Raw genomic sequence first — 56,639 nt, 5'->3', positions numbered from 1 at the left:
GCTGACCTCGATCGTGACGCTCGACCCGATCTACGTCTATTTCGACATGGACGAGGCGACCTTCATCAAATACAGCAAGCTCTGGTTCGAAGGTCGGCGTCCCAGCTCGCGCGATACGGCAAACCCGGTGCAGATCTCGCTCGCCGGCGAGACCAAGCCGTCGCATGACGGCTCCATCAACTTCCTCGACAACCGCTTGGACGTTTCGACCGGCACGCTGCGCAGCCGTGCGGTGGTCAAGAACACCGATCTGTCGATCCTGCCCGGCCAGTTCGGCCGCGTCCGCCTGATCGGCAGTGCGCCTTATGAGGCGCTGCTGATCCCGGACGTTGCTGTCGCGACTGACCAGTCCCGCAAGATCGTGTTCGTGGTGAAGCCTGATGACACCGTCGAGGCACGTCCCGTCGTGCTCGGGCCGCTCGACGACGGCCTGCGCGTGATCCGCGAGGGGCTGAAGGCGGACGATCGCGTCATCGTCAACGGCATCCAGCGCGCCCGCGTCGGCGCCAAGGTCGCCCCGCAGACCGCGCAAGCCCCGGCCGGTGGCAAGTCATGAATCTCGGTCGTCTCTCCATCAACCAGCCCATCCTGGCGATGGTGCTGTCGATCGTGCTGCTGATCGTCGGCGCACTGGCCTATACCACGCTGCCGGTGTCCGAATATCCTCAAGTGGTGCCGCCGACCGTCGTCGTCACCACGCAATATCCCGGTGCCTCCGCGCAGACCGTGTCCGACACGGTCGCAGCTCCCATCGAGCAGGAGATCAACGGCGTCGAGGACATGCTGTATCTCTACAGCCAGGCGACCTCGAACGGCCAGCTCACCATCACCGTCACCTTCAAGCTCGGCACCGATCTCGACAAGGCCCAGGTGCTGGTGCAGAACCGCGTCGCCATCGCGCAGCCGCGGCTGCCCGAGGAGGTCCAGCGCAACGGTGTCACCACGCGCAAGAACTCGCCCGACATCCTGATGGTCGTGTTCATGCTGTCGCCGGACGACACCTTCGACCAGCTCTATATCTCCAACTATGCGCTGCTCCAGGTCCGCGATCAGCTGCTGCGCCTCGACGGCGTCGGCGACATCCAGATTTTTGGTGCGCGCGACTATTCGATGCGGCTGTGGCTCGATCCTGACCGGATCGCCAATCTCGGCCTGACCTCGACCGAAGTGTTGGCGGCGATCCGCGCGCAGAACGTGCAGATCGCGGGCGGCCAGATCGCCGAGCCGCCGATCGCGGACCGTGCCTTCCAGCCGAACCTCACTTTTACGGGCCGCCTGAAGGACCAGAAGCAGTTCGAGGACATCCTGATCAAGGCCGGCTCCGACGGCCGGATCGTGCGGCTGCGCGACGTTGCCCGCATCGAGCTCGGCGCGCTGGCCTACAGCACCAACAGCTTCCTGCTGCGAAAATCCGCGGTCGCCATGCTGGTGACGCAGCGGCCGGGATCGAACGCGCTCGCGACGGCAAAGAACATCTCCGACACCATGACGAAGCTCAAGGAGAGCTTTCCGAGGGGGCTCGACTACAATATCGGCTACAACCCGACCGAGTTCATCGCGCAGTCCGTCCACGAGCTGATCAAGACCATCTACGAGGCCATGCTGCTCGTGGTCGTCGTGGTGCTGGTATTCCTTCAGGGCTGGCGACCCGCGATCATTCCGATCATTGCGATACCGGTTTCGCTTGTCGGCACCTTCGCAGTGATGGCGGCGCTGGGTTTCTCGATCAATAATCTCACGCTGTTCGGTCTGGTGCTCGCCGTCGGCATCGTGGTCGACGACGCCATCGTGGTGGTCGAAAATGTCGAGCGGCACCTCGAGCATGGCATGAGCCGGCGCGATGCCGCGCTCAAGACGATGGAGGAGGTCGGCGGCGCGCTGGTCTCGATCGCGCTGGTGCTGTGTGCGGTGTTCGTCCCGACTGCGTTCCTGGGCGGCATTTCCGGGCAATTCTTCCAGCAATTCGCCGTCACCATTGCGGTCGCGACCGCAATCTCCTGCTTCTGCTCGCTGACGCTGTCACCGGCGCTCGCGTCGCAGATACTGGTCCCGCATGAAGAGAAGAAGCCGCCGGCCGCCTGGAATGTCATCGCGCGCGGCTGGAACGCCTTTACCGGCGTCTTCAATCGCGTGTTCGACCGTCTCGCGCATGGCTATGCCGGCCTCGCCAATTTCGTGATCCGCCACTCGGTCATGATGCTTCTGATCTATGTCGTGCTGATCGGCAGCGCGGGCTGGCTGATCGTGACGACCCCTCAGGGCTTCATTCCCGCGCAGGATCGCGGCTATGTCATCATATCCGTGCAATTGCCGGGCGCGGCCTCGCTGGCGCGCACCACCGAAATCGTGCGCGAGATCGAGCGGATCTCGTTGGATACGCCGGGCATCGTCCGCGTCGCGGCCTTTGCCGGCTTCTCCGGTGCCACGCGCACCCAGGCCGGCAATGCGGCCGCGCTCTTTCCGGTGTTCGACGAGCCCGAGGCGAGAATGAAGAAGGGATTGTCTGCGAACGCCATCACGGTCGAGCTGCGCAAGCGCCTGTCCGCGATCCAGGGTGCCTTCATCATCGTGATTCCGCCGCCGGCCGTGCCTGGCATCGGCACCGGCGGCGGCTTCACCATCCGCATCCAGGACCGTCAGGGCCGCGGGCCCGAGCTGCTCGCCGCGGCCACCGACGAGCTTGTCGCCGCAGCGCGCAAATCGCCCTTGCTGCTCGGCCCCACGGTGTTCTCGCCGTTCTCGGCCAACACGCCGCAGCTCTTCGTCGACATCGACCGCACCAAGGCGCAGAAGCTCGGCGTGCCCATCGCCAGCATCAACGACACGATCCAGACCTATTTCGGGTCGACCTATGTCAACGACTTCAACCTGTTCGGCCGCACCTACCACGTCACCGCGCAGGCCGATTTCCCCTACCGCAAGGAGCCCAGCGATCTCTCGCGCCTGCGCACGCGCAATGCCTCTGGCGACATGGTGATGCTCGGTAGCGTGGTCGAATTCAAGGACGTCTCGGGTCCCGACCGCGTCGCGCGCTACAACCTCTATGCGGCGTCCGAGCTTCAGGGTGAGCCGGCGCCGGGCACCAGCTCGACCACCGCGCTCAACACCATCAAGAAGCTTGCGGACGACACGCTGCCGAGCGGCTTCACCTTCGAATGGACCGACCTGTCCTATCAGCAGGTCACCGGCGGCAATGCCGGCCTCTACGTGTTCCCGATCTGCGTGCTGTTCGTCTACCTCGTGCTCGCCGCGCAATATGGCAGCTGGACCCTGCCGTTCGCCGTGATCCTGATTGTGCCGATGTGCCTGCTCGCGGCCACCATCGGCGTGCGCATCATGGGCCAGGACGTCAACATCCTCACCCAGATCGGCTTTGTCGTGCTTGTAGGACTAGCGGCAAAGAACGCGATTCTGATCGTCGAGTTCGCACGCGACATCGAGAACGAAGGCAAGCCGCGGTTGGAGGCCGTAATCGAGGCCTGCCGCTTGCGCCTGCGACCGATTCTAATGACGTCCTTCGCCTTCATCCTCGGCGTGCTGCCGCTGGTGATATCGAGCGGCTCCGGTTCGGAGATGCGGCAGGCCGTGGGCGTTGCCGTGTTCTTCGGCATGATCGGCGTCACCCTGTTCGGGCTCCTGTTCACGCCGATCTTCTATGTGGTGGTGCGCAACCTGGCGGAAGGGCGGCGCGATAAGAAGCCGGAGGTCGCGGCGTAATCCCTCCCCAACGTCGTCCTGGCGAAAGCCAGGACCCATTACCCCAGGGAGAAGTTGTGGGCGAACTGGTTGTGACCCCGGTCTTCGCCAAACTTCTCCCTGGGGTAATGGGTCCTGGATCTGCGCTGCGCTTGTCCAGGACGACACCATTTTTTGTGGCACGCCCTCCATACTAACGGCCTACGCCGAAATTGATGGGCACGCGCGGGGTTCTTCACTACTATCCGCGCGATTTCACAACAGAAGACTGCTGGGAGTTAGGCATATGAAATCAGCACTTTTGGCCGCCGCGGCCTCGGCCGTATTGATTGCGGCGCCGGCCGCCGCGCAGGGCGTCAAGATCGGCATCCTCAACGACCAGTCCGGCGTCTATGCCGATTACGGCGGCAAATGGTCGGTCGAGGCGGCCAGGATGGCGATCGAGGATTTCGGCGGCGAGGTGCTCGGCCATAAGATCGAGCTCGTTACCGCCGACCACCAGAACAAGCCTGATCTCGCCTCTTCGATCGCGCGGCGCTGGTACGATGTCGAGAACGTCGACATGATCACGGAGCTGACCACCTCCTCGGTCGCGCTCGCGATCCATGAGCTCTCCAAGGAAAAGAAGAAGATCGACATCGTCGTGGGTGCTGCGACCTCGCGCCTCACCGGCGACGCCTGCCAGCCCTATGGATTCCACTGGGCCTACGACACCCGCGCGCTCGGCGTCGGCACCGGCGGTGCGCTGACCAAGGCCGGCGGCGACACCTGGTTCTTCCTCACCGCCGACTACGCCTTCGGCTACGCGCTGGAAAAGGACACCAGCGAGATCGTCACCGCCACTGGCGGCAAGGTGGTCGGCTCGGTGCGCGTGCCGCTCAATTCCTCGGACTTCTCCTCCTTCCTGCTCCAGGCGCAGAGCTCGAAGGCGAAGATCGTCGGCCTCGCCAATGCCGGCCTCGACACCACCAATTCGATCAAGCAGGCGTCCGAGTTCGGCATCGTTTCGGGCGGCCAGAAGCTCGCCGGCCTGCTGATGACGCTCGCCGAAGTCAACGGCCTCGGGCTCCAGGCCGCGCAAGGCCTGGTGCTGACCGAGGGCTATTACTGGGATCGCAACGACAGGTCGCGCAATCTCGGCGAACGCTTTCTCAAACGCACCGGGCGGATGCCGAGCATGATCCACGCCGGCACCTATTCGGCGACGCTGAGCTATCTCAAGGCGGTCAAGGCTGCCGGCACCAAGGATACGGAGGCCGTCGCCAAGAAGCTGAAGGAGCTGCCGGTCGACGACGATTTCGCACAGGGCGGCAAGGTGCTCGAGAACGGCCGCATGGTCCACGACATGTATCTGTTCGAGGTCAAGAAGCCCTCGGAATCGAAGAAGCCCTGGGACTATTACAAGCTGCTCGCCACCGTCCCGGGCGACAAGGCGTTCTTCACCGCCAAGGAAAGCGGCTGCCCGCTGACGAAGTGAGGCGGAAGGGACACAGCGAGCGCCACACTCTCGCTGTCGTCTCGGACAAGCGCAGCCCTTGGCAACGCGTAGCGTTGTCGAGGGCGGAGCGCCGATCCGGGATCCATAGCCACAGGCAGGTGTGGTTACGGGGACTCGGAGTTATCAGCTCGCGCCACTACTTCTCCCTGTGGTTATGGTTCCCGGATCGGCGCGCGCCTGAGGGCGCGCTTGTCCGGGACGACGGCTCGGATTGAGGCGGGACCTTCCCTCACACCATCCGCAACACCACCGCGCCCAGCGCCCCCGCCCACAGCGCGGTCGCGGCGAGCGCCTGGATTGCGAAGCCCGGGCTGCGCTTTGCCGCCGCCTTGGAATAGCCGATGAAATAGACGATGCGGCCGATGATCCAGACCGCGCCGATGCCGGCTGCGATGGCGTCACTGATGTAGATCGCGAACAGCCACAGCGCCGGCAGGAAGATCGGCATCCACTCCAGCGTATTCATCTGGATGCGGAAGGCGCGGTCGAAATCCGGATGGCCCGACATCGCCGGCACCTTGACGCCGGACTTGTCGCGTGACCGCGCGACGTTGATGCAGGTGGAGAAATAAAATGCGATCGCCAGCAGCGTGACGAGGGCGGTGAGATGATACATCGCTCGCTTCCTTGAAGAGACCGCGCTTCAATAGCCGGTCAGCTCGAGATAGCCAACGCCGTCATGCGTGCCGGCAAAGCTGATCGGCCCTTCCCAATAGGCGAAGCCGGTCCCCATCCAGGCCCTGGGATTGAGCGGCTTGCAAGCAATCGAGAACGACCGCGACGGAATTGCGATCTGCCATTCCACAGGCAGCTTGCGCCCCGCAACTTCGGCGGTCGCCCTCGGAATCATCTGGATATCGCTGCCCGCAATCATCTGCGTGTCGCCGGCGGCGCTGATCCAGTTGCCGAACGGATAATCCCTGCCGTCCTTCTGCCGCAGCCGGTACAGCATCAGCTTGTCGCCGGACGCAAGATGCAGCGACAGCCAGTCCCAGCCAGTCTGGTCGGCATCGAGCGGCTGGCTGCTCCATTCGCGGTCCATCCAGGCCTGGCCCAAGACATCGACACGCTCGTTGTCGATGGTGAGCGTGCCGCGCGCGCGGTAGAACGGCTGGCTGTAGTAGTAGGACGCCTGCCCGCGCTCAGACTTGCGGCTGTAGCCGCGATCTCCCTGCAACACCACCGGACGATCGGCTTCCAGCGTCAACGCATAGCTGAAGCCGATGCCGGAGGCCTTCAGCGTCAGCGGCGCCAGCGTGCGATCGTCGGTGCGCTCGAGACCTTTCATCTCCCAATCGTCGATCCAGGCCTCGAACGGCTTGGCCGTCACGCCGGCCTGGCCGACGCCGCCGCGTGAAAACGTTTCGTTGAAACTGTGAGTGTCAGCGCGCGTCACCGCCGCATGTCCCATCCACACCTGCTGATTGGCCCAGCCTTCGCCTTGGGGGCCCGGCTGCGTCGCCTGGCGGAACAGCGTCCATTGCAGGCCGCACGCCGCGCCGCTGTCGTCGACGAGATTTGCCGTGAGATACCACCACTCGATACGAAATTCCGGATGCGGCCCGTGATCGTTAGGAAAGGTGAAGACCTTTCCCGGCGTCACCTTGGCAAAGCCGTCGGCGGTCTCGCCGAGCCCGGCATAGCCCTGCGCGCTTGCGCGGCGCGCAAGGGCGAGCGCGGCGATGGAGGCGGCGACGGCGCGCCGCGAGATCCTGTCAGCGCTCATTGGCAAACACCTTGACGAGGCTCGCCGGCTGCATCCGCGCCAGCCGGATCATCGGCAGCAATGCGGCAATCAGCGAGGCGAGCAGCGCGACCGCAACCAGCTCGACCAGCTGCAGCGGAAACATATGGAACGGCAGCCGCCAGCCGAACGCCTTCACGTTGACGATTGCAATCAGGCACCACGCCACCAGCAGGCCGAGCGGCACGGCCAGCAGCGCCGTGAACAGCGCGACCGACAGCGTCTTGGTCAATTCGATCGCAGCAAGGCGCGGTCGGGTGAGCCCGACCGCCCACAGCGGTGCGAGTTGCGGCAGGCGAGAGTTCGCCAGCGTCAGCAGGCTTGTGAGCAGCGCGATGCCGGCGACGCCTAGCGTAAACGTATTCAGTGCGGATGTGACCGCAAAGGTGCGGTTGAAGATGCGGATCGATTCCGCCTTCACCGTCGCCTGGTCGGCGACACTGCGGTCGTCGAGCGAGAATTGCTTCTGCAAGGACGCGATCAGGCGGGGGATGTTGTCCTTTGCGACGATCAGGCCGATCCGCGTCTGCGGCGTCTGCGGAAACTGCCGGATCAGCGCCGCGACATTGACCGCAAGCTGCCCCTTGGGATTGCCGTAGTCGGCATAGATGCCGACGATGTCGAGCTCCCAGGTTCCGCCCGGTGCGGGCACCTCCACGACGTCGCCGACGCGGACGTTGAGCCGGCGGCTCAGCTGCTCGCTGATGAAGGCGGCATTGCCCGGCACGAGCTGCGTCCAGGCGCGCGGCGCGGCTTCCAGCAGAGGCCAGCGCTCGCGATAGAGTGCGTGATCGGGCAGGCCGAGCAATTCCACCGGCTGGCCCTGAATCTGCGCCTCCGCACGTCCGCCCGAAAGGATGGCCTGAACATCGCCGCGCTCCTTCAGCCAATTCCGGATCGCAACGGCTTGCGCGTTGTCGGACGCGCTGACGTAGACGTCGGCGGCCAGCCGCCCGTTGAGCCAGCCGACGAAGGTCCGACTGAATGTCTCCACCATGGTGGACACTCCGACATTGACGGCAAGTGCGAGCAGCAGCGCCATCAGCGCCAGTGACAGTCCGGAAAGTTGTTGCCGGCTGTCGGCCCAGAACCACAGCGCCAGTGGGCCTCGCGCGAAGCGCTGGCCTGCGAGCAGGATGATTTCGAGCAATGCCGGCAGGATCAGCGCCGCGCCGAGCATCAGCGCCGCGAGCACGCCAAAACCTGCGATCAGCGATTGCCCGTAGTGAAGCAGCAGCAGCGCGGCCGCGAACACCACGCACGCGGCAGCACTTTGCAGGATCAGCCAGCGGCGCTGCCGCTGCTGCCAGGCGCGCGGCTGCGCGGTCGCCAGCACCGGCATCCTGATTGCCTTGATCAGGCTGGTTGCCGCCGCGACCAGCGCGCCGGCAACGCTGATGCCGATCCCGGCCAGCCACCATTCAGGTCGCAGCGCAAGTTGCCCCGGGATCTGCGCACCATAGAGCCCGCGGAGCGACGCCGCGACGTCGGGCAATAGCGCAGCGGCGATGAAATAGCCGCAGACGAGCCCGATCAGGCCGGCGACCAGCGCCAGTGCCACGAGCTCGATCACCAGCACCGTGTTGACGAGGCGCGCCGAGGCGCCGCAGGCCCGCAACGTTCGCAGCATCGGCAGCCGCTGCTCGAAGGCGAGGCCGACGGCCGAGTTGACGATGAAGAGACCGACGAAGAACGACAGCAGGCCGAAGGCGGTGAGGTTGAGATGGAAACTGTCGGTGAGACGCTCCAGCTCTGTCTCTGCATTCGGTTCGACCCGCTGCAGCCGGTCGCCGACGACACTTTGAAGCGGCACGGGCTTGCCCTTGGGATTGCCAATCAGGAGTCGCGACACCTGATCCGGCTTGTTGAGGAGCTTCTGTGCCACGCCGATGTCGACCACGAGCACGTCGGGCACGAGCTGCGGCTGCACGCGCAGCGGCGGCAGTTTTGCGCCATTGCTGATCGCCGGCGCCGCGCCTTCCGGCTCCTGCAAGTCGGCCAGCGTCTCCCGCGCCACCAGCGTCTGGCCCGGCGGCGCGACGAAGCTGCCGAGATCCGCAGCACCAAGGCGCGGCGCGTTGCCGACATCGGCCGGCAGGGTCACCGGCTCGATGCCGAGCAGCCGCACCGAGCGTCCATTGATCTGGACCCGGCCTTCCAGCACCGGCGAGACCGGCCAGCCGGCACGCCTCAGCTTGACGAACAGCTCTTGGGAAAAGGTCGCCGCATCAGGCGCCACCAGCATCGCGGTGCGCACGCCGCCAAAGGTCGCCGCGGCGCGGTCATAGGCGCTGCGGGCCTGCTGGTTGATCGCCTGCACGCCGCTCCACAGCGCGGTCGCTGCGATCAGCCCGATCAGCAGCGTTGCGAACTGCATCTTGTGGCGCCGCCAATGGCTGAGCAGTACGGCGAGGATCCAGAGCGCGCGCCTCATGCGATGCGCCCCGCATGCAAGGTGAGATGGCGGTCGAGCGTGCCGGCGAGATGCAGGCTGTGCGTCACCATCAGGAAGCCGCAGCCCGTGCGCGCGACGAGATCGCGCGTCAGTGCCAGCACGTCCTCGGCGGTAACCTCGTCCAGATTGCCGGTCGGCTCGTCCGCCAGCAGCAGCGAGGGCTTTGTCGCCAGCGCCCGGCCGATCGCGACGCGCTGCTGCTGCCCGCCTGATAGCTGCTCGGGATAGCGCTTGAGCAGGCTGCCAAGTCCGAGCCGTTCGATCAGCTCCTTCGACCAGGCCGCATCGTGCCGGCCCGCGATCCGCGCCTGGAAGGCGAGATTGTCTGCGACCGACAGGCTCGGGATCAGGTTGTATTGCTGAAAAACCAGACCGATCCGATCGCGCCGCAGGCTGGCGCGTCCCGCGTCCGACAATTTGGTGACCTCGATGTCCGCCAGCCGGATCGTGCCGCCATCGGCGGCATCGAGCCCGGCGATCAGGTGCAGCAGCGTGCTCTTGCCGCTGCCGGACTCGCCGGTCAGCGCGACCCGCTCGCCGTCCCTAAGGTCGAGATCGACGCCGCGCAACACGTGGACCGGCTCGCCGGCAGAGACGAAGGTCTTGGAGAGATTTTTGATGCTCAGCACGATGATTGGCGCCGGACGGAATTAACGGAATTGCTGCGTAGCACACTTGCTGCGGAAATGCCGGGTTGCGTTGGTCTCGAACCCGTTGTTAGCTCCCAAGACGGCCAAATCAAAAAAGTGCCGAAAAGACATACGGGGAGAAGCATGAGCGCTGAGGGAACGCCAGAGATGGCGGGCAAGACGACCGGGACGCCAAAGGGCGCATGGACCATCACTTTTCTCCTCTTTCTCTTCATGGTCGTGAACTTCGCCGACAAGATCGTCGTCGGTCTCGCCGGCGTGCCGATCATGACCGACATGAAGCTCAGCGCCGAGCAATTCGGCCTGCTCGGCTCCTCGTTCTTCTTCCTGTTCTCGATCTCGGCCATCGTGGTCGGCTTCATCGTCAACAAGGTGCCGACGCGCTGGGTGCTGCTGACGCTGGCGGTGATCTGGGCACTCGCGCAGTTTCCCATGGTCGGCACCGTTTCTTTCACCACGCTGTTGATCTGCCGCATCGTGCTTGGCGCCGGCGAAGGCCCGGCCTTCTCGGTCGCCGCGCACGCGATCTACAAATGGTTTCCCGATGAGAAGCGCACGCTGCCGACCGCGATCCTGTCGCAGGGCTCAGCCTTCGGCGTCATCCTCGCCGTGCCCGCGCTGAACTGGGTCATCGTGAATCATTCCTGGCACTATGCTTTCGGCGCGCTCGGCGTCGTCGGCCTGATCTGGGTCTGTGCCTGGCTCGCGCTCGGCAAGGAAGGGCCGCTGGAGGACACGCAGGTCCTGGCCGCGACCGAGCCGAAGATCCCCTATCTGCAGCTTCTCACCTCGCGGACCTTCATCGGCTGCGTCGCCGCGACCTTCGGCGCCTATTGGGCGCTGTCGCTCGGGCTGACCTGGTTCACGCCGTTCATCGTCAAGGGGCTCGGCTTCTCGCAGAGCCAGGCCGGCTTCATCTCGATCCTGCCCTGGGTGTTCGGCGCCACCATCGTCATTCTCACCGGCTGGATCTCGCAGGTGATGATGGCACGCGGCTACAACACCCGCGTGGCTCGCGGCGTGCTGGGCTCGGTGCCGCTGGTGATCGGCGGGCTGATCCTGGCGATGATGCCGCATGTTCAGGGCGCGGGCCTTCAGATCGCGCTGCTTGTGGTCGGTTCGGGCCTGTGCGGCGCGATCTATGTCGTGTGCCCGCCCATGCTCGGCGAGTTCACGCCGAGCTCGCAGCGCGGCGCGATCCTCGCGATCTATGGCGCGCTCTACACGCTCTCGGGCATCATCGCACCCGCCGTGATGGGCACCGTGATCCAGCGCGCCGGCAGCACGCTCGACGGCTACATGACCGGCTTCACCATCAACGCGGCGGTGATGGTCGGCTCCGGCCTGCTCGGCCTGCTTCTGCTCTGGCCAAACACCGAGCGCGCCAGGCTGACCGGCGGTGCCGCCCCGCAGGCGGCGCCGCTGAAGAGCGCGGTGTCGTCGACGTAAGGGGCGGCGCTGGCCGCTCCAACCACAACTGTCGTCCCGGCCTAGTGCGCAATTGCGCACGAAGGCCGGGACCCATAACCACAGGGAGTGGTTTGGGGCGAAGCTGGTAACTCCGAGTCTTCGTAAAACGATTGCTGCGGCGTATGGGTCCCGGCTTTCGCCGGGACGACACTGAAAGTGAGGCGCGGACTATGCCGCCTCACATGCATCCCACAGCGCTAGACTAGTTCGCCAATCCCTGCGCACCGCGAATCAACTTCCCTGGCCGCTTTCCCGTCGCCTCGCCCTGCCGCCGCGTCACCACGCCGGACACGATCGTGGCCTCATAGCCGTCGACGTCCTGCAACAGCCGCCGTCCGCCCACGGGCAGATCGTAATGCACCTTCGGCGGATGCAGGTGCAGCCGGTCATAATCGATCACGTTGACGTCGGCCTTGTAGCCGGGCGCAATGAGCCCGCGATCGGTGAGGCCGACCGAGAGCGCGGTCTTGCGCGACTGCGCCGCGACCACGAACGGGATCGTGAGCTTCTCGCCGCGCCTGCGGTCCCGCGTCCAGTGCGTCAGCAGATAGGTCGGGAAGCTGGCATCGCAGATGATGCCGCAATGCGCGCCGCCATCGGAAAGGCCGGGCACCGATTGCGGATCGATCAGCATCTCGCGCGTCGCATCGAGATTGCCGTCGGAATAGTTGAGGAAGGGCACGTAGAGCATGCCGCGGCCCTCATCCGACAGCATGGCATCGTAGGCGAGCTCTTCCGGTTGGCGGCCCTGCCTGCGCGCCTGCGGTCCCAGCGCATTCTCCGGCGGCTGCTCGTAATCCGGGGGATCGCCGAGCAAAAACATCTTGTCGTAGTTCGGACGGAAGAACAGCGGGTCGTCGGTCGCGGTCGCCGTCTCGCTCAGGATCGCCTTGCGCACCTCGTTCTGATGCAGCCGCGCGAGGCGCTCCTGCAGCGGCAGATGCGCGATCGCCTTGTAGCTCGGATGGGTCTGGAACGGATTGCGCGACAGCTCGAGCCCGAGCAGCAGGCCGACCGGGCGCGCAGCGATCTGCGCGGTGATGGAGAGGCCGCGCCGTGCGGCCGCATTGATCTCATCGAGCGTCTGGCGCCAGCGCTGCGGCGACTTGTCGTTCTGGGTGATCGAGAACGAGATCGGGCACTTCGTCGCGTCCGCCACCCGCAGCATCATCGGCAGATCCTCGTGGATGGTCGACAGATCCAGCACGAATTGCAGCACGCTGCGGCCCTCGCGATGCATCGCGCCGGCAATCGCGGTGAGCTCGTCCTCGCCGGCCTTCAGTGTCGGCGTGAAATCGCCGGTCGAGGTGCGATGATTGAGCGTGCGCGAGGTCGAGAAGCCGAGCGCGCCGGAGCGCACCGCCTCGCCTGCGAGCTTCGCCATCGCCGCGTTGTCCTCAGCGGTCGAGGGATCGCGGCGGGCGCCGCGCTCGCCCATGACATAGACGCGCAGCGCGGCATGTGGCAGTTGCGCGCCGACATCGATGTCGAAATCGCGCTTCGACAGCCAATCCATGTAATCCGGAAAGCTCTCCCAGGCCCAGGGAATGCCGGCGCTCAGGACCGGCTCGGGAATGTCCTCGACGCCTTCCATCAGCTGGATCAGACGGGTGTGATCGGCCGGCTTGCATGGCGCAAAGCCGACGCCGCAATTGCCCATGATAGCCGTGGTGACGCCGTTCTGCGAGGACGGCGTCATGTCCTGGCTCCAGGTGACCTGCCCGTCATAATGGGTGTGAACGTCGACGAAGCCCGGCGTGACCAACTTTCCGCGCGCGTCGATCTCTTCGCGGCCTGTGCCTGCAACCTTCCCGACCTCGCTGATCCCACCGCCGGTGATGGCGACGTCGGCCTCGAACAATTCGCCGCCGCGCCCGTCCGCAACGGTGCCGCCACGGATGACGAGATCAGGGGTGCTCATGGTGTTTCTTCCATCTTGTTGTTGTTCGTTGTTTGCGCAGTTCTCTCTCCTTGTCGTCCCGGACAAGCGCGCTCTCAGGCGCGCGCAGATCCGGGACCCATACCCACCGAATTGGATTTGGCGAAGACTCGCAGTGAACAGTCTCGCGCCACAACTCCTCCCTGGGGTAATGGGTCCTGGCTTTCGCCAGGACGACAGTTGAACCTGTAGCTACGCCTTGGCCGGCTTCCGCTCCGTGAACGGCGACAGCATCACCGTCGCCACCATGAAGATCACGGACGCGCCGAACACCCAGTGCGGCGCGCTTTGATCCATGATCCAGCCAAACAGCAGCGGTGAGACGATGCCGCCGAGATTGAAACCGGTGGAGACGATGCCGAAGGCGCGCCCCGCAGCGCCGGGCGGCGCCGCGTTGCGGACCAGCATGTCGCGTGAGGGTGCGATCACGCCTGAGAGGAAGCCTGCGGCCGACATCGCGGCGGTCAGAGCCCAGCCGGGCAGCGTGACCAGTGCAATCAGCAGCACGATCGCAGCATTCGCGGCGAAGCAGGCCGCGGCGACCTGGCCGTGACGCTCGGTCCGGTCGGCGAGGAAGCCGCCTGCGAGCACGCCGATGGCGCTGGCGCCAAGGAACGCCGTCAGCGCGACATTGGCGGCGGAGTAAGAGGCGCCGTAGCCGCTCATCAGCGCCACCACGCCGAAATTATTGATGCCGGCGACCGACAGGCTCAGCAGCATGAACAGCGCAGTCAGCAGGATCAGCGCCGGCGTGATGACGGCCTGCTTTGGCGCGTTCTCGCTGCCGGGTTTCTTTTTATGCGCTCCGGCGTCGGGAATATTCATGGCGATCAGCAGCAGCGCCACCGCGACACCGATGGCGCCCGAAGCGATCAGCGCGCCGGTGCCGCCGGACAATGTGACGAGCGCAGCCACGACCGCCGGTGCGACGGCGCCGCCGAGAAAGCCGGCAAAGGTATGGATCGAGAAGGCGCGGCCCATCCGCGCCTCGTCCATGTGCTCGGCCAGGATCGCGTAATCGGCGGGATGATAGACGCTGTTGGCGAGGCCGAGCAGGACGGCGCAGGCGATCAGCGAGGCGTAGCTGAGATGCAGGCCGAGCAGGATCAGCGCGAAGCCGCCGAGCGCAAGCCCTGCCAATAGAATGCGCCGCGCGCCAAAATGGTCGACGAGATAGCCGGTCGGCGCCTGGGTCAATCCGGACACCACCGCAAACACGGTGAGCGCGAAGCCGAGCTCGATATAGCCGACGCCGAGCTGGCTCTTGAGGAACGGGAACAGCATCGGCAGCACCAGCAGATGGAAATGGCTGACCCAATGCGCGATCGAGATTCCCGTCAGCGTGCGCAGCGCACTGTCCGCCTTGCCTTGCTGCGGTGCGGCGAGAACGTCGACCATTGCAGTTCCGTTGTGCCTCCCAAGAGAGGCGCAAACTATCGGGCAGAGCGGTTATTTGTCCATGAACGCAGGCGCATGGCAGGTAGCGCGGGCGGGGGCGCGGGGGGCTGTGAGGGGGCACCATGCCTCCGCATCGTCGTCCCGAGAGAGCGAGCGCGGTGCATCCTCATCGTCGTCCTGGCCTAGTGCGCAATTGCGCACGGGAGCCAGGACCCATTACCCCAGGGAGGAGTTTGGCAGAGGATCGTCGTCCGGTACTGCGACCGCACACAATCGAGAAATCACGCGGTGGTCCTAGCTTTCGCCAGGACGATGGCGGAGGATGGGGCGCTAGTGCATCGTCAAACTCAATCCGCTCCCCCTCACAACGGCTCGTCATCCGGACCGTAGCGGTCGCGCTTCGGCGTCGCGATGTCGCCGTCTTCGTAATCGTCGTCACTGTCGAGCGGAGGCGGGGGCTTTTTCGCCTTGTCGCCCGCCGATTTGTTGTCCGCAACCTTGTGCGGTTCATTCGGCTTGCAAGTCTTGGCCATCGCTGTTCTCGGATGCTGATGCTGCATCCGTCCTACCCGAAATATATGGGTGGCTCCTGATCTATCTCAAGAATGGCGACGAGGCCGTTCAGTGCAGCACCGGCCCGCCCGCCTTCTTCCAGGCGTCGATGCCGCCGGCGATATGGGCGGTGTTGGAGAGGCCGGCCGCCTTGGCGGCGGCAACTGCCATCGCTGAGCGTTCGCCGAAGGCGCAGAAGAACACGACGCGGCGGCCGGTGGCGGCCGCGACCTCTCGCAGCATGCCGCCGGGCTTGAGGCTTTCCTCCACGGATTGATAGGGCGTGTGCAGCGCGCCTTCGAGCATGCCGTGCTTGAGGCGCTCGTTGCTCTCGCGCAGATCGACCAGCAGGATGTCGGGCCGGCCGAGGATGCGGATCGCTTCGATCGCGCTGAGCGCGCGGCCCTCTTTCTCGAGCTCCTCCTGATGTAGGCCGACATGCATGTTGGCGGGGACCGCCACATCCATCATCTTGGGATTGGGCAGCTTCAGGTTGGCCATCAGCTCGATATATTCGTCGACCGAGCGCACCTGGAGCCGCGGATTGTAGCGCTTCTCCTCGCCGATGGTGGAGACGGTGTCGCCCTTGTAGTCATGCGCCGGGAATACCATCGTCTCGTCCGGCAGCTTGAGCAGGCGGTTGAAAATCGATTCGTACTGCGCGCGCGATGAACCGTTCTGGAAATCGGTGCGGCCGGTGCCGCGGATCAGCAGCGTATCACCGGTGAAGACGCGGTCGCCCATGAGATAGGAATAGGAATCGTCGGTATGGCCGGGCGTGTACATCACGTCGAGCGACAGGCCCTCGATCGTCACCTTGTCGCCGTCCGCCACCCGCATGGCGACGACGTCGGCCTTGGTCTGGTCGCCCATCACGGTCATGCAATGGGTGCGGTCGCGCAGCTCGCCGAGACCGGTGACGTGATCGGCATGCAGATGGGTGTCGACAGCCTTGACCAGCTTGAGGTCGAGCTCGCGCAGTAATTGGCAGTAGCGCTCGACCTTTTCCAGGACGGGATCGAGAATCAGCGCCTCGCCGCCGGGGCGGCTCGCAAGCAGATAGCTGTAAGTGCCCGAAACGCTGTCGAAGAGCTGACGGAAGATCATGGCGGGAACCCGGTGTGAACTGGTTCCCAAGATTCTACTACGCCGATGGTCAAAAGGAGAAGTAATTCACTGCTCGGATGATCAAATTTAGAAGATTTTTATTGCGCGTGATGGAGCTGGGGGCAGTTGTGGGGGCTACCATAACCCCAGGGAGGACTTTCGCGCGGTATGGGTCCCTTGCGTTCGCAGGGACGACAGGGGAGTGTGCGGCGGCAGCGCCCCTACGGCCGCACCACCGTGTAGCCGTTCTCCGCCAGGAACAGGATCTGCCCCACCCCGACCTGCACCGGCGTTGCTCCGGGAATGAAGTCCGGCCGCTTGCCGGTCTCGCGCTCGATCGTGTCGACGGTGTTGAGGCAGATGTCGAAGCGCACGCCCTGTGCGATCAGGCTCTCGACCTGCTTGCGGCGCTCGCTGCTGGACAGCAAGAGGTCGATGCCGGGACCGAACGCCACCACCTCGATCGCGATCTTGTCGGGGTCGTAAGCCTTCAGCAGGTTGTTGGCGACGCTGAGCACCAGCGCCTGCTTCTTCGCATCGCCGTCGGAGAGCTGGAGCACGACCTTGTGCTCCGCGAACGGCTTGTCCTGGAGCGGCACCTGCTGCGCAATAGCTGGCGGGATCGCCATCCAGGCGAGCAGGGCCAGCAGCATCGCGGATAAGATGTGCGAGCGCATCATCCCTGTCCTGCAATGCCTGGATTGCCATCGACGCCTTTCAGCGTGACGCCGGCGCCGAGCCGCTCCTGAAACATGCGGCCCGAGCGCAGATATTTGCCGACCACGTCCCACACCGGCGCGCCCCGCTGGCTGTTGACCGACGCCCAGCCCGCGACCTTGTAGCGGTGGCTGGCGCCGAGCGCCTTGCCGCTATTGAGCTTCAGCTCGGAAATGCGATGGCCGATCGCGGCGTCCGGCGTGCAGGTGTAGCTGAGGCCGCCGGCGCGCACCATGTCGCCACCCTGCTGATAATAGGGATCGGCGTTGAAGAGGTTGTCGCAGATGTCTTCCAGCACGTCCTTGATCTCTGCGCCGGTCATCTCCTGCACGTAGGTCTCGGGATAGGTGATCGCCGTCTCCGCGAGCACATCCTCCATGGTCAGCGCCTGGCCTGACAGCGTGGTGACCCCCCAGCGGAAGCCCGGCGACAGCGCGATCTCGGCATCGAGCTCGGTGCGCAGCGCCGTGCAGATCAGCTCGTCGACGGGACCGGAAAAATTGCCGCGGCGATAGAGCAGGCGATCGGGTGTTGCGATCTTCTCCGACCAGTCGGTGACGTGCGGCGCACGCAGCCGGCCGATCAGCTCGGCCATTGCAGGGTCGGGCTTCAGCAGCTCGGAAAAGACCGGCAGCAGATGATATCTGACGTCGTTGACCTTGCCCTTGCCGATGGCGAGATCGAGCACGGCCAGAAATTTTCCGTTGGAGCCGGCATTGGTGACGAGCGTGGTACCACCGGCGTTCTTCACGGCAATCGGCTGCGGCACGGCGTCATGGGTGTGGCCGCCGAGGATGACGTCGATGCCGGTGACGCGGCTTGCGAGCTTGAGATCGACATCCATGCCGTTGTGCGAGAGCAGGATGACGGCGTCGACCTTGTCGGCGCTCCGCAGGACATCGACATGTTTCTGCAGCTCGTCCTCGCGAATGCCAAAAGTCCAGTCCGGCGTGAACCGCTTGGGATGCGCGATCGGCACGTAGGGGAAAGCCTGGCCGACGATCGCGATGCGGTGCCCGCCGAGTTCCTTGATGACGGACGGTTTGAACACGCGCCCGCTGGCCTTGTCGAAGGCGGGCGCGTCGTTGAACGCGGCTTCCTCGGTCAGGAAGACGTTCTGCGCCAGAAACTCGCCCTTGAAGCGCTCGAGATTGTCGCGCAGCGGCTGTTCGCCATAGGTGAATTCCCAATGGCCGGTCATCGCCTCGATGCCGAGCAGATTGGCGACCTCGACCATGTCGCGGCCCTGCATGACGTTGGCAAGCCCCGTGCCCTGCCAGAGATCGCCGCCGTCGACGAGCAGCGAATGCTTCTCGCCGACGTCGCTGCGCAAGCGGTCGACCAGCGTCTTCAGGTGGGCGAAGCCACCGAGCTTGCCGAAGCGGCCCGCGGATTTCTCGAACTCGACGCAGGTGAAGGCATAGGCATCCGCGCTGTCGGACCGGATGCCGAAGTGCTCCAGGAAGGCCCGCCCGACCAGATGCGGCGGCCGTCCCGCCATCTCACCGATGCCGATATTGACGCTGGGCTCGCGGAAATAAACCGGATTGAGCTGCGCATGCGTGTCGGTGATGTGCAGGATGCGCGCATTGCCGAAGCGCTCGATGTCATAGATGCTCGCGGTGTCGGCACCGCGCGCGAGCCGCGGCAGACCGAGAGACGCCGCGGCAAGGCCTGCGTTCTTCAGGAAATCGCGGCGGCGGATGGCCATCTCAAATTCTCCGCGCGCTCAACGCTATCGACCGTTCCACGAGCATGATCCGGACCCGAAGGGCCGCGTTAGCGCAAAGTGTGGTGCGGCTTTCCGACAAGATCGTGCTCAAAGAATGGTCTGGAACGCGATGTTCCGCGCGTCAGCCCATTCTAGCGGATTTCCATCGCCTTCCAGGCCTCTTTTTCAGAATTTGCCTGGAAGATCGACGCCTTCGCCAAGGCCTCGGCCTCCTTCGCCGCGGCAAATGCGCGGTCGAAATCGCCGCCATCGGCCGCTTTCTTCGCCGCGGCCAGCGTCGAGACGGTCGTGGTCCATTGGTGGCGCAGGCTGGCCGCCTCCTTGGAGGCGGCTTCCGCGGCGGCATAGGCCGCCTTGTAGTCTGCTTCGGTCGCCGCGCGCGCCGTTGGCACGAGGCTGAGAGCGAGCAGCATGGCGAGAGGGAGTGTCCGCTTCATGGCCTTGCTCCCGGACCCGAGATCGGCAGGCCGTTGGCGACATAGGACAGGAAATACTCGACGTCGCGATATTCGTCCGACTGCGGCTCCAGCGGAACCGCGCGGGTCTGGCTGTTGCAGGTGACGAAGCGGCGGCTGGTCGTGCCCATGCCGCTCCATTCGGACCGGTAGATCGGCATCGCATTGACGATGCCGAGCGCCGGCGCCAGGATCTCGGCGCGGATGCGCTCGCCCGGGCTTTGCACATGGCAGCTCGCGCAGGAGAAATTCATCTGGCCGCGGCGGGTGTAGAAATAGCGCTTGCCGTTCTCGAACGCCGCGAGCGCGCGGGGATCGTCGGGGATCTTGATGTCCATCGGCTTGCCGCGCGAGGTGAAGGCCATGTAGGCCATCAGCGAAGCCATCTCGTCCTTCACATAGGAGTAGGGCGCCTCGCCATTGGCCTCTCGGCAGCGGTTGAGCGCGAGCTCCAGCGTGACGACCTTGCCTTCCTTCTCGTCGAAGTACGGATAGTTCTGGCGGACGCCGATGCCGCCGTTCGGAAAGCAGTCGGCATAGGTCTTGCCGTTCTTGAACGGCGTCGAAAACATCTCCTTGCCGGCGTCGAGCGCAAACTCGTAAGGCGGGAATTCCTCCTTTTCCTGCCACTGCCGCTTCATGTCCTCGTTCATGGAATAAGGACCGTTGACGAAATCCTCGTGCTTCACGTTCGGAAACTTCTGGAAGAAGAAGTTCTGGAACGCCTTGGCGTCAGTGACGGGATCGACCTTGTCGGCCGCAATGACATGCGGCGAGGTGAGGGCGAATGCGACGAGCGCCGCGCTCACCGAGCCGAGCAGGAGGGAGAGGCGAGTCTTCATCACGCGATCTTCGCGGTGGTCGTGTCCGACGCACCCTTGTTGTCGATCCAGGAGATCTTGAGATCGTCGCCCTTCTTGGCGCCCTTGAAGCTGAATTTGACATAGGGGTCCTTGGAGACCGCCGTGCCCCAATCGGCGACGAAGACGTCCTTGCCGTTACACTCGAACTTCAGCTCCTGGATGAAGTGCGCAGGGATCAGCTCGCCCTTGGAATCCTTCATCAGGCCGGTATCCATGGGGTGCTGGATCAGCGCCTGCACCTCGGTGATGTCGCCATTGGATGTTGCGCGCACGCGAATGCTTGATGCCATCGGACCGATCCTCCTAGCCGCCGCAGCCGCCGACGGTGACTTTCACTTCCTTGGTCGCGCTGTAGAGCTTGCCGTCGGCCTCGACGATGGCGACCAATTTGGTGGTCTTGGCCATCTTCAGCCGGTTGGCGACGCCCGGAATCGTGCCCTCGGCGATCTTGTAGGACGCTGCGAGCGCGAACGGGTTCTCGGCCACGAAGAACGAGATCGAGGTCACCTTGTCGAGCGTCGTCGTCACCGAGACCGGCACCACGCCGCCGTTCTCGGCGATCTCCGGCGCATCGAGCTTGACCTTGTCGGAGGGCTCGGCGGTTTTGCCATAGAGCGCCTTGATCGCGTCGACCTCACTCTTCTGCTTGAACGCCTCTTCCGGATATTTGTCGTTCGCCGCCGCGCGCGCCGGGCCGGCCGCGAACGGCAGGTTGCCAAGGCCGATCAGCGCGACGGAGGCCGCGCCCTGAAGGATCAGGCGCCGCGTCGGGTGAGGGCCGGTGGTCGTAGTCATCGGAAATCTCCTGGCGTGCCGGCCGTTACAGCGTTTGCAGGAAATCAACGATCGCGCTGATCTCCTGTTCGGTCAAAATCCGGTTCCGGCCGAACGGCGGCATCATGGTCTGCGGATTGCGCTTGGTCTCGTCGAAGATGATCGCGGCCAGCTCGTTGCGGTCGGGATATCTGGCCTTGATGTCCTTCAGTTCCGGCCCGATCGTTCCCGGCAGGTCGCCGCCCGCAATGACGTGGCAGGTCAGGCAATTGCCCTTGCCGCGGTCGAAAGCGAGCTTCCGGCCGTCGGTCACGGCGGACTGTGCCCGCGCCGGGCTGGCGAGGCCGGCGGCGATGGCCAGCAGGAGGAACAGGACGGGCGTCCGGGACAAGGCGTTCAAGGCGTCATTCCGAGGCGTTATGGCGATGGTCACGATCGCGAAATTGAGGCGTTCCAAAGCATAAAGGGCATCGCCTGACAATCGAGACTATGCACGGGGCAAAATGGAGTTAATATCTTCCGCATTGCAACTCATGAGCTTATTTGTTCGGGTGATTTGGCCCCAAGAAGAAAGGCAATGGGCGCGGGCCGGCTGTTTCCAGGGCGTTTGAGCGCCCATTCTGTTTTCAACGCGTTCTCGTTTTTTCAAGGGGACCTCACTTGGCTGAATATGTCGTCGAATTTGGCAGGGACGGCGGACGGGTCGAGCCCGATGGGCGGCTCGATGCGCCGGCATTCCATCGCAACTACGAGCCGATCTGGGAGGCGCTGGAAAAACATCTTGTTGGCGCGACCGGGGATGTGGTCGAGCTCGGCAGTGGAACCGGGCAGCATGTGGTTCATTTTGCCCGTCACACGCCCGGCCTGATTTGGTGGCCGAGCGACCTCAACCAGCGCCATCTGAGGAGCATCGAGGCCTGGCGCCTCCATGCGGGCTTGCCCAATGTTCGCAGCCCCCTCCGGATCGATCTGACCGATCCCGACTGGTGTCCGGAGATGCGAAGCGGGCAGGGGCCTACGAGCCTCGCCGCCGTGTTCTGTGCCAACGTCATTCACATCGCGCCATGGAACGTGGCCGAAGGCCTGTTCGCAGGCGCCGGCCGCTATTTGCGTGCTGACGGCAAGCTGTTCCTCTACGGCCCGTTCAAGCGCGGCGGCAAGCACACTGCGCTCAGCAACGCCGTGTTCGACACGTCATTGCGCGAAGGCAATCCGGACTGGGGCGTGCGTGACATCGGCGACGTCGAGGCGCTGGCGCAAGGCGCAGACCTTCGGTTGGTCGATATGATCGACATGCCCGCGAACAATCTGACGCTGGTGTTTTCGCGCTAAGCCGCGATGGCGGTGCGCTCCCTCCCCCGCCTGCGGGGGCGGGCTGGGGAGAGGGTGTATCCGCACTCGAGAACCCCCAAGAGGAGAAAGCCCTCACCCGCCGCGCTCTTCGAGCGCGTCGGCCTCTCCCGCAAGCGGGAGAGGCAAGAACCGCTGGTGGCCAGCACCTTGTCAAGACACCTCACGCTTCGCCATCCCTCCACCCGATCCTGTCCTTCAGGAACCGGAAGCCCAGCACCTCGAAGCCGGCGCGCTCCTTGTTGTCCTTGCCGTAGCCGTGGCCGCCAGCCGCCGGCTCGTAGAACCAGGCCTCATAGCCCATCGCCTGGAGCTTTGCGGCCATCTTGCGCGCGTGGCCGGGATGAACGCGGTCGTCGCGCCGCGTGGTGGCGATCAGGATCGGCGGATAGGACTGGCCATCCCTGACATTGTGGTAGGCCGAGTAGGTCTTCAGCCATTCCCATTCCTCGGGCTTGTCGGGGTCGCCATATTCCGCCATCCAGCTCGCGCCCGCGAGCAGTTTTGTGTAGCGGCGCATGTCGATCAGCGGGATGGTGCAGAACAGCGCGCCGAACCGCTCGGGATATCGCACCAGCATATTGGTGATCAGGATGCCGCCGTTCGATCCACCCTGTGCGGCAATGCGTTTTGCGCTCGTCACGCCGCGGCGGACGAGATCGGCCGCGACCGCGGCGAAATCGTCGTGCGACAGCTTCTTGCCGGCGAGCCGGCCGGCATCGTGCCAGCGCGTGCCGAACTCGCCGCCGCCGCGCAAATTGGCCTGCACCGTCGTGCCGCCGCGCTCCAGCCACAGCTTGCCGAGCGAGGAATTGTAATACGGCTTCACCGAATGGGCGAAGCCGCCATAGGCGCTCATGTAGACCGGCGCGTCGCCGGTCTCGCCGGCAGGGCCGGTCTGGACATAGGGAATGCGCTCGCCGTCAACAGAGACCGCCTCATGCTGCGTCACCACGAGGCCGTCAGCGGTGAATGTCTTTGGCGCCTGCTTCAGCACGGTCGGGCTTGCGACGCCTCGTTCGATCAACAGGAGCGACGGCGGTGTGAGCGGATCCTGTACATTGGCAAGCAGATCGCCGTTGCTTCCGGACTCGTGGTGATCGAGGCGCCAGACGTCGACCACGCCGATATCGGGGAGCCCCCGCAACGTCTCGCGCGTCCAGCCGGCCTGCGACGGCGTGCAGATTTCATGGATCGGCCGGAGCTCGTCGAGGATCGGAAGCACCAGCTTGCCAGCCGTCCAGAACAGGCCTTGCAGCGCGCGCCGCGGGCCCGGCTCGAACAACACGGTGAAATCGCGCGCGCCTGCGAGGAACGCCGAGAGCGAGATGCCGAGCACGCTGTCCGCCTCGAAACTTCGTCCCGCAACGGTCCATGGCTGTCTCAGCTTCATCGCGAACCAGTCGCCGTGCGCCTGCATCCAGACGTCGGTCGGCAGATCGAGTTTCGTGAGCGCGCCGGCCGCGTCGCGAAGCCAGATCGCGAAATTGAAGAAGTCGAGCTGATCGACGATCCAGGCGCGCGGTGCCGCGCCGGTGTCATCGACGCCGCAATAGACCCGCATCCGGTCGGGTGTAGTCTCGAAGATCACCTGCGCCTGCTCGACCGGCTCGCCCCGTCGCCACAGGCGGATCGTTCTTGCATAACCGGATGTTGTCGCCATGTCCGCGCCATAGGCGCTGGAGAGCATCAGCGTATCCGCATCCAGCCAGTCGACGCTGCCCTTGGCTTCCGGCAGGACAAAGCCATCTGCGATAAAGCTCTTCGTGCCGATGTCGAACTCGCGCATGGTCGCGGCATCGCTGCCGCCGCGCGACAGACTCAAGATGACGCGCTGATGGGCCGGGCTCGAGCCGATCCAGCTCAGGAGCCAGTCCTCGCCCTCGTCGGCCGCGAGTTGGTCGATGTCGAGTACGGTCTCCCAGGTCGGCGCGGGCTTGCGAAACTCCTCCAGCGTGGTTCGCCGCCACAGTCCGCGCGGATTGTTGGCGTCCTTCCAGAGATTGTAGAGATGCTCGTCGCGCCGGCCGACATAGGGAATGTTGTCGGGACGGTCGTAGATCGCCGCGAGGATGTCGCGGTCGTGCTCGAAGGCTTTCCCGCCGAACGCCGTGAGTGTCAGTTGATTCTGCCGCTCGACGAAATCGAGTGCCTGCGTGCCTTCGATCTCTTCCAGCCAGAGCCAGGGATCGTCGTCGGGAGCGCTGAGCGTAGGCCTGTCGTCGACGGTCATGAGCGAAACTCCGGGAAGATCGCGGCGGATAGGATTTGATCGAGCGCAAGCCGTCAAGCGTGCGGCCCGCTATCATCCGCCCGATTGCGTCAGAGACATGGCCCGCGTCCGTTTGCGCCGGTTGTCCGCCCTCCAGCGCCCCTCCATAGTGCCGGGAATCAACAGAGCTCCTTGAGCCCCCTGGGGCGGAAATATCAATGCTGGACGTGACTTCCACCGCCGAAATCGCCGACGACGCGCGCGTGCGTGCCAATGTGGTGCGCCTTGCCGCCGCGCAGGCGCTGACCGGCGCCAATTCGGCGGTGATCTTCGCCACCGGCTCGATCGTCGGCGCGACGCTCGCACCGGATATGTCGCTCGCAACCGTGCCGCTGTCGATGTATGTGCTGGGGCTCGCCGCCGGCACCTTGCCGACCGGCGCGATCTCGCGCCGCTTCGGTCGCCGTGCCGGCTTCGTCATCGGCACGGGCCTCGGCGCGCTCACCGGTCTGCTGGGCTCGTTCGCGATCCTGCACGCCTCGTTCGCGCTGTTCTGCATCGCGACCTTCCTCGGCGGTCTCTACGGCGCGGTGGCGCAATCCTATCGCTTCGCCGCCGCCGACGGCGCCAGCGCGGCCTACCGGCCCAAGGCGGTGTCCTGGGTGATGGCGGGCGGCGTGTTCGCCGGCGTGCTCGGTCCGCAGCTCGTGCAATGGACCATGGACGTCTGGCAGCCCCATCTGTTCGCCTTCAGCTTCCTGGTGCAGGCTGCCGTGGCGCTGGTCGCGATGGGCATCGTCGCCGGCGTCGACATGCCTAAGCCCGCACCGGCCGATCTGCATGGCGGACGGCCGCTGCTCGACATCGTGACCCAGCCGCGCTTCATCGCGGCCGCCTTGTGCGGCGTCATCTCCTATCCCATGATGAATTTGGTGATGACCTCGGCGCCGCTCGCCATGAAGATGTGCGGGCTCAGTGTGTCCGATTCCAATTTCGGCATTCAATGGCACATCGTCGCCATGTACGGACCGAGCTTCTTCACGGGTGCGCTGATCGCGCGCTTCGGTGCCCCGAAGGTGGTCGCGGCCGGCCTGCTGCTGGAGGCAGGCGCCGCCGGCATCGGTCTTTCCGGGATCACTGCGATGCATTTCTGGGCGACGCTGATCGTGCTCGGTGTCGGGTGGAATTTCTCCTTCATCGGCGCCTCCGCGCTGGTGCTCGAGACGCACCGTCCGCAGGAGCGCAATAAGGTCCAGGCCTTCAACGATTTCCTGGTGTTCGGCATGATGGCGATCGGCTCGTTCTCCTCCGGCCAGCTGCTCGCCAGTTACGGCTGGTCCGCGGTGAACATGGTGGTGTTCCCGCCTGTCGTGCTCGGCCTTGCCGTGCTTTCGCTGGCGTCCTGGGCGCGCCGCCGCAAGGCGCGTCTGGACGCGGTGATGGGCGAGTTCCCGGATGCGATCTGAGTTGGCAGGAGGCTGTCAGCAACGTTGATACTTCGATCCCGGTCGAAGTGATTTTCGGAAGGGCAATTGTTACATGATGCTCGTCATGAATCGGCTCATCAGGCCATCAACGTCCTTCAATTTTTGCCGTCATTCCGGGGCACCCGAAGGGTGAACCCGGAATCTCGAGATTCCGGGTTCGATGCTTCGCATCGCCCCGGAATGACGGTGAGGAGCAAACAAATGCTCGACAATCCCCGGCCTGCTTCTCCAATCGACGAAGCCTCCCTCCGCTACGAAGGCTGGCGCATCGTCGCCGTCTGCTTCCTGCTCGCCACCTTCGGCTGGGGGCTCGGCTTCTACGGCCAGAGCGTCTATGTCGCCGAGCTCCAGCGCGCGCGGGGCTGGCCGGCCTCGCTGATCTCCGCTGGCACCACGTTCTTCTATCTGTTCGGCGCGTTGCTCGTCGTCTTCGTCGGCGAAGCCGTCCGCAAATACGGCCCGCGCATCTGTCTGATAGCCGGCACGCTGGCGATGGCATCCGCCGCAGTCGCGATCGGCGCGGTCCGCGAGCCCTGGCAGCTTTATCTCGCCAATGCCGTGCTCGCCTTCGGCTGGGCCGGCACCAGTCTTGCCATGATCACCAACACGATCAGCCTGTGGTTCGACCACAAGCGCGGCATGGCGATCAGCCTCGCGCTGAATGGCGCCAGTTTCGGCGGCATCGTCGGCGTGCCGCTGCTGGTCATGATGATCAGCCATATCGGCTTCGGAAACGCGATGTTCGCGACATCAGCCGCGATGCTGGTGCTGCTAGTCCCCGTGATCCTGCTCGTCGTCGGCCGGCCGCCCGATCTTCACGGCTGGCACGCGGCAGCGAAGCCGAAGCCGCAATCGTCGACGCAGATCCGCAGCTGGGCGCTGCGCGACGTCGGTTTCCTCACGGTGACCATTGCCTTCGCGCTGGTGCTGTTCGCGCAGGTCGGCTTCATCGTGCACCTGATCTCGTTCCTCGATCCCGTGATCGGCCGCGAGCGCGCGGCCGTGGCGGTTGCGGTGCTGACGGCGATGGCGGTGGTCGGTCGCGTGCTGTTCTCGCTGGTGATCGACCGCCTCAATCAGCGGCTCGCCTCGGCGCTGTCGTTCCTCAGCCAGGCCGCGGCGCTATGCGTCGTCATCAATCTGCACAACGATTACGTGCTGATCGCGGCCTGTGCAGTGTTCGGCTTCTCGGTCGGTAACCTCATCACGCTGCCGTCGCTGATCGTGCAGCAGGAATTCGATTCCGCCTTGTTCGGCGTGCTGATCAGCCTCAACACCGCGATCAACCAGGTGACCTATGCGTTCGGCCCCGGCGTCGTCGGTTTCCTGCGCGATTGGTCCGGCGGGTACGCGCTGCCGTTTTATCTCTGCATTGCGTTGGAGGTGATGGCGGCCGCGCTGATCATGGTGCGCGGCGCGCCAAAAACGAAGCTCCCGTAGGGTGGGCAAAGGCGCAAAGCGCCGTGCCCACCATCTATCGACACCTCTCGCAAGAATTGGTGGGCACGCTTCGCTTTGCCCACCCTACGGCACTTGCGCAAGGGGGCGACATCGCCTCGACACACTCCGTCATTGCGAGGAGCTCTTGCGACGAAGCAATCCAGGCTGTCTCTGCGGAACGATTCTGGATTGCTTCGCTGCGCTCGCAATGACGCGGCGAGAGCGGCGCCTACGCCTCCCGCTGCTTCAACAACGCCTCAACATCCAGCCGCCTGGTGAACATCGCCAGCTTCCCGTCCGGCCCGAACGGCCATTGCTCCCGCGGCTTGTCCCAATACAGCTCCACGCCGTTCTCATCCGGGTCGCGCAAATACAGGGCTTCGCTGACGCCGTGATCGCTGGCGCCATCAAGCGCAATGCCGGCCGTGAGCACGCGATGCAGCGCATCCGCCAGCGCCGGCCGCGTCGGATAGAGGATCGCGGTGTGAAAGAGGCCCGTGGTGCCCGGCGGCGGCGGTGAGCCGCCCTTGCTTTCCCAGGTGTTGAGCCCGATGTGATGATGATAGCCGCCGGCCGAGATGAAGGCCGCGCCAGAGCCCATCCGCTGCATCAGCTCGAAGCCGAGCACGCCGCAATAGAAGCCGAGAGCCTGATCGAGATCGGCGACCTTGAGGTGGACGTGGCCGATCCGGGTGCCGGCGGCGACGGCTGGGCTTTGCGACATGTGGCTGCTCCGTTGGTCAACTCCACATAAGGCCGGTCTCGGGACAGTGCTATTGCCGATCCCGAAACCCATCGTTTCCGGATCGGAAACTAGGCGAGCTCCCGCACCTCGCCCTCGGGCAGCTCGAACTCGAACGTGTTCAGCGTCATCGATACCATCGTGTAGTACCCGCACAGCCCGATCACTTCGACGACGCCGCGCTCGCCGAGCAGCTTGACCGCCTCGTCATAGAGCCCCTTCTCGACGCCCTGGCCTTCGTGCAGCGATTTCGCTACGTCGTAGATCATCTTTCCCCTGGGGTCGTCGAACTCGGGCGTACGGCGGTCGCGGATCGCGTCGATGATGTCAGGCTTCATGCCGCCGGCAAGCGCGAGGCGCTTATGCGCATACCATTCGTAATGCGCGGTCCAGTGCCGCGCCGTCACCAGGATCGCGATCTCAGAAAGCTTGGCCGGGAAGATCGTGTCGTAACGCAGCACTTCACCGAGCCGCGTGGCGTGACGGGCCATGTCGGGGCTGTTGAGCCAGGCCATCATCGGCGCCGGCGGCTTGCCGCGCTTGCCGGCAATCGACTCGTCATAGGTCTGCCGTTGGCTCTCGTTCATTTCGCCAGGCGAAAGAAGTTTCAGGCGCATTGTCGTTTCCTCTTTGTTTTCAAGCACCGCCGTGCCGGCGACTATAGCCGATGCGCGACATGGAAGTGGTTGAATTCCACGATGCGATGGCCCAGAGTCGCGCCCAACAAGTCGATTTTGATTGATGGAAACGACCATGAGCGACTCCAAGTCCACAGATTCTGAAACCGCCGATCTCGACACATTCCGTGGCGAGACGCGCGCCTGGCTGGAGGCCAATTGCCCGCCGGAAATGCGCAAGCCCGCGACGTCCGATGCCGACGTGTTCTGGGGCGGACGTAATACAAAGCTCTCGTCCGAGCCGCAGCGCATCTGGTTCGAGCGCATGCGCGACAAGGGATGGACCGTGCCGGACTGGCCAAAGGAGTATGGCGGCGGCGGCTTGAGCGCGGCCGAGCACAAGGTGCTGCGCGCCGAAATGGCAAAAATGGGCGCGCGCCCGCCGCTGTCGAGTTTTGGCATCTGGATGCTCGGGCCGGCGCTGCTGAAATACGGCAACGAGGCCCAGAAGAAGGAGCACCTGCCGAAGATCGCCGCGGGCCTGATCCGCTGGTGCCAGGGTTACTCCGAGCCGAACGCCGGCTCCGATCTTGCCTCACTCCAGACTCGGGCCGAGGGCGATGGCGATGATTTCATCATCACGGGATCGAAGATCTGGACGTCCTACGCCAACTACGCCGACTGGATCTTTTGCCTCGTGCGCACCGATCCGGCTGCGAAGAAGCATGACGGCATCAGCTTCATCCTGTTCGACATGGCTTCCAAGGGCGTCTCGACCAAGCCGATCCTGCTGATCTCCGGCTATTCGCCGTTCTGCGAGACCTTCTTCGACGGCGTCCGCGTGCCGAAGTCGCATGTGGTCGGCACCGTCAATCGCGGCTGGGACGTCGCGAAATACCTGCTCCAGCATGAGCGCGCGATGATATCAGGCATGGGAGAGCGCGGCGTCGGCCGTCCGCTCGGCCAGATCGCCGCCGATTCCGTCGGCACCGATGCGCAGGGGCGGCTCGATGATTCCATGCTGCGTGCCGAGATCGCCGGCTTCGACGTCGACGAAGCCGCGCTCGCGGCCTGCGCCGAGCGTGCGGTCGATCTCGCCAAGGCAGGGCAGGCGCACCCGGCGTTCTCGTCGGCGATGAAATATTACGGCACCGAGCTCAACAAGCGCCGCTACGAGATCCTGATGTCGGCCGGCGGTATCGATGCACTGGAATGGGAGAGCGAGCGCTCCAAGCAAGGCGCCCGCCCGCGCGCCTGGCTGCGCACAAAGGCGAACTCGATCGAGGGCGGCACGTCCGAGGTCATGCTCGGCATCGTCGCCAAGCGCATCCTGGATCTGCCGGGGGCGTGAGCACGCTCTCACCACACGTCATTCCGGGGCGCGCAACGCGCGAACCCGGAATCCATTCAGCCACCAACTCTGCGGCCTGATGGATTCCGGGCCTGGCCCTTCGGGCCATCCCGGAATGACGGACCAAAAATAGATTTCGAACCGGAAGCATGCACATGGCTCTCGTCCTCACCGAAGAACAATCGATGCTCCGCGATAGCGCGCGCGGGCTGATCAGCGACAAGGCGCCGGTGTCGCACCTGCGCCACTTGCGCGATAGCAAGGATCCCGCCGGCTTCTCCAAGGAACTGTGGCACGCCTTCGCCGAGATGGGCTTTGCCGGTCTCCTCGTGCCGGAGGAGTTCGGCGGCAGCGGTCTGGGCTTCATGGAGGCCGGCGTCGTCATGGAGGAGATCGGCCGCACCCTGATGCCCTCGCCCTTCCTCGCCACCAGCGTGGTCGCGGCCTCGGCGCTGAACCGCGGCGGCAATGCCGCGCAGAAATCGGATTATCTGCCGAAGATTTCCAACGGCTCGTTGCTCGCGACGCTCGCGGTCGACGAGGGCGCAAAGCATCGGCCGCTCCAGACCAGCCTGCGGGCCGTGCGCGCCGGCAACGGCTTCAAGCTCTCCGGCGCCAAGGCGCTGGTGGTCGACGGGCACGTCGCCGACCTCCTGATCGTCGCCGCGCGGACCGCGGGTTCGGCCGGCGAGCGCGAGGGCTTGACGCTGTTCCTGGTGAACCCGGCGGCGAAGGGCGTCGCGGTCGAGCGCACCATCATGGTCGATGCGCACAACGCGGCGCGGATCGAATTTGCCAATGTCGAGGTCAATGCCGACAGCGTGCTCGGCGAGGTCGATCAGGGCGCCACGCTGCTCGACGGCGTGCTCGATATCGGCCGCGGCGCGGTCGCCGCCGAAATGGTGGGCCTGAGCGACGAAGTGTTCAACCGCACCGTCGAGTACCTGAAGAGCCGCAAGCAGTTCGGCAAGCTGATCGGCGAATTCCAGGCGCTGCAGCACCGCGCCGCCGAGCTCTATGTCGACATCGAGATCACCCGCGCCGCCACGATGAAGGCACTCCAGGCGCTGGGCGCCGACGTCGCCAAGGCCGCATCAGCCGTCGCAGTCGCAAAAGCCCGCGCCTGCACCACCGCCACGCGCGCGGTGCAGGAGGGCGTGCAGATGCACGGCGGCATGGGCATGACCGACCAGTTCGACATCGGCTTCTTCATGAAGCGCGCAAGGGTGTGCGAGGAGCTGTTCGGCGATGCGAACTACCACACCGAGCAGCTGGCGCGGGCGCGGGGGTATTGAGGCCAACGGCGAGAGAGGGCGCGTAGCCCGGATGAGCGAAGCGACATCCGGGAATGCCACAAGCAGTGGCCCCGCATGTCACTTCGCTCATGCGGGCTACGATGTCGAGTGCGTCGTGAGCACCTGCTCTCGCCCCGTCATTGCGAGCGCAGCGAAGCAATCCAGACTGTCACCGCGGAGGGATTCTGGATTGCTTCGCTACGCTCGCAATGACCAAGACTTACCGCATCGGCGGTGCGTACTGCACGCCGCCGGCATTCCACAGCTGGTTCATGCCGCGCGGGATCTTCAGCTTGGACTTCTCGCCGATGTTGCGGTCGTACATCTCGCCGTAATTGCCGACGTGGCGGATGATGCGCGCGGCCCAGTCCTTGGTGAGGCCGAGCTGCTCGCCGTAATTGCCCTCGGTGCCGACGAGGCGCATCACTTCCGGCTTCTTCGATTTCAGCGCCTCGTCGATGTTCTCCGAAGTGACGCCGAGCTCTTCCGCGTTGATCATGGCGTAGAGCGTCCACTTCACGATCATCATCCAGTCGTCGTCGCGCTGGCGCACGACGGGCGCGAGCGGCTCCTTGGAGATCATGTCCGGAAGGATCATCTGGTCGCCGGGCTTCGACAGGTTCAGCCTGAGCGCGTAGAGCTGGGAGACGTCGGCAGAGAGGGTGTCGCACTTGCCGGTGTCGTAGGCCTTCACCACGTCGTCCAGCTTGTCGAACTTCACCTCTTCATACTTCATATTGTTGGCACGGAAATAGTCGGCGACGTTCAGCGCCGTCGTGGTGCCAGCCTGCACGCAGACCTTGCTGCCGGTCAGGTCGAGCGATGTCTCCTTGTTGCGCGAGCGCGGCAGCATGAAGCCTGCGCCGTCGTAATAGGCGACCGCCGGGAAATAGAGGTCGTAGTCGAGCTCGCGCGCCATGCTCCAGGTCGAGTTGCGCGAGAGGATGTCCACTTTCCGGCTCTGTAACTCCTTGAAGCGCTCGCCCGCATCGAGCGGAACGAACTTCGCCTTGCCCGGGTCGTTGAAGATCGCCGACGCCACCGCGCGGCAGAAATCGACGTCGAAGCCGGTCCAGTTGCCCTTGTCGTCGGGGATCGAGAAGCCCGGCAGGCCTCTGTTGACGCCGCACAGCACCTCGCCGCGGCGAACCGTGCGCTTCAGGGTGCGGGTGTCATAGAATTCATAGATGATGGCCAGAACAGCGACCAGCACGGCGACCGCGAGCCCGATCAGCAGGCCGCCTCGGAAAGTGCGCATCATGTTGCTCTCTCGAAAATCGGGAAAAGGAATCTGGGGGAGGGCGCAGAGCATGATCCGGAGGATCATGCTCAAAAGCGATAGCGTTAGAGTTCGGGTTTCTGGCGGATGACCACCTTGGTGCCAACAGGGACGCGATCGTAGAGATCGGCGACGTCATTGTTGACGAGACGGAAGCAACCCGAGGACACTTTGGTGCCGATCGTGTCGGGGCGGTTGGTGCCGTGGATGCGGTAGACGGTGGTGCCGAGATACATGGCGCGGGCGCCGAGCGGATTGCCGGGGCCGCCGGCCATGAAGCGCGGCAGATAGGGCTGGCGCTGGATCATCTCCGCCGGCGGCGTCCAGTCCGGCCATTCCTTCTTGTTGGTGATGGTCACCAGCCCCTGCCACTGGAAACCGTCGCGGCCGACGCCGATGCCGTAGCGGATCGCGCGCCCGCCAGGCTGCACCAGATAGAGGTGCCGTTCGGCGGTCGACACGATGATCGTGCCCGGCGGTTCAGTGGTGCGGAAGTAGACCACTTGCTTCTGCCATTCCGGATCGAGCTGGTAGCCGTCATCGGCGATCAGGCCCGGCTCGTCGCCGCGGTCAGGCTGCTGGGCGAAGGCTTGCGGCGTGGACAGGATCAGGCCAATCGCAGCCACGAACGTCCCGGTCAGGCGACGAAAATCCGTCATGTAAAGCTCTCCCCGCTGCCACAGCGCAAATCATTCAGAAGCATCAAACCTGAGGGGCAAGTTCATGGCAAGTTAATGGCGCGCCACCCTGGTATGTCACGAGAATGCTTTGGTTTTTTGACGGGGCGCCGCATGCCACAAACGGCGGATGGCGCGAAAAGCACAGCGGCTGCCGCATGGTCGGTGCGCTCCCTCCCCCGCCTGCGGGGGAGGGTCGGGGAGAGGGCTGTCTCGATGGGCGAGGACTCCCAAGAGGAGAAAACCCTCACCCGGCGCTCCGCGCCGACCTCTCCCGCAAGCGGGAGAGGCACAGACCGAACCCGCGGAAACATCGACTGCGACGATCGGCACCGGATGCAGCTAGACCTTATTGCTCTCCGGCTTGCTCTCCGGCGCGATCCCCAGCCGCCGCACGATCTCGGTCGCGACGGCGCGGGCCTCGAGCCGCGACCCGATGCGGGGGCTGCGAAACCGCCGCCGGGAGTGCAACCGGATCACGACGATGCAGTGCTCGTCCTCGGACCGGCCGCGGCGCTCGACCGTGATCGTCTTGACGTCGCGTCCTTCGATATGGTCGGCGCGCGGCGTGCCGTCGCCCCACAGGCGTTCGACGCGAATATCGCCCTGCCGGATGATCCAGAAGGCGCCGGTGACGAGATTGGCGTATCGGTGCACGGCGAACGCGGCGATCGCACCAACCGGCAGTAGCGCGATGTCGACCGGCCCGGGCGTCAGGCCGCGCCAGAGCTTGTAGGCGTAGGGAACGGCGCAGATTGCGACTGCGATCAGCGCAACGATGCGGATGTCGCGCGTGGGAAACGGTTCGAGGGGCTCGCCGAGACGCATCTCGGGATTGCTGGCATCGACCGGATTGGAGGGGGCCTCGACATTGGGAACGCCGAATTGCGTGGCGATCCGGGCCACGGTGTCGCGCACATGCGTGACGTCGGAGATCGGCGGGGAGGTCAGGCGTTCCCCGGAGGCCAGCGTGAACGCCAGCTGGAAACGGGCTTTCACCCTCTTGCTGCCGGGAACCTGCAATCCGCTGATGTCCTCCTTGGGGACGACCCGCGTGCGCAGCTTTCCGAATGGGCTTTGCTTTCCGATCAGGATCTCATTCGGTGTGATGATCCACACCACCGCCGGCGCCAGCATGATGCCGACGACGAACCCCGCCCCCACGAGGAGCGCCGCCACCGAGATGATGATTTCCAATGTATCGCGCGTGAACAGGCCCGGCGTGAAGCACAGCGCAACCGCGGCCGCACAGCCGGCCATGATCAGCCGCTGCGCGATCGAGGAGCCTTCACGAAGGCGGATGTCGGTGCTGCTGGTCGTGTCGTCCATTGCGGGCGGCTGATTCCGTCGCTGGCGAAACTCCACGGACGGGTCCGTGGAGTCAAGCAACAAGGACGACAGATGAGGCCGGCCGCGTGATGTTGGCGCGGCGTCAGCTGTTCATGTTGAGGAGCCGCGCCACCGTGCGGTCGATCTGGTCGTAGCTGCCTTCGCCTTCGTGCTGGAACACGATCTTGCCGGTCTGGTCGATGATGTATTGCGCCGGCCAATATCGGTTGCGGTAGGCGTTCCAGGTCTTGGAATCATTGTCCTGCGCCACCGGATAGGTGATGCCGTGGCGTTTCAGCGCGGCCTGCACGTTGGATGCGGAACGCTCGAACGGGAATTCCGGCGTGTGCACGCCGACCACGACGAGACCCCGGTCCTTGTACTTGGCATAGAGGTCGGTGACGTGCGGCAGCGTGTTGACGCAGTTGACGCAGCCATAGGTCCAGAAATCGACCAGCACGACCTTGCCGCGGAGGTCGGCCATGCTCAGCGGCTTCGAGTTGAACCAGGTGTTGATGCCGGTGAAATCGGGCGCGGTCTCCTGGCTCGCGGCAGCAACGCGGACCGGTGCCGCGCGAGACACCTCGTCGCAGATTCCGGGGATGACGGCGCCGGTGACGGTGAAGCCGATCAGTGCGGCGGCCACGGTGAGCAGTTTGAAAGTCATGGAAGCGTCCTCCGGTGAGATGAAGCGATGATTACAGGCCGATCTGGCCGGTGGGATAGAATCCGGTGAGCCACGCCACGATCAGCGTGTCGTATTGGAAGTAGGCGGCGACCGCGAAGGCGATCACGACGACACCAAAACCCTGCTGCAGCCGCGGCGAGATCCGCGCGAGGCTGCGCACGTGCGTGGTCGCGGCCTGTCCGCCATAGGCGATCGCCAGCATCGGGATCGCCGCGCCGATCGCATAGGCGATCAGCAGCGTGCCGGCCCAGGCCAGGTTGTTCGAGGTAGCAACCAGAGTCAGGATCGAGCCGAGCACCGGGCCGGCGCAGGGTGTCCAGACCAGGCCCAGCGTGGTGCCGAGGATGAGCCCGCCGAGCGGGCCCTCGCGCTGCGTGGCGCTGGAATTGCCGAGATCGAGCCAACCATTGAGCCGGATTGACAGCCATTCGAACGGCGTTGGCCACAACATCAACAGGCCGAAGCCGAGCAGCAGGATCGAGGCGGCCTCGCGCAGCACGTTCGGATCGAAATCGAACAGCCGCGTGATCGCACTCAGCAGCAGCGCGGTCGCCGAGAACGAGACGATGAAGCCGAGCGCGATCATCGCGGGCCGCAAGTGCCCCGCGCGCCCGATCGAGGCGCCAAGCAGGATCGGCAACATCGGCAGCGTGCATGGCGCGGCGATGGTGAGGATGCCGGCAAGGACGGCGAAGAAGAGTTCGAGCATTTGCGCACTCGTGGATGGGATCACGAGGGCTGTTCGCGGTGAGCCTGCGGGTCGTTACGCGGCGTCACGCGTTCGTGACGGGAGGGCCGCCCAAATACAAAACGGCCCGGCGGGGGGGCATCCCGTCCGGGTCGTTGGAGGTCCTTGGGAGGTTTAAGCAAAACCGTATGCGAGCTTTATAGGAGGGAAGTTTTTCCGCCTGATGTTGTGCTTTGTTTCAATTGTTTCGTCGGCGGTAACGCTTCCGTGTCCGAGGATAGGGCCCGGGCCGTGGTCCTATCCCATTGAATTCATTGAATTTAGGCGGCGAAACGATCGACGCCGGCGCCCTTAAGCAAATCGGCCAGTTGCTTGCGGGCGTAGAACATCCGCGTCTTCACCGTGCTCTGGGGGATGCCGATGATCTGCCCGACCTCCTCCACCGATTTCTCGTGATAGTAGACCAGGTTGATGATCTCGCGATGGGCCGGCGACAGCTTCTGCACGCAGGCGCGCAGGATGGCGCTGGTGTCGTTGCGATCGAGCGAGGTCTCCGGCGTGTCGCAATCATCGGGGATCTGGCGAACGTCTTCCTGGTCGATGTCTTCGAAGCGCCGCTGGCGCATCGCGGTCAGGGCCTTGAAGCGGGCGATCGAGAGCAGCCAGGTCGAGACCTGCGAGCGGCCCTGGAACTGGCCGGCGGTCCGCCACACGTCCAGGAACACCTGGCTGACGAGATCTTCCGCCGTGGTGGCGTCGCGCACGATGCGCAGGATGAAACGATAAACCCGCACATTGTGCCGGCAGTAGAGGATGTGCATGGCCGTCCGATTGCCGTCGGCGATGCTTTCGAGGAGCATGTCGTCCGAAGTCGCCTGAGCGGCAATGATGCTCTGGCTGGCCTGGGCGTTGATGGCGATGACGTTCGGCATGGACTTAGCTCCCCGTAGCGCCGCAACCGAGCGGCGTTTCCTTGGATCAAAGTGTTAATGAGCGAACGTTTCGGGACGTCTGCACGAAAAGCGGAAAATGGTTTCGTGCGCCGCCAAATTGTTTCGTCGAAACGGCCACGACGAAACATTCGGGGAGAAAAGGCGTGGAATTTCAATGTACGGAAAATACGGGAGGAGGGATTTGACCGCACGCCGAGCAGCCGGGAACGTTTTTCGGAGTTTGGCGTTCGCGGCCGCCAAAACGCTCTCCTGTCGTCCCGGGGCGAAGCACCGATTCAGACGTTGCTGGCGGATGACGTCGACGCAGCTTGCTCCGTCATTGCGAGCGAAGCGAAGCAATCCAGAGTTTTGCCCCGGAGGGATTCTGGATTGCTTCGCTTCGCTCGCAATGACGATGTGGAGGCGGCGGTGCCGCCCTTACGCCTTCTCGCCCGCGGGTGAGAACAGGTAGCCGCCGCCGCGGATGGTGCGGATTACGGCGGGCTTGGCCGGATCGGGCTCGATCTTGCGGCGGATGCGCATGATGCGCAGGTCCACCGCGCGGTCGAAGGCTTCGGCGTCACGCGCATTGGCGAGCTCCAGCAGGCGCTCGCGCGATAGCACGCGCTTCGGATTGGCCGCGAACACTTTTAGCAGCCCGAACTCCGATGCGGTCAGCGGATGCTCGTTGCCCTCGTCGTCGCGCAAGGCCTGCGCTTCGAGATCGAGCCATTTGGTGCCGAAGCGCACCAATTGGTCCTTTTCGGATTTCGCAGCAGCAGCGTCCGGTGCGGCAGCCTTGGCCGGCACGCTCCGCCGCAGCACCGAACGGATGCGCGCCATCAATTCGCGCAGCTCGCACGGCTTTGCCACGTAATCGTCGGCACCGAGCTCGAGCCCGACGACGCGGTCGATCGGGCTCGCGGTCGCCGTCAGCATGATTACGGGCACGTTGATGCGGCTCTTGAGGTCGCGGATGATCGAGAGGCCGTCTTCCTCGGGCATGTTGAGATCGAGCACGACGAGGTCGGGCATGCCGCCGTCGATCGCGGCGCGTAAGGACTTGCCGCCGTCGCACAGCGTCACGGTGAAGCCGTGCATCTTGAGGTAATCCCCGACCATCTCCCGGGCCGGGGCCTCGTCGTCGACGATCATGATGTGCTGGCTTTGGGTCATGTCACTCAGATCTCGGTACTGAAATCACGGCACTTCGGTCGCGGGCAGGGTGATGGTGAAGGTCGAGCCCTTGCCGGGGCCGTCGCTGTCGGCAGTCACCTCGCCGCCATGCATGTCGATGATACGCTTGACGATGGACAACCCAAGCCCCGTCGAGCTCTCGCCTGCAGTCGGCTTTGCGGAGAGCCGCTGGAACCGGCCGAACAGGCGGCCGAGATCCTCCGGCGACAGGCCGGCGCCCTCGTCGCTGACGCGGACGACGGTGTCGCGGCCCTCATGGGTCACGGCGACGCCGATCTTGCCGCCGATCGGCGAGTACTTGATCGCGTTGCTGATGAGGTTGTCGATCGCCTCGCGGATGCGGTCGGTGTCGCACATGGTGACGATGTTCGGCGGCGCGGTGACGCTGATCGTCTGCTGCTTGTTGACGGCGAGCGGCTGATTGGCGTCGGCGACCTCCTTGGCCAGGACGGCGACGTCGACCGGCTCGCGACGGATGGTGATGTCGAAGGCATCGGCCATCGCGTCCGAGATCAGATGATCGACCATCGTGGTCAGCCGCTTGGTGGCGTCGCGGATGTGGTCGACCTGGGCGACGACGCCGTTTTCCGAGGCACCGGTCGAGATCAGCTCTTTCAGCATCTCGGTACGGCCGAGGATGACGCCGAGCGGGTTCTTCAGGTCGTGCGCGACGGTGCCGAGAATCTCGTTCTTGAAGCCGTTGGCGCGCTGCAGCCGCAGCCATTGCGCCGACAGGCGGCGATTGGCCTGCATCAGCGCGCGGGTGCGCTGGGCGACGCGGTCTTCCAGCTGCGTGTTGGCATCCTGGAGCTGCTGATAGAGGATGACGTTGTCGAAGGCGATCGAGAGCCGGCTGGAGAAGATCTCGACCAGCGAGCGGTCGGTCTCGGACAGCTCGCGCTCGGCCTGGAGCAGCACCACCACCTCGCGGCCGCTTCCGGTGCGCAAATAAATCACGCTGCGGTGGTCGGCGAATTCGTTCTTGCGGCGCTGGAAGGCGGCTTCCACCATCTCGCGCAGATCGGGGTCGAGCGCTTTCGACGTGGTGGTGCCGATGAAGCGGCTGTAGCAGCCGCTGCCGGCGAGCACCGAAAGCTCGGGGTCGATGCCGCCGCCATTGTCGCGCAAGACCAGGATACCGGCGCAATCGACGTTGAGCAGCGAGGCGAGCTGGGTCAGCACGCCCTCGGCGAGCCGCTGCATCGACTTGAAGTCGTACAGCGTCGAGGCCGCGTCGATGATGATCTCCAGGCCGCGCCGCGTCTGCACCATGCGCTCGAGCTGCTGATAGGAGCGCAGCGCCGCGGTCAACGAGGTGAACAGCTTGTCGGCGGTGAGCTCGGTCTTGGCCTTGTAGTCGTTGATGTCGTACTGCACGATCACGCGCCGCTCGGGCGCCTGGCCGGGCTGGCCGGTGCGCAGGATGATACGCACGGTCTCGTTCTTGATCTCGTTTCGGATGAACTCGACGAGCTCGAGGCCGGCGACGTCGGTCTCCATGATGACGTCGAGCAGCACGGCGGCGATGTCGCCGTGCTCGACCATCAGCTTGCGACCTTCCGCCGCGGAATAGGCCGACAGGATCTCCAGGCTCTGGCCGTTCAAGCTGTAATCCGAGAGCGCAAAACGCGTGCCGTCATGCACGGCCGGATCGTCGTCGATGACGGCGATCTTCCATTTCCGGGCGTTGGCGTCCTCCGACGCGGCACCGGTGTCGTCGATCAGGTGGAGGACATCGTCCTGTTCGGCCATTGAGAAGTCCCGTCACTTTCTGTGCTTTGTGCGCCCTTGGCGATGCGGGGCATGATAATGCGAAAAGTCGTGCCTTGTCCCAGCTTGGATTCCAGCATCATGCGGCCGCCGAGCTGCTGGGTCACGAGGTTATAGACGATATGCAGGCCAAGTCCCGTGCCGCCTTCATTGCGCCGGGTGGTAAAGAAAGGGTCAAAGGCCTGGCGCTGCACGTCGGGGGTCATGCCGGCCCCGTCATCGGCGAAGCTGATCTCGATGTCGTCGGCCCCGCGCGGCCGTGCCGAGATCGCGATCGTGCCGGCGCGGCCGTCGGCGAAGGCGTGGTTGGCGGCGTTCAGGAACAGGTTGGTCAGGATCTGGCCGTAGGAGCCGGGATAGCCGTCGAGCAGGAGCCCCTCGGGTACGTCGACCTGAAGCGTGATCGGCGAGCGCTTCAGCACCGGGCGCAGGCTGGCGATGATCTGGTCGGTGGCTTCGCTGAGCGAGAACTGCCGCCGCTCGGCATGGGAGCGGTCGACCGCGACCTGCTTGAACGACTGGATCAGCTCGCCGGCGCGCTGGAGGTTGGCGACGAGCTGCTGCGAGGCGTCGCGCGAGGCCTGCACGAATTCCTCCAGCTGCGAGCGGCGTAAGGCCCCATCGCCCTTGAGCTGGGCCTCGAAGATCTCGCTGCGCCGGGCAAAGCTCGAGGCGACGGTCAGGCTGATACCGATCGGGTTGTTGACCTCGTGCGCAACGCCGGCAACCAGGCCGCCAAGTGCGGCAAGCCGTTCGGCGTCGATCAGATTCTGCTGTGCGGTGTTGAGCTCGAGCAGCGCGCTCTCGGCTTTTTCCTTGGAGGCGCGCAGCTCGTCCTCGGTCTCGCGCTTGGCGATCGCGTTCTCGCGGAATACCTCGACCGCGCGTGCCATCGCCCCGACCTCGTCGCGTGCCTTGGTGCCCTGCACCTCGCGGTCGAGATCACCGAGCGTGATCGCGCGCATCGCCGTCATGATCTGCTGCAGCGGCAGGCGGATCGACAGCGCGATCAGCACGCCGGCGCTGAGGATGATGCCGAGGAAGATCACCGCAATGGAGAGGACACGGCGGGATATGTCGGCCAGCGTGCGGTCGAAGGTTTCCTGCGCTTTCTGCTCGCGCTTTCGCATCTTGGTCGAGAGATCGTCGATGGCGCCGATCGCCTCGGCCTGGCTGGCGTCGATGGTGTTGCGCAACAGCTCGGTGCGGCTCATCAGCTGCTCGGAGAGCTTTGCAAAGCCCTCGCGCAGCGCGGTGGTGCGGGCCCCGAGCCGCTGCAGCGCCATGCGCTGGAGGTCGTTGTCGGCGAGATCGATCATCACGGGAATGGTCTTCTCGATCGTCTCGGTGTTGCGGCGCGCGTCGTCGGCGGCGCCCGCTGACTGCGACAGATAATAGGAATTGGCCGCGACCAGCATCGCGGTGAAGGCCTCGCGGGATTTTCCCAGCGACGGCCAGATCAGCGCGTCGCGATGGCCGGTGGCGCCTTCGATGATGGAATACAGCCCCGCCATGTCCCTGGCCGGCCCCTGCACCTGCTCCTCATAGGTCTTGGCGATGGTGGCCTGCACGCCGCGCAGCTCGCCAAAGCCGTTGAGGAAGCGGTCGGTTGTGCGTTCGAGCTCCTCGACCGAGCCTGACAGCATCGGATCCTTGGTGGCGCGGTTGGTGAGCGTGCCCAGCACCGCCTCGCGCAGCAGCAGGATCTCGGCGAACAGATCCGGGCTCGGCTGGTTGATGTAGCGGTGGATCAGATTCTGCAGCCGCCCGGTCTCGCTTTCGAGTAGCGCCAGGATCCGGTCGGATTCTCGCACCTGGCGCACGTCGTCCCAGGCCGAGCCCAGGACCTGCGCGCCGTTCCAGATCATCGCCACCAGCACCACCACCACGGCGGAGTTCAGCGCCGCGATCGACAGGATGCGCCAGCGGATCGGCACCGCCCGCAGCACGCCGACGAGTCGCGCGCGCAGTCGCCCAACCGGGCCGGCCGGCCCGTCGGTGTGCTCGCTATGTCCGGGCGCGGGCAAGGGGGCTCACTCCACCTTGCGAATGCGTTCGATCAGCGCGGCGGCGGCCGGATCGCGTGCGGCCTTGGCATAGATCGGAGCCATCGCTTCCTCGAACGACTTGTGGTCGATGTCCTTGACGATGGTGACGCCCGCGTCCTGGGCCTTGCGCTGCGACTGCTCCTCGAGGTCGCGCCATTTCTCGCGCATGAAGCGGCTGGAGCGCTGCGCGGCCTCCCTGAAGATCGTCTGCTCCTCCGCCGAGAGGCTTTTCCAGGCCTTAAGCGAGATCACCAGCACTTCCGGGCTCATCGTGTGCTCGGTGAGCGTGTAATGGCCGGCATGTTTGTAATGGTCTGTCGTCACGAAGGATGGCCAGTTGTTTTCGGCGCCGTCGATCAGATGGTTGGCGAGCCCGGTGAGCACCTGCCCGTAAGGCAGCTCCACCGGTTCGGCGCCGAGCGAACGCATCATCTGGCTCATCAACTCCGACTGCTGCACCCGGATCCGCAATCCCTTGAGATCGGCGACGGTCTTCACGGGACGGACGCCGTTGTAGATCGAGCGCGCGCCGGAATCGTAGAAGGCGAGCCCGACGAAGCCATAGGGCTGGAAACTATTCAGGATCTCGCTGCCGATCGGCCCGTCCAGCACCTTCTGCATGTGCTCGATGGACCGAAACAGGAACGGCATGGCGAGCACGTTCATCGCCGGGACGAAATTGCCGATCAGCGCCACGTTGGTCCGGTTGAGGTCGATGGCGCCGGCCCGGGTCTGCTCGATGGTCTCCTTTTCCTCACCAAGCTGGCGAGAGTGGAAAACCTTTATTTCGTGCCGGCCGCCGGTGCGCTCGGCGATCAGGGCGCCCATGTAGCGCAGCGCCTGGACGGTCGGATAGTCCTCGGTCTGGGTGTCGGCGGCGCGAAATTCGCGTGCGACGGCGCCCGTCGTACAGACGGCAAGCAGAAGCGCGACGAAGATCACCCCGGACCGCGAGAATTCGGCACGGCTCAGCACTGGCACACTCAACCCCTCAGTGGTGGAGTCTATGGCGGAAGGAAAAGGTTCAACGCAATCTAGCAAATGGTTAAGGGAAGGCCACCCCGCGCCGCGCCCGGGGGCCGATTGTGCGGCGCGGCCGGCGCGCATTCCCGGTTGAAACCGCAAATGCCGCGCCTTAAGCAGGGGGACGCCGTTTGGCGCGCCAGGTGGGAAGAGCCATCGTGATGTCAACATTGCGCCTTTTGCCGGTCCTTGCCGCCGTCGCGGCCCTCACCTTCATCTCGAAGGCGCAGGCAGCAACCGAGATCGCCTGGTGGCACGCCATGTCCGGCGAGCTCGGCCGGCAGCTCGACAAGCTCGCCGCCGACTTCAACGCCTCGCAATCCGACTACCGCATCGTGCCTGCTTACAAGGGCAACTACACCGAGACGGTGACGGCGGCGATCTTCGCCTTCCGCTCGCGCAGCCAGCCGGCGATCGTCCAGGTCAACGAGGTCGCCACCGCCACCATGACCGCGGCCAAGGGCGCGATCTATCCGGTGTTCAGCCTGATGCGGGACCAGGGCGAACCATTCTCGCTGGGCGATTACCTTCCCGCCGTGTCCGGCTACTACACCGATGCGGCCGGCAATCTGTTGTCGTTCCCGTTCAACTCCTCGACGCCGATCCTCTATTACAACAAGACCATGTTCCGCGATGCGGGCCTCGATCCGGAGACGCCGCCGAAGACCTGGCCGGAATTGGGCGCCGCCGCAAAGCGCCTGCGCGAGCGTGGCGCCGCCTGCGGCTTCACCACGTCCTGGCCGTCCTGGATCCATGTCGAGAATTTCTCCGCCTTCCACAATCTGCCGCTGGCGACGCGGGCGAACGGCTTTGCCGGGCTGGATGCGGAATTGACCATCAACAACCCGTCTCTCGTGCACCACATCGCAGCGCTCAGGGAGTGGCAGAAGACCAAGCTGTTCGACTATAGCGGCCGCGGGCAGTCGGCCGAACCGCGCTTCCAGAAAGGCGAATGCGGCATCTTCATCGGCTCCTCGGCGACGCGCGCCGACATCAAGGCGAATTCGAAATTCGAGATCGGCTACGGCATCATGCCGTACTGGCCCGACGTGAAGGGCGCGCCGCAGAATTCGATCATCGGCGGAGCCACGCTCTGGGTGCTGCGCGACCGGCCGCGCGAGGAATACAAGGGCGTGGCGCGGTTCTTCGCCTATCTGTCGCAGCCCGGCGTTCAGGCTGCCTGGCATCAGAACACCGGGTACCTGCCGATCACCCGCGCCGCCTTCGAGCTGACGCGCGCGCAGGGATTCTACGAACGCAATCCGGGCTCGGCGATCTCGTTCGAGGAGATCACGCTCAATCCGCCGACTGAGAATTCGAAGGGCATCCGGCTCGGCTCTTTCGTGCTGATCCGCGGTGCGATCGAGGACGAGCTGGAGCAGGCCTTTTCCGGCCAGAAGAGCGCGCAAGACGCGCTCGATTCCGCCGTCGAGCGCGGCAACAAGCTGCTGCGCCAGTTCGAGCGCGCCAGCCCGGACCGGTAGTATGCCGCGATCGGATATCACTGCAGCCGCAACCGCGGTGCGCTCCCTCCCCCGCTTGCGGGGGAGGGTTGGGGAGAGGGTGTCTCCGCAACGGGACAATCCCCTAGAGGAGAGAACCCTCACCCGCGCCTTCGGCGCGACCTCTCCCGCAAGCGGGAGAGGTGCACCGTCTTCTTGACGCGGACCGGAACAATCAAAAGCACGCGAATGACCATCGCTCCATCGCAAACATTGCCGGCTTGCGCTGACGCGGCAAGCTTTCGCGCCTTTCGTTCCGCTTCCCCGCAATGGCTTCCTATCGCACTCGACATCGCGCGCAGCCATGGTCTCGATATCAGCTCGCCGCAGGTGTTTTCGACCGGCACCAATCTCGTCGTCGGCCTCGGTGAAAAGCTGATCCTGAAGATCTTCCCGCCGCTGCTGCGCGCGCAATTCATCTCCGAGCGCGGGTCGCTGACGCAGCTTGCCGGCCGGCTTCATCTGCCGATCCCCGAGATCGTCGCAGAAGGGACGCGCGACGGCTGGCCCTATCTCGTCATGACACGCCTTGCCGGCACGCTCGGCTCGGAAGTCTGGCCGCAATTGGCGGAAGCGCAGAAGGAGCGCGTCCTGCGCCAGATTGGCGAGACCATCGCCGCCGTGCAGCGCGCGCCACTCGGAGCGCTCGCGCAGATCGAGCCGCGCTGGGACGACTTCATGCGTCAGCAGATGCTGGGTTGCCGGGCCAGGCACACGCGTCTTGGCCTTGCGCCAAAATTCCTCGCCGGCCTCGACGACCTCCTGCGCGACGCCGCAAAGCTCATTCCGATGGATGCGCCGCCGGTGATCCTGATCGGCGAATACATTCCGGAGAACTTTCTGCTCGCCTGCGATGACGGCCAATGGTCGCTCGCCGGCCTGTTCGACTTCGGCGACGTCCTGGCGGGATGGCGCGATTACGACCTGCTCGGCCCCAGCGCCTTCATGGCGGCGGGCCGGCCGGGCAGGGTGCGCAGCCTGCTCGCGGGCTTTGGTTATGCAAAGCTCGATTTCGCGCTCAAGCGCCGCCTGATGGCCCTGATGCTGCTGCACCGCGCCAGCGACCTCAACAGCCACATCTGGATCGAGGGCTGGCAGGAGAAGGCGGCGGATCTGGTCGCGCTGCAGGAGCTGATCTGGCCGGGGTGAGCGCTCCATCGAACCCGTCATTGCGAGCGCAGCGAAGCTATCCGGACTGTCTCCGCGGAGAGATGCCGGATTGCTTCGCCGCGCTCGCAATGACCGGATATCCGGCGGATATTCTCCAATGAAATCAATCCCATTCTACTGTGCATGGGGTTGTTTTCGCACTTTTTGAAGGGACTTCGGACTGCCGCACAATCTGCTCGACCGTTTCCCGCACCAGTTCGTCTCGCATGATTTGAATGTGATGCGCTTGCGGTGCGATCGTGTCATTGTGATGCGGACGGGATGGATCGTCGAGCAGGTGCTCCGCGAACTCAAGGACGACGACACCAAGGAGCTGCTGACGGCGATCCCGCATCCGCCGTTGGCAGATACACTGAAAGTGCACTGATTGTTTGAGAGCGTGATGGCCGAACCCCTGGACGACTATATCGACGCCGTATCGCAAGCGCTGGCGCTGCCGGTCGAGGAGGCCTGGAGGCCCGCGGTGCGAGCCAACCTCGAAGTCTCGCTGCGGCTTGCCCGTCTCGTCGACGAATTCGCGCTGCCGGATGAGACCGAGCCGGCGCCGATCTTCACGGCCTGACGTCGTCATGACCACCAAGCCAGAGATGAATGCTGCCGACATCGCGAAAGCGGTGGCCGGTGGTCAATTGTCGGCGCTCGCTGCCACCGAAGCCGCGCTCGCGCGCATCACGCAGCACGACGGCGTCCTCAATTCCTTCACCGACGTCACCGCCGATCGCGCCCGTGCGAAAGCGCGCGCGATCGATGCCGACATCGCGGCGGGAAAGGAGGCGGGCCCGCTCGCCGGCGTGCCCTTCGCGGTGAAGAACCTCTTTGATGTTGCGGGCCTCCCGACGCGCGCCGGCTCGAAGATCAATCGCGACCTCGCTCCTGCCAAGCGCGATGCCACGCTGATCGAGCGCATGGAAGCGGCTGGCGCGGTTCTGGTCGGCGCACTCAACATGGGCGAATACGCCTATGACTTCACCGGCGAGAACGTCCATGACGGCCCCTCGCGCAATCCGCATGATACGACGCGGATGACCGGCGGCTCCTCCGGCGGTTCGGGCAGCGCCGTCGGCGGCGCGCTGGTGCCGATCGCGCTTGGATCGGACACCAATGGCTCGATCCGCGTGCCGTCGTCCTTCTGCGGCATCTTCGGATTGAAGCCGACCTATGGCCGGCTGTCGCGGGCGCGCTCGTTCCCGTTCGTGGCAAGCCTCGATCATCTCGGCCCGTTCGCGCGCTCCGTCACTGATCTCGCGCTCGCCTATGACGCGATGCAGGGGCCGGATGCCGACGATGGCGCTTGCACGACGCGCGGGCTGGAGCCGACGCTGCCGTTGCTCGCCAATCCGGTTTCGGACCTGCGCATCGCGATCGCCGGCGGACACTTCCAGAAGAACGTGTTTCCGGAAGCCGTCGAGGCCGTCAGTCGCGTCGCCAAGGCGCTTGGTACGACGCAAGTGGTCGACATCCCCGAGGCTTCGCGCGCCCGCGCCGCCGCTTACGTCATCACCACCACCGAAGGCGCTTCGCTGCATCTCGATCGTCTGCGCAAGCGTCCGAACGATTTCGATCCGGCCGTGCGCGACCGGCTGATTGCCGGCGCCATGGTGCCGGCGCCGCTGGTCGACCGCGCGCAAAAGTTCCGCCGCTGGTATCGTGCGCAGCTCGCCGAGATCTTCAAATCCGTCGACGTGCTGCTCGCGCCGGCAACGCCTTGCACCGCGCCGAGGCTGGGACAGGTGAACTTCACTCTCGACGGTCTCGAGCTGCCGGTGCGCGCCAATATCGGCATCCACACCCAGCCGATCTCGTTCGTCGGCCTGCCGGTGGTCGCGGTGCCGGTGCCGCTCGAGCCACTGCCGATCGGCGTGCAGATCATTTGCGCGCCCTGGCGTGAGGACATCGCGCTGCGCGTCGCGTACGCATTGGAACAGATGGGCGTTGTGTCGGCGCCGTCCCCAAGAGGATTCTGAGATGGAGATCGATCTCCCCGACGTGATCGCGGAAGTCAAAGCCGCGTTCGAGCGCTATGAGCAGGCCCTCGTCATCAACGACGTCGCCGTGCTCGGCGAGCTCTTCCGCAACGACCCCCGCACGCTGCGCTACGGCATCGGCGAGAACCTCTATGGCTATGAGGCGATCTCCGGCTTCCGCGCTGCGCGCTCGCCGGTCGGCCTGAACCGTCGCACCGCAAAGACCGTCATATCCAGCTTTGGCCGCGACACGGCCGTGGCCTCCACCCTGTTCTATCGCGACACCGCTCCCGGCAAGGTCGGCCGGCAGATGCAAACCTGGATTCGCTTCCCGGAGGGCTGGCGCGTCGTCGCCGCCCATGTCAGCATCATCGACGAGTCGAAAGAGACCTGACCGTATGACGCTTGACGATCTTCCGCCCGGGACGCTGCCGGCCGAGTCGGTGGTGCCACGGGTCGACCGGGCGCAACCCAGCCTGCACAAGATCACGCGCGCCGAGGAGCTGCGGCTTCAACTTGCCGACGAGATCGTGCGCGGAACCCTGGCGCCCGGCGCGCCGCTGGACGAAACCGACATCGCACGGCGCTTCAGCGTCTCACGCACCCCGGTGCGCGAGGCGCTGCGCCAGCTGGTGGCGAGCGGCCTCGTCGAGGCGCGCGCCCATCGCGGCGCGGTGGTGGCGCAGCCCTCGATCGAGCGGCTGACCAGCATGTTCGAGGCAATGGCCGAGCTCGAGGCATTGTGTGCCGGGCTTGCCGCCGAACGCATGTCCGCCGCGGAGCGCAATGGCTTAGAGGCCATTCACGAAGAGCTTCGCGTGCTGAGCCATGCCGGCAATCCCGAACGCTTCCACGAGGTCAACGAGCGCTTCCACAACGCGATCTATGCGGGTTCTCAGAACGGCTACATCGCCGAGATCACGCTGGCCACGCGCGTCCGTGTGCAGCCGTTTCGCCGCGCCCAGTTCCGCAATCTCGGGCGCCTCGCCAAGTCGCAGGCCGAACACGACCGCGTCGTCGTCGCCATCATGCGCGGCGACAAGCACGGCGCGGCAGCGGCGATGCGCGCGCATATCGAGCTGGTGCGTGGGGAGTACGAGATTTACGCTGTGTCGGTGTAGGGCGGCACACGCGGTGCCGTAGGGTGGGTTAGCCGAAGGCGTAACCCACCACTGTTCATATCCGCAGAAGCAGAAGAGGTGGGTTACGCTGCGCTAACCCACCCTACGGAGTTCACCCCGTCGCACCTTCCGCAATAAACTTCCGCCAGCCCCCATACGCAGTGATATCTCGCGCTTCGCCCAGCACTTCCGGCTCCACGAGAAATCCCTTCACGCTGCGCCCGTCGGCAAGCCGCACCGTGCCGATCGCCATCGGCGCAGGGATCGCGTTGACGAACTTGCCGAAGGCGGACGACGACAGCGACCAGATCTCCAGCTCGATCGCGGCGCCCTTGCCGGCTTCGACGCGCAGCATGCCCGGCTTCGGCGGCGTGGTCTTGAGTGCATAGAGCTTGTAGTCCGGCGCGGTTCTTGTCGCCTCGATCAGGCGCCCGTTCAGTGCCGTCAATTCGCCGTTCAGCACCATGCCGGAGAGATGCGCGCCGACCACGGCGATCGGAATCTCGTCGCCGCCGTTTGCAGGCAGCGGCGCGAGCGGGGCCTGTGCCACGCCTTTTGCACCCAGGCTCAGCTTCGTATCGGCATGGAATGCGCGGCCAATGCTGGCGAGCCGCGCGTCGCTTCCTGCAGGGGCGAGCAGCGTGATGCCGAACGGAATGCCGTCGGTGCGCATCGAAGCCGGCACCGCGAGGCCGCAGAGATCGAGCAGGTTCACGAAATTGGTGTAGGTGCCGAGCCGGCTGTTGAGCTCGATCGGATTGGCGAGCACCTGCGCGGTGGTGTAGGCCGTCGGCGCCGTCGGCAGAACCAGCGCGTCGATATTCGCAAACGTGCGCTCGGCGATCTTGCGCAGGCCCTGCAGGCGGTAGAGCGCCGAGAAGGTTTCCGCAGCGGTCAGCCGCGCGCCGGCCGCGGTGATCTCGCGCGTCACCGGATGGATCGCATCGGGTGCCGAGGCGAGCAGATTCTTGATCACGAGATAGCGCTCGGCGACCCAGGGCCCTTCATAGAGCAGCCGAGCCGTCTCGTAGAACGGCTCGAGATCGAATTCGACCAGATCAGCCCCAAGCGCGGTCCAGCGCTTCAGCGCATCGGCATAGGCGTTTTCCGATTTCTTGTCGCCGAAGAAGATCAACTGCCCGTTGCGGGGCACACCGAGGCGCAGATTTGCCGGGAACGGCGTGAGCGGCTGAAGCGGCCGGTCGCGCGAGAACGGATCGGCATGGTCGGGCCCTGCCAGCACGGAGAGCGCGAGGGCGGCATCGTCCACCGTCAAGGCGAAGACCGAGATGCAGTCGAGCGTGCGACAGGCCGGCACCAGGCCCGCGGTCGAGATCATGCCGAGGCTCGGCTTCAGGCCGACGATGTTGTTCAGCATCGCCGGCACCCGGCCGCTGCCGGCGGTGTCCGTTCCCAGTGACAGCGGCACCAGCCCTGCGCCGACAGCCGTCGCCGATCCCGAACTGGAGCCGCCGGGAATGAGATCGTCGCGGATCGCGTTCCTGGGAACGCCGTAGGGCGAGCGCACGCCGACGAGACCGGTCGCGAACTGGTCGAGATTGGTCTTGCCGACGATGATGGCGCCTGCGGCGCGCAGGCGCGCCACGGCGGTGGAATCATGCGCCGGCGTGTAGGAGAAGGCCGGGCACGCCGCGGTGGTCGGAAATCCCAGCGCGTCGATATTGTCCTTCACCGCAATAGGCACGCCGTAGAGTGGCAGGCTGGCGGCATCCGCGCGTGCGGCAAGTCTCTCGGCTTCCGCGATCGCATCCTTCTCGTCGCGCAGGGTGATGAAGATGGCGGGATCGTCGTGGTCGCGGATGCGCTGATAGGTGCGTGCGACCGTTTGCGCCGGCATCAGCGTGCCCGCGCGATGTGCGGCCACAATCGCGGCGATCGTTTCAGGCTGCTCAGCCCCCATGGCGACAAAACTCCGGCATCGTGTCCTTACCCGGCTTGAAGCAAGCGATGTGCCATTGTGTACAGGATCGGCGCGGGCTGATTGCTCCGAATATTATCGTAAGATCAGATGTTTGGGGAGAGATCGAGGACGAGCGCGACCCCCTGGTTACGCGCGCTTGCTTAAATTGTGGGCAGTTGGCGTCAGGTGAAGTCGGCGAGGATCCGGAGCAGCGCTTCCCGGTTCTCTCTGCCGATCTTCGCCTCGACATGCCGCTCGTGCTCGGCTGCGAGGCGCTTGAACCTGGCCAGCGCCGTCGCGCCCTGCGCGGTGAGATGCAGCGCGTGCGAGCGTCGGTCCGTCCTCGACTTGATCCGCTTCAAATATTTGCGCTGTTCGAGGCTGTCGAGCAGATGCACCAGCCGGGCACGCTCGATGCCGAGGCGCTTGGCCACCGCCATCTGAGACAGGCCCGGATTGGCGCCGATCACCGTCAGCACCGAATATTGCGTCGGCCGGATGTCGACCTCGCCCAGCGTCTTGATGAAATCCTGGAAGATCCAGATCTGGAAGCGCCGCACCGCGTAGCCGGCGTGCCCGACCAGGGCGTCGAGGCCGATTTCATCTGCGTCGTTCCGCTGCGCCGCGCCGTTGCCGGCTCGTTTGCGCGGGGAGGTCTGGGCTGCGCTGGTCGTCACATCGTGTCTCCTGCGCCCGACCTTAGCGCCTTGACGGGCGGGGCGGAAGATTGTTGTTGACGACAACAATTGTCGTGCCCAACATTATGACCGAAGCAGCCCGGAACGAGGCTGCGGCCAATCCGGGTTTCAGGCGAGGAGGAAATCATGACAACCGCTTCACGCGGTGACGTTGCTGGCCTGTTCGCAACGCCAAGGACCGTCGCAGAGCATCGCGACGACGGCAGCATCGTGCTGCGCTCGCCCGAGCCATTACGAGAGGGGGCGCGCTGCATCGGCGACTGGCTGGAGCAATGGGCGCGCCAGACGCCCGACACGATCTTCCTTGCCGAGCGCGACGGCGCCGATACGCCTTGGGCCATCATGACCTACGCGGGTGCCCTGCGTCGGGTTCGCGCGGCGGCGTCCTGGATCCTGGCGCAGAAGCTCAGCGCCGAACGCCCCGTCGTCATCCTCTCCGACAATAGCATCGATCACGCGCTGCTCGCGCTGGCCGCCCAGCATGTCGGCGTTCCCTCTGCTGCGATCTCGCCGGCCTATTCGCTGATGTCGAAGGATTTCGACAAGCTCAAGGGTATGATATCGCTGCTTCAGCCGGGGGCGATCTATGTTTCTGCGACGAAGCCGTTTGCCGCGGCGCTCGCCGCGATCAAGCCGCTGCACAAAGCGCAGATTGTCAGCGGCAAGGCCGGCGATGCCGATGCGCTTGCTTTCCGTGATGTCTCGGCAACGCCTGAAACGTGTGAGGTCGCAAAAGCCTTCGCCGCGGTGACGCCGGACACGATCGCAAAATTCCTGTTCACCTCTGGCTCGACCGGCACGCCGAAGGCGGTCATCAACACCCAGCGCATGCTGACCTCGAGCCAGCAGGCCAAGGCACAGACCTGGACGTTTCTCGAACCCGGCCGCGGCGATCTCGTGATCCTCGATTGGCTGCCCTGGAGCCACACCTTCGGCGCCAACCATAATTTCAATCTCGTGCTGCGCAACGGCGGCGCGCTCTATATCGACGGCGGCAAGCCTGCTCCGGGCCTGTTTGCGACCTCGCTCGCCAATCTGAAAAGCGTGATGCCGACGGTCTATTTCAACGTGCCGCGCGGCTTCGACATGCTGATCGCGGCCCTGCGGGGCGACGAGGATCTGCGCCGCCGCTTCTTCGACGAGGTGAAATTCGCCTTCTATGCCGGCGCCGCGCTACCGCAAAATCTCTGGGACGCGTTGGAGCAGCTTTCTGTCGAGACCGTAGGCCGTGCGTTGCCGATGGTCTCGGCCTGGGGCTCGACCGAGACTTCGCCGCTGGCAAGCGACTGCCATTTTCTCGCCGAGCGCTCCGGCAATATCGGCGTGCCGATTCCCGGCACGGAGTTGAAGCTCGTCCCCTCCGGCGACAAGCTGGAGGTGCGCGTGCGCGGGCCCAACGTCACTCCGGGCTATTGGAAGGCGCCCGACCTGACCAAGCAGGCCTTCGACGAGGAGGGCTTTTACCTCATCGGCGATGCCGTGAAGCTTGCCGATCCGGACAGGCCGGAGCGCGGCCTGTTCTTCGATGGCCGCGTCGCGGAGGACTTCAAGCTCAATTCCGGCACCTGGGTCAGCGTCGGCACGCTGCGCGTCGCCGGCATCGCCGCGCTGGCGCCGCTCGCACAGGACATCGTCGTCGCCGGTCATGGCGGCGATGACGTTCGCTTCCTCGTGTTTCCGAACATCGCGGCATGCCGCGCCCATGCCGGGCTCCCTGAGACCACGGCTTTGAGCGACGTGCTGGCGCATGACAAGGTCAGGTCGGCGATCGCGCAAGGGCTGGTGAAACTCAAGCAGCAGAGCGGCAACTCCTCCGGCCATGCCACGCGCGCGCTGTTGCTCGCCGAGCCGGCCTCCGTTGACGGTGGCGAGATCACCGACAAGGGCTACATCAACCAGCGCGCCGTGCTGACCCGGCGTGCCGATGCCCTGGCGCGGCTGAATGACGAGGCGTCGGGTGAGTGGATCGGCGTTTAGGCGTGCGCTGAGCAAGACGGCGCTTGGTGATTGAGGCGCGCTCGCTCCACGGCGTCATTGCGAGGAGCCCTTGCGACGAAGCAATCCAGAGTCCCTCTGCGGAAAGATTCTGGATGCTTCGCTGCGCTCGCAATGACGGGGATGGATCAGGGCTCCCAAACTAGGCCAGCCAACCTGTCGCAATATGCTGCCAATTCTTTTGTTGCCTAAGCAACTAATTTGTGCGAACCGTTCCAGACAAGGACGACGGCGGGGGAACCGCTGCGTCTGATCTGGAGGAAACAATGCGCGGCAAAACTGGTGCCGTCGGCAAGCGCTCGCGCATCACCGGGAATGACAACAGATGGCGCCCTGCGCGCGATTTGTCAGGGCTCAGTGCCGCCGGTCACCGCGCCGAGATTTTCGTGCAGCCGGCGCAAGAGGTCGATCAGCACCTCGCGCTCGTCCTTGCTGAGGCAGGACAACAGGCGCCGCTCGCGCTCGAGCGCGGCGATGATCACCTTGTCATGGGTGGTGCGCCCCTTCGCCGTGAGCGAGATCGAATGGGTGCGGCCGTCATTCGGATCGGTACGGATCGACACCAGCCCGCGCTTCTCGAGTCCGGCCAGCGTCCGGCTCACCGGCCCCTTGTCGAAGCCGATGACGTGGCAGATGCGCGAGGCGGGAATGCCGGGCTCGATCGCCAGCAGCGACATGATCCGCCATTCCGTGACGTTGACGCCGAATTGCCGCTGATAGAACGCGGTCGCGCTGTTCGAGAGCTTGTTGGCGATGAAGGTGACGAACGCCGGGACGTAACGATCGAGATCGAGCGTTGGTCCTACATCGGCGGGCGCAGGTTTAGGGCGGGATCTGGTCGAAGGCGCAGGCATGTCGGGCTTCTGGCTCGCGGTGGGCGCTGTGACCTAAGGGCATGCGCCGCCCTTTCACAAGATCAAAATGAGGGAGGTCTTCCATGACCGCATCCGGCTCCCCTGAATCAACTGGCGCCGCGTCCGTCCCGCATCTCGACGTCGACCCCTTCGCGATGAGTTTTTTTGCCGACCCCTATCCCACGCATGAGCTGCTGCGGGAGGCCGGGCCGGTGGTCTATCTCGACAAGTGGAATGTCTACGGCGTGGCCCGCTATGCCGAGGTTCATGCCGTGCTGAACGATCCCGCGACCTTCTGCTCCAGCCGGGGCGTCGGCCTCTCCGACTTCAAGAAGGAGACGCCGTGGCGGCCGCCGAGCCTGATCCTTGAAGCCGATCCGCCCGCGCACACCCGCACCCGCGCCGTGCTGTCAAAGGTGCTGTCGCCGACCGTGATGAAGCAGGTACGTGATCGCTTTGCCGCCGCAGCCGAGGCGCGGGTCGATGCGCTCTTGGAGAAGCGCAGCTTCGATGCGATCGCGGATCTCGCCGAGGCCTATCCGCTCTCGATCTTTCCGGACGCGCTCGGGCTGAAGGCGGAAGGCCGCGAGCATCTGATTCCCTATGCGAGCGTGGTGTTCAACGCGTTCGGTCCGCCTAATCAGTTGCGCCAGGAGGCGATCGAACGCTCGGCGCCGCACCAGGCCTATGTCGCCGAGCAGTGCCAGCGTGACAATCTGGCTCCCGGCGGATTCGGCGCGTGCATCCACGCCCGTGTCGACGAGGGCGAGATCACGGCGACGGAAGCGCCGCTGCTGGTGCGCTCGCTGTTGTCGGCCGGTCTCGACACCACCGTCAACGGCATCGGGGCCGCGGTCTACTGCCTTGCGCGCTTCCCGGATCAATGGGAGCGCCTGCGCGAGGATCTCTCGCTCGCGCGCGGCGCCTTCGAGGAAGCCGTGCGCTTCGAAAGCCCGGTGCAGACCTTCTTCCGCACCACCACGCGGGATGTCGAGCTCTCCGGCGCTGAGATCGGCGAGGGCGAGAAGGTGCTGATGTTCCTTGCTGCTGCCAACCGCGATCCGCGGCGCTGGGACAAGCCCGACAGCTACGACATCACTCGCCGCACCTCCGGCCATGTCGGCTTCGGCTCCGGCATCCACATGTGCGTCGGCCAGCTCGTCGCCCGCCTCGAAGGCGAGGTGATGCTGACGGCGCTGGCGCGGCGCATCGCCAAGATCGAGATCACTGGCGAGCCCAAGCGCCGCTTCAACAACACACTGCGTGGGCTCGACAGCCTGCCTGTCACCATCACCCCGGCCTGACGAGGAGTCCTGATGCCCGCCATCACCTTCATCCATCCCGACGGCAAGTCCGACCGCGTCGAGACCGGCGATGGCGAGAGCGCCATGCAGGCTGCGACCCGTCACGGCCTCGACGGCATTCTGGCCGAATGCGGCGGCAACGCCATGTGTGCGACCTGCCACGTCTATGTCGACGACAGCTGGCTCGCGCGCCTGCCTGACATGGCGGAGGACGAGGACGCGCTGCTCGACGGCACCGCGAGCGAGCGGCTGTCGAACAGCCGGCTGTCGTGCCAGATCCAGGTCACGCCCGCGCTCGACGGGCTCGTGCTGCGACTGCCAGAGCGGCAAGTCTGAAGCGGCGAGTCTGACGTCTGAACCGCACCGGCAACGATCGGTGTACCAACGCATCCAACAGGGGAGGGAACGATGAAACATCTGAAGTGGACGCTCGCACTGGCCGCGAGCCTGATGTCCGGCGCGGTGAGCGCCGAGATATCCGACAACGTCGTACGCGTCGGCGTGCTCAACGATATCTCCGGCATCTTCCAGGACACCAACGGCATGGGCTCGGTGGAAGCCGCGCGCATGGCAGCGGAGGACTTCAACAGCGGCGGCAAGGGCGTCAAGGTCGAGATCGTCTATGCTGACCACCAGAACAAGGCCGATGTCGGCAACGCCATCGCGCGCAAATGGCTCGACGTCGAGGGCGTCGACGCCATCGTCGACGTCCCGAACTCGGCGGTCGGCCTGTCCATCAACTCACTGCTGCGCGACAGCCGCATGACGTTCCTGGCGTCCTCGACCGCAAGCTCCGATCTCACCGGCAAGGCGTGCTCGCCCAACACCATCCAATGGGTCAACGACGCCTGGGCAACCGGCAACACCACGGCAGCCGCGATGATGTCGCGCGGCGGCAAGGACTGGTATTTCCTCACGGTCGACTATGCGCTCGG

Annotated in this window: 51 protein-coding genes and 1 pseudogene (2 of these 52 only partly in view); 21 read left to right on the top strand and 31 right to left on the bottom strand. The window is 64.9% G+C overall.

Going from position 1 to position 56,639, the window contains the following annotated elements; all coding sequences use genetic code 11:
• The 3 genes from NLM27_RS31005 to NLM27_RS30995 all read left to right on the top strand — a co-directional run.
• Nucleotides 1-556: the final stretch of an efflux RND transporter periplasmic adaptor subunit gene (locus tag NLM27_RS31005; RefSeq protein ID WP_254146892.1), read on the top strand. The gene continues 644 nt to the left of window position 1, outside the view; 556 of the gene's 1,200 nt are visible here — the last part of the coding sequence; its start codon lies beyond the left edge, outside the window; the stop codon is at nt 554-556.
• Nucleotides 553-3,717, top strand: coding sequence for an efflux RND transporter permease subunit (locus tag NLM27_RS31000; RefSeq protein WP_254146891.1), 3,165 nt, complete (start codon nt 553-555; stop codon nt 3,715-3,717). Before NLM27_RS31005 ends, NLM27_RS31000 begins: the two co-directional genes overlap by 4 nt.
• Nucleotides 3,718-3,982: 265 nt before the next feature.
• On the top strand, nt 3,983-5,173 hold the full coding sequence (locus NLM27_RS30995; RefSeq protein WP_254146890.1) for an ABC transporter substrate-binding protein: 1,191 nt from the start codon (nt 3,983-3,985) through the stop codon (nt 5,171-5,173).
• Nucleotides 5,174-5,423: 250 nt separating this feature from the next.
• Here the strand turns inward: NLM27_RS30995 and NLM27_RS30990 are convergent, their stop codons facing one another.
• From NLM27_RS30990 to NLM27_RS30975, 4 genes are read right to left on the bottom strand one after another with little or no spacing between them, the layout of a single operon-like run.
• Nucleotides 5,424-5,810, bottom strand: a complete 387-nt coding sequence (locus NLM27_RS30990) for an MAPEG family protein (RefSeq protein WP_254146889.1) — start codon at nt 5,808-5,810, stop codon at nt 5,424-5,426.
• 27 nt (nt 5,811-5,837) lie between these two features.
• Nucleotides 5,838-6,920, bottom strand: coding sequence for a lipocalin-like domain-containing protein (locus NLM27_RS30985; protein WP_254146888.1), 1,083 nt, complete (start codon nt 6,918-6,920; stop codon nt 5,838-5,840).
• A complete protein-coding gene (locus NLM27_RS30980) occupies nt 6,910-9,372 on the bottom strand; it encodes an FtsX-like permease family protein (protein ID WP_254146887.1) in 2,463 nt (820 codons plus the stop codon). The genes NLM27_RS30985 and NLM27_RS30980 overlap by 11 nt, the downstream gene beginning before the upstream one ends.
• Nucleotides 9,369-10,022, bottom strand: coding sequence for an ABC transporter ATP-binding protein (locus tag NLM27_RS30975; protein WP_254146886.1), 654 nt, complete (start codon nt 10,020-10,022; stop codon nt 9,369-9,371). Before NLM27_RS30975 ends, NLM27_RS30980 begins: the two co-directional genes overlap by 4 nt.
• Before the next feature lie 144 nt (nt 10,023-10,166).
• Here NLM27_RS30975 and NLM27_RS30970 point away from each other — a divergent pair, with 144 nt between their 5' ends.
• Nucleotides 10,167-11,492 carry an MFS transporter gene (locus NLM27_RS30970; RefSeq protein WP_254146885.1) on the top strand — a complete coding sequence of 442 codons (1,326 nt, stop codon included), beginning with the start codon at nt 10,167-10,169 and terminating at the stop codon, nt 11,490-11,492.
• A gap of 223 nt (nt 11,493-11,715) precedes the next feature.
• Here the strand turns inward: NLM27_RS30970 and NLM27_RS30965 are convergent, their stop codons facing one another.
• The 11 genes from NLM27_RS30965 to soxX all read right to left on the bottom strand — a co-directional run bounded on the left by NLM27_RS30965 (nt 11,716) and on the right by soxX (nt 21,450).
• Entirely contained in the window at nt 11,716-13,434 is a 1,719-nt protein-coding gene (locus NLM27_RS30965; protein WP_254146884.1) for an amidohydrolase family protein, read from the bottom strand.
• Nucleotides 13,435-13,644: 210 nt separating this feature from the next.
• On the bottom strand, nt 13,645-14,850 hold the full coding sequence (locus tag NLM27_RS30960) for an MFS transporter (RefSeq protein WP_254146883.1): 1,206 nt from the start codon (nt 14,848-14,850) through the stop codon (nt 13,645-13,647).
• Nucleotides 14,851-15,212: 362 nt separating this feature from the next.
• Nucleotides 15,213-15,383, bottom strand: a complete 171-nt coding sequence (locus NLM27_RS30955; protein WP_254146881.1) for a hypothetical protein — start codon at nt 15,381-15,383, stop codon at nt 15,213-15,215.
• Between the two features lie 88 nt (nt 15,384-15,471).
• The gene (locus NLM27_RS30950) at nt 15,472-16,509 is read right to left on the bottom strand and encodes an MBL fold metallo-hydrolase (RefSeq protein WP_254146880.1); all 1,038 of its coding nucleotides are present in this window, start codon (nt 16,507-16,509) and stop codon (nt 15,472-15,474) included.
• Nucleotides 16,510-16,730: 221 nt separating this feature from the next.
• Nucleotides 16,731-17,189, bottom strand: coding sequence for a hypothetical protein (locus tag NLM27_RS30945; RefSeq protein ID WP_254146879.1), 459 nt, complete (start codon nt 17,187-17,189; stop codon nt 16,731-16,733).
• Entirely contained in the window at nt 17,186-18,937 is a 1,752-nt protein-coding gene (soxB, locus tag NLM27_RS30940; RefSeq protein WP_254146878.1) for a thiosulfohydrolase SoxB, read from the bottom strand. The genes NLM27_RS30945 and soxB overlap by 4 nt, the downstream gene beginning before the upstream one ends.
• Before the next feature lie 152 nt (nt 18,938-19,089).
• A complete protein-coding gene (locus NLM27_RS30935) occupies nt 19,090-19,395 on the bottom strand; it encodes a hypothetical protein (RefSeq protein ID WP_254146877.1) in 306 nt (101 codons plus the stop codon).
• Nucleotides 19,392-20,255, bottom strand: coding sequence for a sulfur oxidation c-type cytochrome SoxA (gene soxA / locus NLM27_RS30930; protein ID WP_254146876.1), 864 nt, complete (start codon nt 20,253-20,255; stop codon nt 19,392-19,394). Before soxA ends, NLM27_RS30935 begins: the two co-directional genes overlap by 4 nt.
• The gene (gene soxZ, locus NLM27_RS30925) at nt 20,255-20,566 is read right to left on the bottom strand and encodes a thiosulfate oxidation carrier complex protein SoxZ (protein ID WP_254146875.1); all 312 of its coding nucleotides are present in this window, start codon (nt 20,564-20,566) and stop codon (nt 20,255-20,257) included. The genes soxA and soxZ overlap by 1 nt, the downstream gene beginning before the upstream one ends.
• Nucleotides 20,567-20,579: 13 nt before the next feature.
• Entirely contained in the window at nt 20,580-21,071 is a 492-nt protein-coding gene (soxY, locus tag NLM27_RS30920) for a thiosulfate oxidation carrier protein SoxY (protein ID WP_254146874.1), read from the bottom strand.
• A 25-nt stretch (nt 21,072-21,096) separates the two neighbouring features.
• Nucleotides 21,097-21,450, bottom strand: coding sequence for a sulfur oxidation c-type cytochrome SoxX (gene soxX, locus NLM27_RS30915; protein WP_254146873.1), 354 nt, complete (start codon nt 21,448-21,450; stop codon nt 21,097-21,099).
• Between the two features lie 260 nt (nt 21,451-21,710).
• On the opposite strand from soxX, the gene NLM27_RS30910 reads away from it, so the two are divergent.
• Nucleotides 21,711-22,382 carry a DUF938 domain-containing protein gene (locus NLM27_RS30910; RefSeq protein WP_254146872.1) on the top strand — a complete coding sequence of 224 codons (672 nt, stop codon included), beginning with the start codon at nt 21,711-21,713 and terminating at the stop codon, nt 22,380-22,382.
• 181 nt (nt 22,383-22,563) lie between these two features.
• On the opposite strand, the gene NLM27_RS30905 is transcribed toward NLM27_RS30910, so the two are convergent.
• The gene (locus NLM27_RS30905; RefSeq protein WP_254146871.1) at nt 22,564-24,633 is read right to left on the bottom strand and encodes a prolyl oligopeptidase family protein; all 2,070 of its coding nucleotides are present in this window, start codon (nt 24,631-24,633) and stop codon (nt 22,564-22,566) included.
• Between the two features lie 197 nt (nt 24,634-24,830).
• Between NLM27_RS30905 and NLM27_RS30900 the strand changes: the two genes are divergently transcribed.
• The gene (locus NLM27_RS30900; RefSeq protein WP_254146870.1) at nt 24,831-26,078 is read left to right on the top strand and encodes an MFS transporter; all 1,248 of its coding nucleotides are present in this window, start codon (nt 24,831-24,833) and stop codon (nt 26,076-26,078) included.
• A gap of 222 nt (nt 26,079-26,300) precedes the next feature.
• Nucleotides 26,301-27,539, top strand: a complete 1,239-nt coding sequence (locus tag NLM27_RS30895; protein WP_254146869.1) for an MFS transporter — start codon at nt 26,301-26,303, stop codon at nt 27,537-27,539.
• Between the two features lie 229 nt (nt 27,540-27,768).
• Here NLM27_RS30895 and NLM27_RS30890 read toward each other — a convergent pair whose 3' ends face one another.
• Nucleotides 27,769-28,263: a VOC family protein gene (locus tag NLM27_RS30890; RefSeq protein WP_254146868.1), complete on the bottom strand. Its 495-nt coding sequence runs from the start codon at nt 28,261-28,263 to the stop codon at nt 27,769-27,771.
• Between the two features lie 89 nt (nt 28,264-28,352).
• Complete coding sequence (locus NLM27_RS30885) at nt 28,353-28,898, bottom strand: carboxymuconolactone decarboxylase family protein (protein WP_254146867.1); 546 nt, start codon at nt 28,896-28,898, stop codon at nt 28,353-28,355.
• Nucleotides 28,899-29,034: 136 nt separating this feature from the next.
• On the opposite strand from NLM27_RS30885, the gene NLM27_RS30880 reads away from it, so the two are divergent.
• The gene (locus NLM27_RS30880) at nt 29,035-30,249 is read left to right on the top strand and encodes an acyl-CoA dehydrogenase family protein (protein ID WP_254146866.1); all 1,215 of its coding nucleotides are present in this window, start codon (nt 29,035-29,037) and stop codon (nt 30,247-30,249) included.
• A 155-nt stretch (nt 30,250-30,404) separates the two neighbouring features.
• A complete protein-coding gene (locus NLM27_RS30875) occupies nt 30,405-31,544 on the top strand; it encodes an acyl-CoA dehydrogenase family protein (RefSeq protein ID WP_254146865.1) in 1,140 nt (379 codons plus the stop codon).
• 220 nt (nt 31,545-31,764) lie between these two features.
• Here NLM27_RS30875 and NLM27_RS30870 read toward each other — a convergent pair whose 3' ends face one another.
• The 6 genes from NLM27_RS30870 to NLM27_RS30845 all read right to left on the bottom strand — a co-directional run bounded on the left by NLM27_RS30870 (nt 31,765) and on the right by NLM27_RS30845 (nt 37,137).
• Nucleotides 31,765-32,802 (bottom strand): amino acid ABC transporter substrate-binding protein, encoded by a 1,038-nt coding sequence (locus tag NLM27_RS30870; RefSeq protein ID WP_254148973.1) that lies wholly within the window; start codon nt 32,800-32,802, stop codon nt 31,765-31,767.
• An 86-nt stretch (nt 32,803-32,888) separates the two neighbouring features.
• A complete protein-coding gene (locus tag NLM27_RS30865; RefSeq protein ID WP_254146864.1) occupies nt 32,889-33,482 on the bottom strand; it encodes a L,D-transpeptidase in 594 nt (197 codons plus the stop codon).
• Nucleotides 33,483-33,842: 360 nt separating this feature from the next.
• Entirely contained in the window at nt 33,843-34,829 is a 987-nt protein-coding gene (locus tag NLM27_RS30860) for a hypothetical protein (protein ID WP_254146863.1), read from the bottom strand.
• Between the two features lie 103 nt (nt 34,830-34,932).
• Nucleotides 34,933-35,496, bottom strand: a complete 564-nt coding sequence (locus tag NLM27_RS30855) for a thioredoxin family protein (protein ID WP_254146862.1) — start codon at nt 35,494-35,496, stop codon at nt 34,933-34,935.
• 31 nt (nt 35,497-35,527) lie between these two features.
• Entirely contained in the window at nt 35,528-36,226 is a 699-nt protein-coding gene (locus tag NLM27_RS30850; protein WP_254146861.1) for a cytochrome c biogenesis CcdA family protein, read from the bottom strand.
• A gap of 299 nt (nt 36,227-36,525) precedes the next feature.
• On the bottom strand, nt 36,526-37,137 hold the full coding sequence (locus NLM27_RS30845) for a sigma-70 family RNA polymerase sigma factor (RefSeq protein ID WP_254146860.1): 612 nt from the start codon (nt 37,135-37,137) through the stop codon (nt 36,526-36,528).
• A gap of 57 nt (nt 37,138-37,194) precedes the next feature.
• On the opposite strand from NLM27_RS30845, the gene NLM27_RS30840 reads away from it, so the two are divergent.
• Complete coding sequence (locus NLM27_RS30840) at nt 37,195-37,599, top strand: hypothetical protein (protein WP_254146859.1); 405 nt, start codon at nt 37,195-37,197, stop codon at nt 37,597-37,599.
• Here NLM27_RS30840 and NLM27_RS30835 read toward each other — a convergent pair.
• From NLM27_RS30835 to NLM27_RS30820, 4 genes are read right to left on the bottom strand one after another with little or no spacing between them, the layout of a single operon-like run.
• On the bottom strand, nt 37,576-38,313 hold the full coding sequence (locus tag NLM27_RS30835; protein WP_254146857.1) for a response regulator: 738 nt from the start codon (nt 38,311-38,313) through the stop codon (nt 37,576-37,578). The genes NLM27_RS30840 and NLM27_RS30835 overlap by 24 nt on opposite strands.
• A gap of 24 nt (nt 38,314-38,337) precedes the next feature.
• Entirely contained in the window at nt 38,338-40,086 is a 1,749-nt protein-coding gene (locus tag NLM27_RS30830) for a DUF3369 domain-containing protein (protein WP_254146856.1), read from the bottom strand.
• Nucleotides 40,056-42,131 (bottom strand): ATP-binding protein, encoded by a 2,076-nt coding sequence (locus NLM27_RS30825; protein WP_254146855.1) that lies wholly within the window; start codon nt 42,129-42,131, stop codon nt 40,056-40,058. The genes NLM27_RS30830 and NLM27_RS30825 overlap by 31 nt, the downstream gene beginning before the upstream one ends.
• Nucleotides 42,132-42,137: 6 nt before the next feature.
• Nucleotides 42,138-43,133: a TRAP transporter substrate-binding protein gene (locus NLM27_RS30820; RefSeq protein ID WP_309144771.1), complete on the bottom strand. Its 996-nt coding sequence runs from the start codon at nt 43,131-43,133 to the stop codon at nt 42,138-42,140.
• Nucleotides 43,134-43,336: 203 nt separating this feature from the next.
• Here NLM27_RS30820 and ugpB point away from each other — a divergent pair, with 203 nt between their 5' ends.
• From ugpB to NLM27_RS30790, 7 genes and pseudogenes are all read left to right on the top strand, one after another.
• On the top strand, nt 43,337-44,659 hold the full coding sequence (ugpB, locus tag NLM27_RS30815) for a sn-glycerol-3-phosphate ABC transporter substrate-binding protein UgpB (protein ID WP_254146853.1): 1,323 nt from the start codon (nt 43,337-43,339) through the stop codon (nt 44,657-44,659).
• Nucleotides 44,660-44,866: 207 nt separating this feature from the next.
• The gene (locus NLM27_RS30810; RefSeq protein WP_254146852.1) at nt 44,867-45,826 is read left to right on the top strand and encodes a phosphotransferase; all 960 of its coding nucleotides are present in this window, start codon (nt 44,867-44,869) and stop codon (nt 45,824-45,826) included.
• Between the two features lie 178 nt (nt 45,827-46,004).
• A pseudogene (locus NLM27_RS44185) lies at nt 46,005-46,214 on the top strand (hypothetical protein); the annotation flags it as partial.
• Between the two features lie 15 nt (nt 46,215-46,229).
• Nucleotides 46,230-46,409 carry a DUF4089 domain-containing protein gene (locus tag NLM27_RS30805; protein ID WP_254146851.1) on the top strand — a complete coding sequence of 60 codons (180 nt, stop codon included), beginning with the start codon at nt 46,230-46,232 and terminating at the stop codon, nt 46,407-46,409.
• Nucleotides 46,410-46,416: 7 nt separating this feature from the next.
• Entirely contained in the window at nt 46,417-47,811 is a 1,395-nt protein-coding gene (locus NLM27_RS30800; protein ID WP_254146850.1) for an AtzE family amidohydrolase, read from the top strand.
• Nucleotide 47,812: 1 nt separating this feature from the next.
• Nucleotides 47,813-48,205, top strand: a complete 393-nt coding sequence (gene hpxZ, locus NLM27_RS30795) for an oxalurate catabolism protein HpxZ (protein ID WP_254146849.1) — start codon at nt 47,813-47,815, stop codon at nt 48,203-48,205.
• A gap of 4 nt (nt 48,206-48,209) precedes the next feature.
• Nucleotides 48,210-48,932, top strand: coding sequence for a GntR family transcriptional regulator (locus tag NLM27_RS30790; RefSeq protein ID WP_254146848.1), 723 nt, complete (start codon nt 48,210-48,212; stop codon nt 48,930-48,932).
• A gap of 112 nt (nt 48,933-49,044) precedes the next feature.
• Here the strand turns inward: NLM27_RS30790 and atzF are convergent, their stop codons facing one another.
• Entirely contained in the window at nt 49,045-50,853 is a 1,809-nt protein-coding gene (gene atzF, locus NLM27_RS30785; protein ID WP_254146846.1) for an allophanate hydrolase, read from the bottom strand.
• Between the two features lie 182 nt (nt 50,854-51,035).
• Nucleotides 51,036-51,530 carry a MarR family transcriptional regulator gene (locus NLM27_RS30780; protein WP_254146845.1) on the bottom strand — a complete coding sequence of 165 codons (495 nt, stop codon included), beginning with the start codon at nt 51,528-51,530 and terminating at the stop codon, nt 51,036-51,038.
• Nucleotides 51,531-51,677: 147 nt separating this feature from the next.
• Between NLM27_RS30780 and NLM27_RS30775 the strand changes: the two genes are divergently transcribed.
• Nucleotides 51,678-53,528 (top strand): feruloyl-CoA synthase, encoded by a 1,851-nt coding sequence (locus NLM27_RS30775; RefSeq protein WP_254146844.1) that lies wholly within the window; start codon nt 51,678-51,680, stop codon nt 53,526-53,528.
• 365 nt (nt 53,529-53,893) lie between these two features.
• On the opposite strand, the gene NLM27_RS30770 is transcribed toward NLM27_RS30775, so the two are convergent.
• Complete coding sequence (locus tag NLM27_RS30770) at nt 53,894-54,400, bottom strand: MarR family winged helix-turn-helix transcriptional regulator (protein ID WP_254146843.1); 507 nt, start codon at nt 54,398-54,400, stop codon at nt 53,894-53,896.
• Between the two features lie 83 nt (nt 54,401-54,483).
• Between NLM27_RS30770 and NLM27_RS30765 the strand changes: the two genes are divergently transcribed.
• From NLM27_RS30765 to NLM27_RS30755, 3 genes are all read left to right on the top strand, one after another.
• Nucleotides 54,484-55,704, top strand: coding sequence for a cytochrome P450 (locus NLM27_RS30765; RefSeq protein ID WP_254146842.1), 1,221 nt, complete (start codon nt 54,484-54,486; stop codon nt 55,702-55,704).
• Between the two features lie 12 nt (nt 55,705-55,716).
• Nucleotides 55,717-56,040: a 2Fe-2S iron-sulfur cluster-binding protein gene (locus tag NLM27_RS30760; protein ID WP_254146841.1), complete on the top strand. Its 324-nt coding sequence runs from the start codon at nt 55,717-55,719 to the stop codon at nt 56,038-56,040.
• Between the two features lie 72 nt (nt 56,041-56,112).
• A protein-coding gene (locus NLM27_RS30755; RefSeq protein WP_254146840.1) for an ABC transporter substrate-binding protein crosses the window boundary here: on the top strand, nt 56,113-56,639 show its beginning. The gene runs 685 nt beyond the window's last position; the window shows 527 of its 1,212 coding nt (coding positions 1-527); it begins with the start codon at nt 56,113-56,115; its stop codon lies beyond the right edge, outside the window.

Origin of the sequence: Bradyrhizobium sp. CCGB12, from assembly GCF_024199845.1 — a bacterium.
Lineage (GTDB): Bacteria > Pseudomonadota > Alphaproteobacteria > Rhizobiales > Xanthobacteraceae > Bradyrhizobium.
This window is presented reverse-complemented; position numbering and strand designations above follow the sequence as displayed.

Excerpts from the sequence above, each read along its gene's own strand:
- NLM27_RS31000 (WP_254146891.1), top strand. The coding sequence starts at position 553 with ATGAATCTCGGTCGTCTCTCCATCAACCAGCCCATCCTGGCGATGGTG.
- NLM27_RS30995 (WP_254146890.1), top strand. The coding sequence starts at position 3,983 with ATGAAATCAGCACTTTTGGCCGCCGCGGCCTCGGCCGTATTGATTGCG.
- NLM27_RS30990 (WP_254146889.1), bottom strand. The coding sequence starts at position 5,810 with ATGTATCATCTCACCGCCCTCGTCACGCTGCTGGCGATCGCATTTTAT.
- NLM27_RS30985 (WP_254146888.1), bottom strand. The coding sequence starts at position 6,920 with ATGAGCGCTGACAGGATCTCGCGGCGCGCCGTCGCCGCCTCCATCGCC.
- NLM27_RS30980 (WP_254146887.1), bottom strand. The coding sequence starts at position 9,372 with ATGAGGCGCGCGCTCTGGATCCTCGCCGTACTGCTCAGCCATTGGCGG.
- NLM27_RS30970 (WP_254146885.1), top strand. The coding sequence starts at position 10,167 with ATGAGCGCTGAGGGAACGCCAGAGATGGCGGGCAAGACGACCGGGACG.
- NLM27_RS30965 (WP_254146884.1), bottom strand. The coding sequence starts at position 13,434 with ATGAGCACCCCTGATCTCGTCATCCGTGGCGGCACCGTTGCGGACGGG.
- NLM27_RS30960 (WP_254146883.1), bottom strand. The coding sequence starts at position 14,850 with ATGGTCGACGTTCTCGCCGCACCGCAGCAAGGCAAGGCGGACAGTGCG.
- NLM27_RS30955 (WP_254146881.1), bottom strand. The coding sequence starts at position 15,383 with ATGGCCAAGACTTGCAAGCCGAATGAACCGCACAAGGTTGCGGACAAC.
- NLM27_RS30950 (WP_254146880.1), bottom strand. The coding sequence starts at position 16,509 with ATGATCTTCCGTCAGCTCTTCGACAGCGTTTCGGGCACTTACAGCTAT.
- NLM27_RS30945 (WP_254146879.1), bottom strand. The coding sequence starts at position 17,189 with ATGATGCGCTCGCACATCTTATCCGCGATGCTGCTGGCCCTGCTCGCC.
- soxB (WP_254146878.1), bottom strand. The coding sequence starts at position 18,937 with ATGGCCATCCGCCGCCGCGATTTCCTGAAGAACGCAGGCCTTGCCGCG.
- NLM27_RS30935 (WP_254146877.1), bottom strand. The coding sequence starts at position 19,395 with ATGAAGCGGACACTCCCTCTCGCCATGCTGCTCGCTCTCAGCCTCGTG.
- soxA (WP_254146876.1), bottom strand. The coding sequence starts at position 20,255 with ATGAAGACTCGCCTCTCCCTCCTGCTCGGCTCGGTGAGCGCGGCGCTC.
- soxZ (WP_254146875.1), bottom strand. The coding sequence starts at position 20,566 with ATGGCATCAAGCATTCGCGTGCGCGCAACATCCAATGGCGACATCACC.
- soxY (WP_254146874.1), bottom strand. The coding sequence starts at position 21,071 with ATGACTACGACCACCGGCCCTCACCCGACGCGGCGCCTGATCCTTCAG.
- NLM27_RS30905 (WP_254146871.1), bottom strand. The coding sequence starts at position 24,633 with ATGACCGTCGACGACAGGCCTACGCTCAGCGCTCCCGACGACGATCCC.
- NLM27_RS30900 (WP_254146870.1), top strand. The coding sequence starts at position 24,831 with ATGCTGGACGTGACTTCCACCGCCGAAATCGCCGACGACGCGCGCGTG.
- NLM27_RS30895 (WP_254146869.1), top strand. The coding sequence starts at position 26,301 with ATGCTCGACAATCCCCGGCCTGCTTCTCCAATCGACGAAGCCTCCCTC.
- NLM27_RS30890 (WP_254146868.1), bottom strand. The coding sequence starts at position 28,263 with ATGTCGCAAAGCCCAGCCGTCGCCGCCGGCACCCGGATCGGCCACGTC.
- NLM27_RS30885 (WP_254146867.1), bottom strand. The coding sequence starts at position 28,898 with ATGCGCCTGAAACTTCTTTCGCCTGGCGAAATGAACGAGAGCCAACGG.
- NLM27_RS30880 (WP_254146866.1), top strand. The coding sequence starts at position 29,035 with ATGAGCGACTCCAAGTCCACAGATTCTGAAACCGCCGATCTCGACACA.
- NLM27_RS30875 (WP_254146865.1), top strand. The coding sequence starts at position 30,405 with ATGGCTCTCGTCCTCACCGAAGAACAATCGATGCTCCGCGATAGCGCG.
- NLM27_RS30870 (WP_254148973.1), bottom strand. The coding sequence starts at position 32,802 with ATGCGCACTTTCCGAGGCGGCCTGCTGATCGGGCTCGCGGTCGCCGTG.
- NLM27_RS30865 (WP_254146864.1), bottom strand. The coding sequence starts at position 33,482 with ATGACGGATTTTCGTCGCCTGACCGGGACGTTCGTGGCTGCGATTGGC.
- NLM27_RS30860 (WP_254146863.1), bottom strand. The coding sequence starts at position 34,829 with ATGGACGACACGACCAGCAGCACCGACATCCGCCTTCGTGAAGGCTCC.
- NLM27_RS30855 (WP_254146862.1), bottom strand. The coding sequence starts at position 35,496 with ATGACTTTCAAACTGCTCACCGTGGCCGCCGCACTGATCGGCTTCACC.
- NLM27_RS30850 (WP_254146861.1), bottom strand. The coding sequence starts at position 36,226 with ATGCTCGAACTCTTCTTCGCCGTCCTTGCCGGCATCCTCACCATCGCC.
- NLM27_RS30845 (WP_254146860.1), bottom strand. The coding sequence starts at position 37,137 with ATGCCGAACGTCATCGCCATCAACGCCCAGGCCAGCCAGAGCATCATT.
- NLM27_RS30840 (WP_254146859.1), top strand. The coding sequence starts at position 37,195 with ATGAGCGAACGTTTCGGGACGTCTGCACGAAAAGCGGAAAATGGTTTC.
- NLM27_RS30835 (WP_254146857.1), bottom strand. The coding sequence starts at position 38,313 with ATGACCCAAAGCCAGCACATCATGATCGTCGACGACGAGGCCCCGGCC.
- NLM27_RS30830 (WP_254146856.1), bottom strand. The coding sequence starts at position 40,086 with ATGGCCGAACAGGACGATGTCCTCCACCTGATCGACGACACCGGTGCC.
- ugpB (WP_254146853.1), top strand. The coding sequence starts at position 43,337 with ATGTCAACATTGCGCCTTTTGCCGGTCCTTGCCGCCGTCGCGGCCCTC.
- NLM27_RS30810 (WP_254146852.1), top strand. The coding sequence starts at position 44,867 with ATGACCATCGCTCCATCGCAAACATTGCCGGCTTGCGCTGACGCGGCA.
- NLM27_RS30805 (WP_254146851.1), top strand. The coding sequence starts at position 46,230 with ATGGCCGAACCCCTGGACGACTATATCGACGCCGTATCGCAAGCGCTG.
- NLM27_RS30800 (WP_254146850.1), top strand. The coding sequence starts at position 46,417 with ATGACCACCAAGCCAGAGATGAATGCTGCCGACATCGCGAAAGCGGTG.
- hpxZ (WP_254146849.1), top strand. The coding sequence starts at position 47,813 with ATGGAGATCGATCTCCCCGACGTGATCGCGGAAGTCAAAGCCGCGTTC.
- NLM27_RS30790 (WP_254146848.1), top strand. The coding sequence starts at position 48,210 with ATGACGCTTGACGATCTTCCGCCCGGGACGCTGCCGGCCGAGTCGGTG.
- atzF (WP_254146846.1), bottom strand. The coding sequence starts at position 50,853 with ATGGGGGCTGAGCAGCCTGAAACGATCGCCGCGATTGTGGCCGCACAT.
- NLM27_RS30775 (WP_254146844.1), top strand. The coding sequence starts at position 51,678 with ATGACAACCGCTTCACGCGGTGACGTTGCTGGCCTGTTCGCAACGCCA.
- NLM27_RS30770 (WP_254146843.1), bottom strand. The coding sequence starts at position 54,400 with ATGCCTGCGCCTTCGACCAGATCCCGCCCTAAACCTGCGCCCGCCGAT.
- NLM27_RS30765 (WP_254146842.1), top strand. The coding sequence starts at position 54,484 with ATGACCGCATCCGGCTCCCCTGAATCAACTGGCGCCGCGTCCGTCCCG.
- NLM27_RS30760 (WP_254146841.1), top strand. The coding sequence starts at position 55,717 with ATGCCCGCCATCACCTTCATCCATCCCGACGGCAAGTCCGACCGCGTC.